Origin of the sequence: Novispirillum itersonii (assembly GCF_014205675.1) — a bacterium.
In the GTDB taxonomy this organism is placed as follows: domain Bacteria; phylum Pseudomonadota; class Alphaproteobacteria; order Rhodospirillales; family Rhodospirillaceae; genus Novispirillum; species Novispirillum itersonii_A.
Genome location: NZ_JACIIX010000007.1, coordinates 1 through 56,702, shown reverse-complemented (window position 1 = coordinate 56,702; position 56,702 = coordinate 1). Strand labels below are relative to the sequence as shown.

Annotated in this window: 53 protein-coding genes (1 of these 53 running past the window's edge); 41 read left to right on the top strand and 12 right to left on the bottom strand. The window is 64.4% G+C overall.

What is annotated here, in order from left to right; translation table 11 throughout:
• Nucleotides 1-245, top strand: the final stretch of a protein-coding gene (locus FHS48_RS10475) for a GntR family transcriptional regulator (RefSeq protein WP_184263515.1). It extends 430 nt beyond the left edge of the window; only the last 245 of its 675 coding nucleotides appear in the window; its start codon lies beyond the left edge, outside the window; its stop codon occupies nt 243-245.
• A gap of 13 nt (nt 246-258) precedes the next feature.
• Here FHS48_RS10475 and FHS48_RS10470 read toward each other — a convergent pair whose 3' ends face one another.
• A complete protein-coding gene (locus FHS48_RS10470) occupies nt 259-1,752 on the bottom strand; it encodes a carboxypeptidase M32 (protein ID WP_184263514.1) in 1,494 nt (497 codons plus the stop codon).
• Nucleotides 1,753-1,833: 81 nt separating this feature from the next.
• Here FHS48_RS10470 and elbB point away from each other — a divergent pair, with 81 nt between their 5' ends.
• The 4 genes from elbB to FHS48_RS10450 all read left to right on the top strand — a co-directional run bounded on the left by elbB (nt 1,834) and on the right by FHS48_RS10450 (nt 6,965).
• Entirely contained in the window at nt 1,834-2,520 is a 687-nt protein-coding gene (gene elbB / locus FHS48_RS10465; RefSeq protein WP_184263513.1) for an isoprenoid biosynthesis glyoxalase ElbB, read from the top strand.
• 211 nt (nt 2,521-2,731) lie between these two features.
• The gene (locus tag FHS48_RS10460) at nt 2,732-4,582 is read left to right on the top strand and encodes a GGDEF domain-containing protein (protein ID WP_311769120.1); all 1,851 of its coding nucleotides are present in this window, start codon (nt 2,732-2,734) and stop codon (nt 4,580-4,582) included.
• Between the two features lie 183 nt (nt 4,583-4,765).
• On the top strand, nt 4,766-5,023 hold the full coding sequence (locus tag FHS48_RS10455; protein WP_184263511.1) for a hypothetical protein: 258 nt from the start codon (nt 4,766-4,768) through the stop codon (nt 5,021-5,023).
• 40 nt (nt 5,024-5,063) lie between these two features.
• Nucleotides 5,064-6,965, top strand: coding sequence for a cyclic nucleotide-binding domain-containing protein (locus FHS48_RS10450; protein ID WP_184263510.1), 1,902 nt, complete (start codon nt 5,064-5,066; stop codon nt 6,963-6,965).
• A gap of 36 nt (nt 6,966-7,001) precedes the next feature.
• Here the strand turns inward: FHS48_RS10450 and FHS48_RS10445 are convergent, their stop codons facing one another.
• Nucleotides 7,002-8,306, bottom strand: a complete 1,305-nt coding sequence (locus tag FHS48_RS10445; protein ID WP_184263509.1) for a molybdopterin molybdotransferase MoeA — start codon at nt 8,304-8,306, stop codon at nt 7,002-7,004.
• A 273-nt stretch (nt 8,307-8,579) separates the two neighbouring features.
• Between FHS48_RS10445 and FHS48_RS10440 the strand changes: the two genes are divergently transcribed.
• The 3 genes from FHS48_RS10440 to FHS48_RS20455 all read left to right on the top strand — a co-directional run bounded on the left by FHS48_RS10440 (nt 8,580) and on the right by FHS48_RS20455 (nt 12,264).
• Nucleotides 8,580-9,083: a cold-shock protein gene (locus tag FHS48_RS10440; RefSeq protein ID WP_184263508.1), complete on the top strand. Its 504-nt coding sequence runs from the start codon at nt 8,580-8,582 to the stop codon at nt 9,081-9,083.
• 793 nt (nt 9,084-9,876) lie between these two features.
• Complete coding sequence (locus FHS48_RS10435) at nt 9,877-10,728, top strand: OmpA family protein (RefSeq protein WP_184263507.1); 852 nt, start codon at nt 9,877-9,879, stop codon at nt 10,726-10,728.
• 168 nt (nt 10,729-10,896) lie between these two features.
• The gene (locus tag FHS48_RS20455) at nt 10,897-12,264 is read left to right on the top strand and encodes a bactofilin family protein (RefSeq protein ID WP_184263506.1); all 1,368 of its coding nucleotides are present in this window, start codon (nt 10,897-10,899) and stop codon (nt 12,262-12,264) included.
• Nucleotides 12,265-12,351: 87 nt separating this feature from the next.
• Here the strand turns inward: FHS48_RS20455 and FHS48_RS10425 are convergent, their stop codons facing one another.
• Nucleotides 12,352-12,678: a BolA family protein gene (locus FHS48_RS10425; protein ID WP_184263505.1), complete on the bottom strand. Its 327-nt coding sequence runs from the start codon at nt 12,676-12,678 to the stop codon at nt 12,352-12,354.
• Nucleotides 12,679-12,812: 134 nt separating this feature from the next.
• Between FHS48_RS10425 and FHS48_RS10420 the strand changes: the two genes are divergently transcribed.
• The 8 genes from FHS48_RS10420 (at nt 12,813) to FHS48_RS10385 (ending at nt 22,388) form a co-directional block, all read left to right on the top strand.
• Nucleotides 12,813-13,448 carry a J domain-containing protein gene (locus FHS48_RS10420; protein ID WP_184263504.1) on the top strand — a complete coding sequence of 212 codons (636 nt, stop codon included), beginning with the start codon at nt 12,813-12,815 and terminating at the stop codon, nt 13,446-13,448.
• Between the two features lie 124 nt (nt 13,449-13,572).
• Entirely contained in the window at nt 13,573-14,559 is a 987-nt protein-coding gene (cobS, locus tag FHS48_RS10415) for a cobaltochelatase subunit CobS (RefSeq protein WP_184263503.1), read from the top strand.
• Between the two features lie 84 nt (nt 14,560-14,643).
• Complete coding sequence (gene cobT / locus FHS48_RS10410) at nt 14,644-16,626, top strand: cobaltochelatase subunit CobT (RefSeq protein WP_184263502.1); 1,983 nt, start codon at nt 14,644-14,646, stop codon at nt 16,624-16,626.
• Nucleotides 16,627-16,853: 227 nt separating this feature from the next.
• Nucleotides 16,854-18,458, top strand: coding sequence for a peptide ABC transporter substrate-binding protein (locus FHS48_RS10405; protein ID WP_184263501.1), 1,605 nt, complete (start codon nt 16,854-16,856; stop codon nt 18,456-18,458).
• 132 nt (nt 18,459-18,590) lie between these two features.
• On the top strand, nt 18,591-19,517 hold the full coding sequence (oppB, locus tag FHS48_RS10400; RefSeq protein WP_184263500.1) for an oligopeptide ABC transporter permease OppB: 927 nt from the start codon (nt 18,591-18,593) through the stop codon (nt 19,515-19,517).
• Entirely contained in the window at nt 19,517-20,419 is a 903-nt protein-coding gene (locus FHS48_RS10395; protein WP_184263499.1) for an ABC transporter permease subunit, read from the top strand. The genes oppB and FHS48_RS10395 overlap by 1 nt, the downstream gene beginning before the upstream one ends.
• Nucleotides 20,420-20,430: 11 nt before the next feature.
• Nucleotides 20,431-21,402: an ABC transporter ATP-binding protein gene (locus tag FHS48_RS10390; RefSeq protein WP_184263498.1), complete on the top strand. Its 972-nt coding sequence runs from the start codon at nt 20,431-20,433 to the stop codon at nt 21,400-21,402.
• Nucleotides 21,399-22,388, top strand: a complete 990-nt coding sequence (locus FHS48_RS10385; RefSeq protein ID WP_184263497.1) for an ABC transporter ATP-binding protein — start codon at nt 21,399-21,401, stop codon at nt 22,386-22,388. The genes FHS48_RS10390 and FHS48_RS10385 overlap by 4 nt, the downstream gene beginning before the upstream one ends.
• 171 nt (nt 22,389-22,559) lie before the next feature.
• Here FHS48_RS10385 and FHS48_RS10380 read toward each other — a convergent pair whose 3' ends face one another.
• Complete coding sequence (locus tag FHS48_RS10380) at nt 22,560-25,889, bottom strand: YhdP family protein (protein WP_184263496.1); 3,330 nt, start codon at nt 25,887-25,889, stop codon at nt 22,560-22,562.
• A 138-nt stretch (nt 25,890-26,027) separates the two neighbouring features.
• Between FHS48_RS10380 and FHS48_RS10375 the strand changes: the two genes are divergently transcribed.
• On the top strand, nt 26,028-29,033 hold the full coding sequence (locus FHS48_RS10375) for a bifunctional [glutamine synthetase] adenylyltransferase/[glutamine synthetase]-adenylyl-L-tyrosine phosphorylase (RefSeq protein ID WP_221443462.1): 3,006 nt from the start codon (nt 26,028-26,030) through the stop codon (nt 29,031-29,033).
• Nucleotides 29,030-29,503, top strand: coding sequence for a thioredoxin-dependent thiol peroxidase (gene bcp, locus FHS48_RS10370; RefSeq protein WP_184263495.1), 474 nt, complete (start codon nt 29,030-29,032; stop codon nt 29,501-29,503). The genes FHS48_RS10375 and bcp overlap by 4 nt, the downstream gene beginning before the upstream one ends.
• 98 nt (nt 29,504-29,601) lie before the next feature.
• Here bcp and FHS48_RS10365 read toward each other — a convergent pair whose 3' ends face one another.
• Nucleotides 29,602-29,922, bottom strand: a complete 321-nt coding sequence (locus tag FHS48_RS10365) for a TM2 domain-containing protein (RefSeq protein ID WP_184263494.1) — start codon at nt 29,920-29,922, stop codon at nt 29,602-29,604.
• Nucleotides 29,923-30,129: 207 nt separating this feature from the next.
• On the opposite strand from FHS48_RS10365, the gene FHS48_RS20105 reads away from it, so the two are divergent.
• Genes FHS48_RS20105 through FHS48_RS10330 form a run of 7 tightly spaced genes read left to right on the top strand, consistent with a single transcriptional unit; the run spans nt 30,130 to nt 36,200 of the window.
• Nucleotides 30,130-30,459 (top strand): periplasmic nitrate reductase, NapE protein, encoded by a 330-nt coding sequence (locus FHS48_RS20105; protein ID WP_260402429.1) that lies wholly within the window; start codon nt 30,130-30,132, stop codon nt 30,457-30,459.
• 16 nt (nt 30,460-30,475) lie between these two features.
• Nucleotides 30,476-30,865 (top strand): 4Fe-4S dicluster domain-containing protein, encoded by a 390-nt coding sequence (locus FHS48_RS10355; RefSeq protein ID WP_184263493.1) that lies wholly within the window; start codon nt 30,476-30,478, stop codon nt 30,863-30,865.
• Nucleotides 30,862-31,143: a chaperone NapD gene (locus FHS48_RS10350; RefSeq protein WP_184263492.1), complete on the top strand. Its 282-nt coding sequence runs from the start codon at nt 30,862-30,864 to the stop codon at nt 31,141-31,143. Before FHS48_RS10355 ends, FHS48_RS10350 begins: the two co-directional genes overlap by 4 nt.
• Nucleotides 31,140-33,644, top strand: a complete 2,505-nt coding sequence (gene napA, locus FHS48_RS10345; protein WP_184263491.1) for a nitrate reductase catalytic subunit NapA — start codon at nt 31,140-31,142, stop codon at nt 33,642-33,644. The genes FHS48_RS10350 and napA overlap by 4 nt, the downstream gene beginning before the upstream one ends.
• Before the next feature lie 2 nt (nt 33,645-33,646).
• The gene (locus FHS48_RS10340) at nt 33,647-34,234 is read left to right on the top strand and encodes a nitrate reductase cytochrome c-type subunit (RefSeq protein ID WP_184263490.1); all 588 of its coding nucleotides are present in this window, start codon (nt 33,647-33,649) and stop codon (nt 34,232-34,234) included.
• Entirely contained in the window at nt 34,234-34,860 is a 627-nt protein-coding gene (locus FHS48_RS10335; protein ID WP_184263489.1) for a NapC/NirT family cytochrome c, read from the top strand. The genes FHS48_RS10340 and FHS48_RS10335 overlap by 1 nt, the downstream gene beginning before the upstream one ends.
• A 41-nt stretch (nt 34,861-34,901) precedes the next feature.
• Nucleotides 34,902-36,200: a molybdopterin molybdotransferase MoeA gene (locus FHS48_RS10330; protein ID WP_184263488.1), complete on the top strand. Its 1,299-nt coding sequence runs from the start codon at nt 34,902-34,904 to the stop codon at nt 36,198-36,200.
• A gap of 6 nt (nt 36,201-36,206) precedes the next feature.
• On the opposite strand, the gene FHS48_RS10325 is transcribed toward FHS48_RS10330, so the two are convergent.
• Entirely contained in the window at nt 36,207-37,169 is a 963-nt protein-coding gene (locus FHS48_RS10325; protein ID WP_221443461.1) for a helix-turn-helix transcriptional regulator, read from the bottom strand.
• Between the two features lie 225 nt (nt 37,170-37,394).
• Here FHS48_RS10325 and FHS48_RS10320 point away from each other — a divergent pair, with 225 nt between their 5' ends.
• From FHS48_RS10320 to FHS48_RS10300, 5 genes are all read left to right on the top strand, one after another.
• Nucleotides 37,395-39,401: a TonB-dependent receptor domain-containing protein gene (locus tag FHS48_RS10320; RefSeq protein WP_184263486.1), complete on the top strand. Its 2,007-nt coding sequence runs from the start codon at nt 37,395-37,397 to the stop codon at nt 39,399-39,401.
• A 65-nt stretch (nt 39,402-39,466) separates the two neighbouring features.
• Nucleotides 39,467-40,606, top strand: a complete 1,140-nt coding sequence (locus FHS48_RS10315) for an ABC transporter substrate-binding protein (RefSeq protein WP_184263485.1) — start codon at nt 39,467-39,469, stop codon at nt 40,604-40,606.
• On the top strand, nt 40,603-41,631 hold the full coding sequence (locus FHS48_RS10310) for a FecCD family ABC transporter permease (RefSeq protein ID WP_184263484.1): 1,029 nt from the start codon (nt 40,603-40,605) through the stop codon (nt 41,629-41,631). The genes FHS48_RS10315 and FHS48_RS10310 overlap by 4 nt, the downstream gene beginning before the upstream one ends.
• Nucleotides 41,628-42,395, top strand: a complete 768-nt coding sequence (locus tag FHS48_RS10305) for an ABC transporter ATP-binding protein (RefSeq protein WP_184263483.1) — start codon at nt 41,628-41,630, stop codon at nt 42,393-42,395. Before FHS48_RS10310 ends, FHS48_RS10305 begins: the two co-directional genes overlap by 4 nt.
• A gap of 12 nt (nt 42,396-42,407) precedes the next feature.
• Complete coding sequence (locus FHS48_RS10300) at nt 42,408-42,704, top strand: DUF2218 domain-containing protein (RefSeq protein WP_184263482.1); 297 nt, start codon at nt 42,408-42,410, stop codon at nt 42,702-42,704.
• Nucleotides 42,705-42,733: 29 nt separating this feature from the next.
• Here FHS48_RS10300 and FHS48_RS20600 read toward each other — a convergent pair whose 3' ends face one another.
• The 4 genes from FHS48_RS20600 to FHS48_RS10280 all read right to left on the bottom strand — a co-directional run bounded on the left by FHS48_RS20600 (nt 42,734) and on the right by FHS48_RS10280 (nt 46,172).
• Nucleotides 42,734-43,183: an SDR family NAD(P)-dependent oxidoreductase gene (locus tag FHS48_RS20600; protein ID WP_184263481.1), complete on the bottom strand. Its 450-nt coding sequence runs from the start codon at nt 43,181-43,183 to the stop codon at nt 42,734-42,736.
• Nucleotides 43,119-44,120 (bottom strand): NADP-dependent oxidoreductase, encoded by a 1,002-nt coding sequence (locus tag FHS48_RS10290; protein WP_184263480.1) that lies wholly within the window; start codon nt 44,118-44,120, stop codon nt 43,119-43,121. Before FHS48_RS10290 ends, FHS48_RS20600 begins: the two co-directional genes overlap by 65 nt.
• A 113-nt stretch (nt 44,121-44,233) precedes the next feature.
• On the bottom strand, nt 44,234-45,328 hold the full coding sequence (locus tag FHS48_RS10285) for an alkene reductase (protein ID WP_184263479.1): 1,095 nt from the start codon (nt 45,326-45,328) through the stop codon (nt 44,234-44,236).
• A gap of 58 nt (nt 45,329-45,386) precedes the next feature.
• Nucleotides 45,387-46,172 (bottom strand): SDR family NAD(P)-dependent oxidoreductase, encoded by a 786-nt coding sequence (locus FHS48_RS10280; RefSeq protein ID WP_184263478.1) that lies wholly within the window; start codon nt 46,170-46,172, stop codon nt 45,387-45,389.
• 107 nt (nt 46,173-46,279) lie between these two features.
• Between FHS48_RS10280 and FHS48_RS10275 the strand changes: the two genes are divergently transcribed.
• Nucleotides 46,280-46,843 carry a TetR/AcrR family transcriptional regulator gene (locus FHS48_RS10275; protein WP_184263477.1) on the top strand — a complete coding sequence of 188 codons (564 nt, stop codon included), beginning with the start codon at nt 46,280-46,282 and terminating at the stop codon, nt 46,841-46,843.
• Between the two features lie 173 nt (nt 46,844-47,016).
• On the opposite strand, the gene FHS48_RS10270 is transcribed toward FHS48_RS10275, so the two are convergent.
• The gene (locus FHS48_RS10270) at nt 47,017-47,952 is read right to left on the bottom strand and encodes a LysR substrate-binding domain-containing protein (RefSeq protein WP_221443460.1); all 936 of its coding nucleotides are present in this window, start codon (nt 47,950-47,952) and stop codon (nt 47,017-47,019) included.
• Nucleotides 47,953-48,045: 93 nt separating this feature from the next.
• Between FHS48_RS10270 and FHS48_RS10265 the strand changes: the two genes are divergently transcribed.
• The 8 genes from FHS48_RS10265 to FHS48_RS10230 all read left to right on the top strand — a co-directional run bounded on the left by FHS48_RS10265 (nt 48,046) and on the right by FHS48_RS10230 (nt 54,622).
• Nucleotides 48,046-48,729, top strand: coding sequence for an FMN-dependent NADH-azoreductase (locus tag FHS48_RS10265; RefSeq protein ID WP_184263475.1), 684 nt, complete (start codon nt 48,046-48,048; stop codon nt 48,727-48,729).
• A gap of 201 nt (nt 48,730-48,930) precedes the next feature.
• Nucleotides 48,931-49,305 (top strand): hypothetical protein, encoded by a 375-nt coding sequence (locus tag FHS48_RS10260; protein WP_184263474.1) that lies wholly within the window; start codon nt 48,931-48,933, stop codon nt 49,303-49,305.
• 77 nt (nt 49,306-49,382) lie between these two features.
• Nucleotides 49,383-50,123, top strand: a complete 741-nt coding sequence (locus tag FHS48_RS10255; protein ID WP_184263473.1) for a P-loop NTPase family protein — start codon at nt 49,383-49,385, stop codon at nt 50,121-50,123.
• An 11-nt stretch (nt 50,124-50,134) separates the two neighbouring features.
• Entirely contained in the window at nt 50,135-50,689 is a 555-nt protein-coding gene (locus tag FHS48_RS10250) for a hypothetical protein (protein ID WP_184263472.1), read from the top strand.
• Between the two features lie 10 nt (nt 50,690-50,699).
• Complete coding sequence (locus tag FHS48_RS10245) at nt 50,700-51,017, top strand: TrbC/VirB2 family protein (RefSeq protein WP_184263471.1); 318 nt, start codon at nt 50,700-50,702, stop codon at nt 51,015-51,017.
• The gene (locus FHS48_RS10240; RefSeq protein WP_184263470.1) at nt 51,017-51,331 is read left to right on the top strand and encodes a hypothetical protein; all 315 of its coding nucleotides are present in this window, start codon (nt 51,017-51,019) and stop codon (nt 51,329-51,331) included. Before FHS48_RS10245 ends, FHS48_RS10240 begins: the two co-directional genes overlap by 1 nt.
• Entirely contained in the window at nt 51,321-53,699 is a 2,379-nt protein-coding gene (locus tag FHS48_RS10235; RefSeq protein WP_184263469.1) for a VirB4 family type IV secretion system protein, read from the top strand. Before FHS48_RS10240 ends, FHS48_RS10235 begins: the two co-directional genes overlap by 11 nt.
• The gene (locus FHS48_RS10230) at nt 53,681-54,622 is read left to right on the top strand and encodes a hypothetical protein (RefSeq protein WP_184263468.1); all 942 of its coding nucleotides are present in this window, start codon (nt 53,681-53,683) and stop codon (nt 54,620-54,622) included. The genes FHS48_RS10235 and FHS48_RS10230 overlap by 19 nt, the downstream gene beginning before the upstream one ends.
• A 5-nt stretch (nt 54,623-54,627) precedes the next feature.
• Here FHS48_RS10230 and FHS48_RS10225 read toward each other — a convergent pair whose 3' ends face one another.
• On the bottom strand, nt 54,628-55,185 hold the full coding sequence (locus tag FHS48_RS10225; RefSeq protein ID WP_184263467.1) for a hypothetical protein: 558 nt from the start codon (nt 55,183-55,185) through the stop codon (nt 54,628-54,630).
• On the opposite strand from FHS48_RS10225, the gene FHS48_RS10220 reads away from it, so the two are divergent.
• On the top strand, nt 55,184-56,299 hold the full coding sequence (locus tag FHS48_RS10220) for a hypothetical protein (protein WP_184263466.1): 1,116 nt from the start codon (nt 55,184-55,186) through the stop codon (nt 56,297-56,299). The two genes, FHS48_RS10225 and FHS48_RS10220, sit on opposite strands and share 2 nt — an antisense overlap.
• Before the next feature lie 54 nt (nt 56,300-56,353).
• A complete protein-coding gene (locus tag FHS48_RS10215; RefSeq protein WP_184263465.1) occupies nt 56,354-56,533 on the top strand; it encodes a hypothetical protein in 180 nt (59 codons plus the stop codon).
• Nucleotides 56,534-56,702: the final 169 nt, after the last annotated feature.

The following is a 56,702-nucleotide window of genomic DNA, read 5'->3' as shown; positions in this document are numbered from 1 at the left end:
CGGTGATTGCCCGCATGCCGGTGCTGTTCAACACCCTGCGGCGGATCTGGCTGCAAATGGGGCCGCTGGTGGCCGGGGCGTATGGCCCGGGAGGCCGCGACATGATCGACCACCATTACCCGGTGCTGGACGCCCTGGAACGCCGTGACCCTGATGCCGCCGCCACCGCCATCATGCAGGATATCCTTGGCGGCGGTCAGATGATTCTGGCGCAGGTCAGGGCATCGGACTCCACCGCGCCCTGACCGGCCCCGGATCTCAGCCGCCGAGGTAGCGGCGGCGCAGATGCGCCTTGAACACCCCGGCATCCAGAGACTTGCCGGTGGCCTGACGGATAATCTCATCGGTGGACAGGCTGGAGGCCTTGCTGTGGACATTCTCCCGCAGCCACGCCAGCAGCGGGGCAAAATTGCCTGCCGCCAGCGCCTCCGGGATTTCCGGGACCGCCTGCAATGCCGCAGCATACAGCTGCGCCGCCGTCATCGCCCCCAGCGTATAGGTGGGGAAATAGCCGATCGCCCCGTCGTACCAATGAATATCCTGCAACACGCCCAGACGGTGTTCCGGCACCGGCACGCCCATAAGGGACTCGAAGCCGCTGTTCCACGCCTCCGGCAGGTCAGCCACCGTCAGGGAGCCGTCGACCAGTGCCTTTTCCAGCCGGTAACGCAGGATGACATGCAGCGGATAGGTCACCTCGTCAGCATCGACACGGATAAAGCCACGGCGGACCCGAATCGCCCGGCGGTGGAAGGCCTCCGCTTCCCACAGGGAGCCTTCGCCCTTGAAAGCATCCTTGATCAGCGGGGCGGCAAAGCGGAAAAAGTCCTGCGAGCGGCAGGCCTGCATTTCCATCAGCAGCGACTGGCTTTCGTGCAGGCTCATCCCCCGGGCCCGGCCGACCGGCTGGGTCCGCCACGCCACCGGCAGGCCCCGTTCATACATGCCATGGCCGGTTTCGTGCAGCACCCCCATCATCGCCGGGGCAAAGTCATCACGGGTGTAGCGGGTGGTGATCCGCACATCCCCCGGGGTGCCGCCGCAGAACGGATGCGCCGACACATCCAGACGGCCATGGCTGAAGTCAAAGCCGATGGTCTGCATCAGCCGCCGCCCCAGCTCCTCCTGCGCCTTCAGGTCGAAGAGGCCCTGCGGCCCGTCGCCCTCCGGCCCCTGTGCCTCCAGCACCTCGTTCAGGAAACCGGGCAGGAAATCGGCCAGATCGGCAAACAGGGCATCAATCGCGGCGGACGACCCGCCCGGCTCATACTGGTCCAGCAGGGCATCATAGGGCGACACGCCCAACGCCTCCGCCTTGGCCTGCGCACTCTGCCGGGTCAGCGACACCACGGTTTCCAGCGCCGCCTGCACCTGCGCAAAATCCGAGGACGGACGGGCCTGCCGCCAGATCTGCTCACAGGCCGACCCGGCCCGGCTGAGGGCTTCCACCAGATCGGCGGGCACCGCCGTGGCGTGGGCGTGCAGGCGACGCATTTCCGCCAGATTGGCCTGCTGCCACAGATCCAGCGTCTTCGGGTCGGCGGCGGCCAGCCACTCACCCACCTGCGGGGCGGTCATCAGGTCGTGGGTCACGGCGGCCAGCGCCGCCAGCTGGTCGCCCCGGTCCTCCGCCCCGCCCGCAGGCATGATCACCGCCGAGTCCCAGTGCAGCATCCCCTGCGCGGCTTCCAGCGCGCTGATCCGGGCAAACTGCTTTTCAAGGGCGGCATAGGCAGAGGCGGGGGTGGTCATGGGTCTGTTTCCGTCACGGTGGACCATCGGGGTCTTCATAGGTAGGCTGGATACAGGTCATTGAAAAGAGGAAGCTGTCTGATGTCCGAGTCCCGGTCTGCTCACACCGCCCCGCGCGTTGCCGTCGTCCTGTCCGGCTGCGGCGTCTACGACGGTGCCGAAATCCACGAATCGGTGCTGACCCTGCTGGCGCTGGACCGGGCGGGGGCGCAGGCCCAGTGCTTTGCCCCGGACCGTCCGCAGCATCACGTCATCAACCACCTGACCGGGGCAGAACAGACCGATGCCCCCCGCAATGCACTGGTCGAATCGGCGCGCATCGCCCGGGGCAAAATCCTGCCGCTGGCCGACTACCGGGCGGCGGACTTTGACGCTATCGTGTTCCCCGGCGGGTTCGGGGCGGCCAAAAATCTGTCGTCCTTCGCCTTTGACGGCGTGGACTGCACTGTTGAGGCCGATGTGGAGCGGGCCATCCGCGAGACCCATGCCGCCGGGAAACCGATCGGGGCCCTGTGCATCAGCCCGGTGCTGCTGGCGAAGGTGCTGGGCGACGGCATCAGCCTGACCATCGGCAGCGATGCCGGGGCCGCCGGGGCGGTCACCGCCATGGGGGCGGACCACCGCATCACCGGCCATGGCGAGGTGATCGTCGATCCGGTCCGCCGGGTTGCCACAACGCCCTGCTACATGCTGGATGCCACGCTGTCGCAGATTGATGACGGTGCCCGCGCCGTGATCCGGGCGGTGCTGGAACTGATCGAGCGCTGATCCGCTGCCGCATTCCGGCCCTTTGATGAAGTTTTGGTTGCAATACGTCCCCCGGCGTTGACCCGCCCTGCCCCCGGCCTTTAATCCAGACTCTCCCATGTCCGGCCACACCACCGCGGCATGGGCCGTGTCGGGGCGGTGCGGGGAGGAACGCGGGATGTCCCGGAAAACTGCTTCAGAAGAAACTCCGGCTCCAACAGGCCGGGATACTGTGTCGATAGCCACTCCGCCCGCCGAATCTGACCTGGCCATCGGTGACCGGGCGACAGCCCACTGGCGGGCGATTCAGGCGGCGGTCACCGTCAGCCTGCAACCGGTGATCAGCATCCATTCCGGGCGCTGTGTCGGCTTCGAGGCGCTGCTGCGCGGCTATGACCGTCTTGGCTATGCCAGTGCCTCCGGGCTGCTGGATGCCGCGCATGGGCTGGGCGTGCTGCTGGACCTTGAACAGCTGCTGCTGGAACGGGCACTGGACCTGTTCACCGGCGGACCCGATCACCGGGAACAGAAGCTGTTTCTCAACATTGATGCCCGCAGCCTGCCGGAAGCCCGCCCTCTGGCCGCCCTGATCACCCGGATGCTGCGGGCCAGCGGCCTCAATCCGGTCAATCTGGTGATTGAGGTGTCGGAACGCCATCCGGTCGCCGATCTGTCGCAGGTGGCCCCGGCCCTGTCGGTGCTGCGGCAGGCGGCGGGGGGAATCGGCCTTGATGACTTCGGCGCGGGTTATTCCGGCCTGCCGCTGCTGTATTCGGCCCAACCCGATTACATCAAGATCGACCGCTTTTTCATCGCCAATGCCGAACAGGACACCCGCAAACGCGCCTTCCTGACCCATCTGGTGACGCTGGCGCATCTTCTAGGGGTGCAGGTGATTGCCGAAGGCGTGGAGTCGGACCGCGAATATATGCTGTGCCGTGATGCCGGGTGCGATCTGGTGCAGGGGTTCGGCATCAGCCGCCCGCTGTCGTCCCTGAGTGATATCGCCCCGATCCATGACGGGGTGCGGATCCTGAACGCCCGCGACCGCCGCAACCGCGAATCCGACATCAAGCTGGTGTCGGCCCAGATTGAGGTGATCCCGCCGCTGTCTGACACCGCCAGCCTCGACGAGGCCTTCGAACGCCTGCGCACCGGCAGCACCACCTTCCTGCCGGTGGTGTCAGCCTTGGGCGAACCGCTGGGCCTGCTGCGGGAAAAAGACCTGAAGGCCTATGTCTATTCCCCCTTCGGCAAGGATCTGCTGTCCAACAAAGTTTACGGCCGGGGGCCGCGTCACTTTCTGTGGCCGTGCCCGACCGCCGAGGTCAGCGCCCGGGCTGAAAAGATTCTCGAAATCTTTTCCTCCGACGAGGAGTCGGAAGGCATCATCCTGACCGAGGATGGCCGCTACGCCGGCTTCCTGTCGGCCCGATCCCTGCTGCGGATCCTGAACGAAAAGAATCTGGCGGTGGCGCGGGACCAGAACCCGCTGACCAAGCTGCCGGGCAATGCCGTGATCAACGACCACCTGACCGAAGCACTGGCCGACCGCGACACCGCCTATACCATCGCCTATATCGATTTTGACTTCTTCAAACCGTTCAACGACAGCTACGGTTTCCGGCAGGGGGACCGTGCCATCACCCTGTATGCCGACATCCTGCGCAAGGACCTGCCGCGCGACCTGTGCTTCATCGGTCATGTCGGCGGCGATGATTTCTTTGCCTCGATCCGGCAGGCGGAGTGCGCCGACGCCGTCAAACTGGTCCGCCATACCCTCGACCGCTTCTGTGAGGAGGTGGAAAGTTTCTACGATGAGGACTCCCGCCGCCGGGGGTATATCCTCGGCAAGGACCGGGAGGGGAAAGACGTGCGCCTGCCATTGCTGCGCGCCTCCGCCGGGGTGCTGCATATTTCCAGCGGACAGTCGATCGGTTCCATCGATGAGGTGTCCGGCATTTTTGCCCGGTTGAAAAAGCAGGCAAAGGCCAGTGCATCGGGGATGGCGGTGGCAAAACTGGGGCCGCCGGGATCCGGTGATCTGTGCTGCCCGGAGGCCGCACCGGCCACACCGGCGTAACAGCAGGGCACAAAGACGGGGCTATCTCTCTCAGGGATCACGCTTTCCGTTGCCCAACCGGCCGGATGCAGCTTATGTAGAAGGGAATGACTGTCGATCCGGTCCCGGCCCCTGCCGGTACCGGCTTCCGGCCGTGGGCATCCCCCCGCCCCGGAATGGCACCCTGACCACGGAGAAACGCCGGTGGAAAACCGAGAGCACTTTCAGGAAATCAACGCGCTGGTCGCCTCGATCGCCAAAGCCCTCGGACAGGATGACAAACAGGTGGCCACCGGGCTGGAAAGCGGTGCCATCACCCTGTCTCTCGGCGAGGATGAGAACGGCAACCGCTATATCGAAGCCCGCTGCGGCGATCAGACCGCCAAGGTCTATCAGGGGGCGATCCGCTATGCGGACGGCGTTGAACCGCCGACCGATCCTGATGCCCCTACCGCCGGTTAACCCTGCCCCCTCCCTGACACGCTGACGGAGAACCATATCGGTGCGGACCGAAACCCGCCAATACGAAGCAGGAGCCGTCATCTTCCGCGAGGGAGAGGACAGCGACGCCGCGTTCATGATTGAAAGCGGCCGGGTTGAACTGCTGAAAGGCGGCCGGGGCGGGGTACAGGTGCAGGTCGGGGAACTGGCCAACGGCGATCTGTTCGGCGAAACCGGGGTTCTCGACAACGGCCCGCGCAATGTTATGGCCCGGGCCCTGACCGATGTCATCGTCCGGGTGATTCCCCGTTCGGAATTCCTGCGGGCGATTCAGGATGATCCGGCCACCGCCCTGAAGGTGATGACCCGTCTGGCCCGCCGCCAGCGCGATGCGGACGAACGGCTGGCCGCAGGCGGGGCTGAGACAAGCGCCCCGCTGACCGCCAAGACCGGCACCGCCAGACCGGCCACCCCGGGAACCGCGCTGGTCACCGCCCCGCTGAAGGATCCGCCACCGATCCCGCCGCGGCCGATGATCACCCCCGGCCCGGCCATGGCCCGGCGGGCCGGGCTGCTCGGGCGGCTGATGGATGCCATTGCCCCCGGGGCCGCCACCAAACTGGTGAAAAAGCGCCCGCCGGTGGTGGCCGTCACCCCGCTGTCGCTGGAAGCCCAGTATGATCAACGTCCGTTCCTGATCACCCAGCTGAACGCGCTGGACGGCATCGAGGTGCGGCCGACCACGGCCCCGCTGTTCACCGCCAACGACCCGGTCCCCGATTTCAACAGCACCAGCCTGCACGCCAAGGCCCGCGCCCTTCAGGCCGAGGAAAAGGCCGACGTGCTGATCTGGGGCGGCGAGGATGCCGAAGGCCGGACCATCACCCTGTTCTTCAGCAACGGTCAGCCACCGATGTATGACCGGCTGGGCGGCCTGCCGCCGGATCAGCCGCTGGTGGTCCCCGCCGACTTTGACGAAAGCTGGGCCCCGCTGCTGCGGGCCTGCGTCGCCGTTGCGCTGGGGGATGAGACCGGGCTGGTCGCCACGCTGGCAGCCGAAGCGCAGGACCGTGTCAGCACCCCTCACCCGACCCTGTCGATGGAAGAAGGGGCGATGACGATGGCCGTTTACGGCTATCTGGCCGTCACCATCGCCGGGCATAGCCGCCGGGGCGACTGGCTGGAACGGGCCGTGACCGCCTGGCGCGATGCCCTGGCATGCCTGCCGAACGCCAATGACCGCCGCGCCAGCCGCCTGTCGATGGCCCTTGGCATGGTGTTGCAGGGGCAAGGGGAAAAACACGCCGACGAGCAGGTCCTGCTGGAAGCGGTGAAGACCTACCGCGACGGGCTGAAAGGGGTCAACCGCGATACCGACCCCCGCCTGTGGGGGCAGCTTCAGTACCGACTCGGCGGATCGCTGTTCCGGCTGGATCTGCTGACCGGTGACGAGGAAGCCCTGCGGGAATCCCTCGTCCGCTTCCGCGAGGCCACCGCTGTGGTCAGCCGGGCCGATGATCCGTGGCGGTGGTCGGAACTGACCCATGCCATCGCACAGGCGATGCAGGTGTGGGGCGATCACCACAAGAGTCTGGATATCCTTGCCAAGGCCACCGACCTGTGCCGGGCAGCGCTGGAGGTGCGGACCGCCGAAACCGCCCCGCATCTGTATGCCGCCACCCGTAACAATATGGGGTCCGCCCTGTTCCTGATGGCCAAACACAGCAACGACCCGGAATACATGCGGCTGGCCGCCGTCGCCTTCCGCGATGCGCTGGCCGTGCACCGGGCCACCGGGGCAGGCGGCGCCCTGTACAAGACCATTGAGCGCAACCTGTCACGGGCCGAGGAACTGCTGCGGCGGGAAGATACCCGGCCGGTGGCCCAGCCCTCATGGGCCGCCGAGTCCCCTTACCGGGTCTCCATGCAGGAAGAGGATGATCCCGGCATGATCCGGCTGTAACCGCCGGATCATGCCACTCCCATCACCACAGAGTTGTCACCACAGGGCTTCGGTGAAGGGGATATAGTCGAGGGTTTCGCCCTCCCGCACACCGGTGCCCTCACGGCTGAGATCGGCCAGACCGGTGGCCTGCACCATCGACGACAGAACCCCGGAGCTCTGGGACGGAAAGGCCCGCAGCACCAGACGGCCTGCGGAGTCGGTCCCGGTCCAGACCCGGATGAATTCCTGCCGCCCCGGTTTTTTGCTGAAGGTAAAGGCTGCGGGCAACGGATACCGCACCAGCGGCGTTTCCGCCCGCCCCTGAAGGCGATGGATCAGCGGACGCCCGATCAGCAGCAGCGTTACCAAGGCCGAAACCGGATTCCCCGGCAGCCCGAGAAAGGCAGCCCCCCGCACCGTCCCCAGCGCCACCGGGCGCCCCGGCTTCAACGCCAGCTTCCAGAAGTGCAGCCCTCCCAGCGAGTCGACCGCGCCTTTGACGTGGTCCTCCTCGCCGACCGACACCCCCCCGGAGGTGATCACCAGATCATGGTCCTCGGCTGCCCCATCCAGCGCCGCCCGGATTGCCGGGGCTTTATCCGGCAGGATCCCCAGATCGGTGAGATCGCAGCCCAAAGCCCGCAGCATCGCCATCACACCGTAGCGGTTGCTGTCATGAATGCAGCCCGGCGGCAGCGGCTGCCCCGGCTCCCGCAGTTCACTGCCGGTGGAAAACAGCGCCACCCGCAGCGGACGGAACACCCGCAGCCGGGTGCGCCCGACCGCAGCCGCCATCGCCACATCCGCCGGACGCAGCCGGACCCCCGGAGACAGAACCGTCTGCCCGGTCTCCACATCCTCTCCGGCGCGGCGCCGGTTGTCCCCGGTTGCCACCGCTGACGGCAGCGACACAAGGATCTGTCCGCCCTCCTGCGCCGTCACACAGTCTTCCTGCATCACCACGGTCTCCAGACCGGGGGGAAGCGGCGCGCCGGTAAAGATCCGGACCGCCTGCCCCGGCGGCACCGCCTCCCCCGGCGGATCCCCGGCGGCAATCCGCCGCACCACCGGCAGGACGATTCGGTCTTCCCCACGGGCCCGGGCTGCGGCCAGATCCGCCCCCGACACCGCATATCCATCCATCGCCGCGTTATCATGCGGCGGCATCGGGAGGGAGGCGACGACAGGCTCGGCCAGAATCCGCCCGGCAGCCTGCGGAACCGCACAGTCTTCACCGGCACAGACCGGAGAGACCGACACCGCAATCCGGCGCCACGCCTCTTCCAGCGGCAACAGCCCCTGCGACGGCGCAAAACAGTCCGCCGAAATCGGGGACAGAGACGACGACTCCACCGCCATGGACATTCCTCCTGTCTGTAATCGGCACCGGTTCCGACACCGTCGGACCGGCACCCACCGCCTTTTGTCCCCGTCCCGGTTCATCCTACCCCGGACAGCGGCAGAAAAAACCGCGCATTTCCGCGACTTTTCTCCACGCATCGGCACAATTGCAACAGCTTTTCGACCCGGCCGGGAAAATCGGAGGACATGAGTCATTACTCTTGGAGACGGGGGCCGAATCAGGTAATGTTCAAAACGGTTATACCCCTTATCAAAGGTTTTCTGTTCGCTATGAATAACCGCTCCTTCCGCCCGTCCAATCCGCTCCAAACCGGCGTGACGGCAACCGTTAAGTGGTTCAATACCTCCAAGGGCTTCGGCTTTGTCGCTCCGCAGGATGGTTCCTCTGACGCGTTTCTCCACATTTCTGTCGTCCAGCGCGCCGGTCTGAATGCCATTGCGCAGGGCGCGGTTATCGTCTGCGATCTCGAAGCCGGCCCCAAGGGTCCGCAGGTTTCGACCATTCTGTCGGTGGATAACTCCGACGCGGTCGAAGGCGGCGGCGGCATGGGCGGTGGCGATGACGACGCCATCATCGAAGGCGTGGTGAAGTTCTTCAGCGCCGACAAGGGCTTTGGCTTCGTCACTCCGGACAGCGGTGGCAAGGACGTGTTCATCGGCATCGGTTCCCTGAACCGGTCCGGTCTCCAGGCCCTGGAAAGCGGCCAGCGGGTCCGTCTGAACACCCGCATGGGCAAAAAAGGCCCGATGGCGGAAGAAGTGGAAGTCATCTGAGCGGTGGTTTCTAAGCAGGCGCGGTTTTAAACCGCGCCTGTTTTCTTTCTCCAGAGTACTCCTAAAAAACAGCCATGCAGTCCCCCTGACCGGGACCGCATGGCTGTTTTTTTATGTCTGCCACGGCGCGCCGGATGCATCCTCCCCCCTGACAGCGCAGAGGGTGGACCCGATCAATGTCCGCAGGGACACACTTTACCCCTGACCGGAAAGAAAAATCCGGACTCAACAGCCTGAAGCATTGCCATCCTGCGGCACCGCCTCCCTCCACACCCCCGGAGACAGCCCCCCCCAACAGCAGTCCTGCAAATAATCCCCTGAAAAGACTCACTTGCCAGACAGAGAACGCATGCCTGCCGCCCCCGGCCCCCAGTCTGTGAAAGCCCTGTAATTTCAATAAAAATCCTTGTACTATGATCCGCCTTTGCTTTCCTGATGCACTGAGGCCACTGTGCGGGCCTCTCTCAATGCTCGGTTCCGCACAGAAACGGTCTCTCCCTCAGGATGGAAAAGGCATGCGCCACGGAGACGGCCTGTGGCTGTTACCTGTTTCCGTCCGGACCCCGGCGCGGAAGAGGGGGGATGAGAATGATCCGTCCCGGCGCCGCCATAAATCCCGGACACCACACCCGGGAGTTTCAGGGCGGAGCGGGGATCACGAAAACCAAATGGACAGGGCTTATGAAGAGGACCGGTCAGGACTCCACCATCACTTCACAACTGGACAGTCTGTGAAAAATGGTCAGTATAGCGTCCGGCTGGCGCCTTTCTGAGAACGAAGGATAGACACACAATGTTTAAGAAAATTCTTCTGGTGACTGCTGCTGCGGGACTGCTCTCGGCCTGTGCCGACCAGTGGAATGTCGATGCGGTTCAGAAGCTGCCGGTCACCGGTGGTGACTTCAACAAGACCCTGCATCAGGAATACGTGAAGCTGGCCGCCAGCGAAAAGGCCCAGGGTGACTGGCGCGATGCCGCCTATTTCCTGCGCCGCGCCGAAGCCGCCGCCCGTGGCGAGAAGGTTCTGCCGCAGGCGACTGCCGAACGTGAGCTCGCCGCTGATAAGGCCGCCGAACTGTCCAAGGCCCGTATCGACCTGCTGAGCGCCCTCGACGCCGGTGGCCGCGAGAAGGCCCCGGTCATGGCTGCCAAGGCCCAGACCGCCGGATTCGACTGCTGGATGGAACAGCAGGAAGAAGGTCACCAGCCGGAGGATATCGCCGCCTGTAAGAAGGCGTTCGACACCAACCTGACCGACGTGAAGAAGGCGCTGGAAAAGAAGCCGGAGCCGGTGGCTGAAGCCAAGCAGCAGGTCTTCGTGGTCTACTTCAAGACCGGGGCTTCCGTGCTGGATCCGAATGCCGCCTCCGTGCTACAGGCGGCTGCCGATGCCTATAAGAAGACTCCGGCCGTCACCGTGGTCATCGCCGGGCATACCGATACCGCCGGTGCCGACACCGCCAACATCCTGCTGTCGCAGAAGCGTGCCGAACGTGTCGCCGATCAGCTGGTGAAGCTGGGCATCAAGGCCGAGTCGATGGCTCTGGAAGCTTACGGTGAACAGCAGCTGGCCGTTCCGACCAAGGATGGCGTCACTGAACTGAAGAACCGTCGCGTTGAGATTAAGTTCCGCAGCGCGAAATAAGACCCGCAAATGTCACCCATCTTTGTCATCGGGCAACAAACGACAAAGGTGGGTGGCAATTTTAGATAAAATTCGGCATGATGGCGGCAGTTGGGCAATCCGGCTGCCGTCGTTTACCGGGGGCAGAATCGACTTGGCACAATGCCGGACCCTTGCCGGGGAAGCGTCATGTCTGCTGCCACTTATCCTTTGTCATCGTTTGGACGTGCAGGTGGATCCTACCTCGCACCGGATCTGACCGTCCGTGGCCGGATTGAAACATCCGGCAGCGTCGAGATGGATTGCGAATTCCACGGCGACGTTCTCGCCCGTCAGGCCTACGTCGGCCCCAATGGCCGTGTCCGCGCGCGGATCAGCGCAGAGGAAGCCACGGTCAGTGGCGAGATGACCGGCATCGTAACGGCCCGTCACGCATTCTTCCGTGATGGCTGTCACTTCCGGGGCGAAGTGGAATACGAAAGTCTGGGAACCGAGCCCAATGCCGGGGTTGATGCCCGGCTGGTCCCGGTCCTGACCGGCAGCAGCAGCATTGCCATTCCCTCCGTCCGCGACATTCCTGTGCAACCGGCCGCTCTGCCGTCCGCATCGGCTCCGGTGTCAGCCTCAGCGCCGCCGCGCATCAATCTGTCGATGCTGGCCTTTCTGGGCGGCATGATTGTCGCAGGGGTCATCACCGGCATTCTGGTCGTCAATCCCACCACCCGCAGCTGGAAAGACCAGCTGCTGGAGCAGGTTCTTCAGCCGCGCCCTGATGCTATTCCGCCCGCGCCCATGGCTGCCGCCCCGGCAGAAACCCCCGTCGCCAGCGAAGAACCGCGGATCACGCCGCCGCCACCGCCGGCCATTCCGCCGTCCCTGTCCAAAATGCTGCCGACACCGGTTGCGCAGGATCCGGTCCCGGCACCCGTCGAGATGCTGGAAACCCGTTCCGCCACCGCTGTGGCTCCGGCCATGTCAGCCCCGGCGGCCCCTGTGATCCCGGATCTGTCCCCGACTCCGCCGCTGCCACGGCATGAGCCGGTCGATCCCCCCCTTGCGGCTCCGGCTGTGATCGCCGCTCCGGCGGAGGTGACTCCGGCACCGGTTGCCGTTGTGCAGCCCGCCCCCGCACCCATTCCGGCTCCGGCTCTCGAATCTGCGGCCCCGCTTCCGGTTGCGGCCACACCGGCTCCGGCCATCACGCCCGAACCGTCAACGGCCCCCTCTCCGGCAATGGGCACTGTTCCTGCCACCGGATCAGCGGCCCCGCCCCTGCCGGGACAGGCCCTCTCTGCCCCTCCGGCGAAGGCAGCGACTCCGGCGGAACCGGAAAAGCCGCTGGCTGCGGCTGACGCCACTAAAGATGCGAAGGCATCCACCGCTCTTCCGGCAACCCCGGCACCGGCACAGAGCCCGGTTCCGGCGGCGTCGAAGAAGCCGAAATCCCCGGTCCTGCCTGCCGGGGCCCGGGGGGCCCTTCAGGAAGTCTGTTCCTGGGAACTGAAATGCGACTCGGATAATCAGTGCGTATCCGTCCGGTCCTGCAAGATGCAGTAACCCGGCCCGGCACGAACCCAACCGATCAACAGGACACCATCAGGGGCGGGATCTTTTCCGCCCCTGATGCCATTCCAGACGCCCCGGTCACTCTCCCGGGGCACGGATGGTCAGAGCCAGCGCATGCACCCGCTCCTTCAGTTCGTCGCGCAGCAGGTCATAAACCATCCGCTGCCGCTCCACCCGCGACTTTCCGGCAAAGGCCGTCGATACCAGAGTCAGCCGGAAGTGGGTCTCTCCCGCCCCATCCACCGGCGCATGCCCCGACGGCCCCAACGCCGCAATCCGGTCGCTGTGCCCGGCGTGTTTGTGGGAGTCATCTTTCAGCTCCAGCAGCTCCGGGGTAAAGGCTGCCGTCAGTTTATCGATCATCCGCCGGGCGTAAGGCCCTTCGGGATGCAGAGAATTGGACATGACACTCCATCCTGTGCTTGAACAGAAAAGGGATCAGCCTCCGGACGGATCTTCCACCTTTCCGGGGGCGATTCTGGCGGCATCATAGGCCGTTCCCCTTGCCTCTGACACCCTTCCAATCCCATAGTCTGCTCATGCGCTCGAAGAAGACTCCCTCCCCGGCGGAAGACGCCGCTTTCGATCCGTTCGGCCGCTTTGCCGCCCGCCGTCAGCCGCGCCAGCGCGTCTGCGAGCATCCGGGCTGTCAGGAACCCGGCGAACACCGTGCTCCGAAGGACCGCCAACTCTCGGATTATCAATGGCTGTGTCTGGAGCATGTCCGCGAGTTCAACCGGCGCTGGAACTTTTTTGACGGCCTGAATGATGCGCAGGTCGAGGACCATATCCGTCAGGATACCTACTGGCAGCGCCCGACCTGGAAAATGGGCCGCAACGGCGCCGCAGCCCGCAGCGACGGGCCGGACATCAACGATCCGTTCAACGTCTACCGTGACCATGTCGGCCCCGGTGCCGCCGATGCCCGCCGCCGCTGGCAGCAGCACCAGCAGGACCGCCGCGCCCCCAAGGCCGAGTCCCCGGAGGATAAGGCCCTACAGGTGATGGGGCTGGACTGGCCACTGGAAAAAGAAACCCTGCGCAGCCGCTATCTGACGCTGGTGAAGCAGCACCACCCGGACGTCAATCAGGGTGACAAGGATGCCGAAGACCGCCTGAAAGAGATAAACGCGGCCTATCGCCTCCTTCTTACTGGACTAAACGACCGGACTTGAGGCTATTCTAAGCACCTTCAGACGCCGCGCCGTCCGTTGCGGACGGTTTGGTGTGCGCAGGTCCGGTTCTGTCCCGGGGGGTTCCCGGCATTGGCCGGATGACCAGAGGACTAAGAGGACACAGATGGACGCCGGTGCGGTTCACCCCTTGAGCAACCCCGATATCACCCTGTCCGTGCGCGAGGTGTTCGGGATCGACAGCGACATGATGGTTCCGGCCTTCAGCCAGGGATCGGATTATGTCCCGGATCTGGACCCCAACTACCTGTTCGACCGCGACACCACGCTGGCGATTCTGGCCGGGTTTGCCTACAACCGCCGCGTCATGGTGCAGGGGTATCATGGCACCGGCAAATCGACCCATATCGAGCAGGTTGCCGCCCGCCTCAACTGGCCGTGCATCCGCATCAACCTCGACAGCCATGTCAGCCGTATTGACCTGATCGGCAAGGACGCCATCGTGCTGCGCGATGGCCAGCAGATCACCGAATTCCGGGAAGGCATCCTGCCGTGGGCCCTGCAACGCCCCTGCGCGCTGGTGTTTGACGAATACGACGCCGGCCGCCCGGATGTGATGTTCGTGATCCAGCGTATTCTGGAAGTCGAAGGCAAGCTGACCCTGCTGGACCAGAACAAGGTGATCCGGCCGCATCAGTCGTTCCGCCTGTTCGCCACCGCCAACACCATCGGTCTGGGCGACACCACCGGCCTGTATCACGGCACCCAGCAGATCAATCAGGGCCAGATGGACCGCTGGAATATCGTCGCCACCCTGAACTATCTGGAGCACGATGCCGAAGTGGATATCGTCGCCGCCAAGATGCCGGACTTTGTCGCCGCCAAGGGCCGCAAGACCCTGTCGGCAATGGTGTCGGTGGCTGATATGACCCGCTCCGGCTTCATCGCCGGGGATATCTCGACGGTGATGAGCCCGCGCAGCGTGCTGACCTGGGCCGAAAACAGCCAGATTTTCGGCGATGTCGGCTATGCCTTCCGCGTCACCTTCCTGAACAAGTGTGACGAAACCGAGCGGCCGCTGGTGGCGGAATACTACCAGCGCTGCCTTGGCGAAGAACTGCCGCAGTCGGCCCTGCGGGCGATCATGCCCTGAGGGATGCCTGTCTCCGGCGGGCCGCCTGCCCCTTTCCGCAGGCGGCCCGCCGATGCCTGATCTGTTTTAGGAACCCTGCCGACCATGGCCGATACGCCCCGTTTCGCCCGCCCGTCCGGTGCCCCGCCCACTGGCGGGCTCGCCCCTTCTGCCGCCGGTCGCCCGGCCAGCATCCATGCCGGACAGCCCCGAGGCCCGAAGGGCGACTCCCTGCACAGCGGGGAAACCCCGACGGAAACCCTGAAGCGGGCCACTGCCGCCTGCCTGCGCGCCATGGCCGGACAGAAGGACCTGTTGGTCAGCTACTCCCCGGTCGGCCTGAACGGCAACGGGTCGGTGATGGGCAATCAGGTGCGCCTGCCCCTGCCCCCGAATGCGCTGGACGCCAAGGCCCTTGGCCGGTTGCGCGGGGTGGCGGATGCCACCGCCCTGAAGCTGCGCCACCATGATGTGCGGGTGCATGCCCGCCGCCTGCCGGGCAGCACCGATGCCCGGGATGTCTACAACGCGGCGGAACAGGCGCGGGTGGAAGCCATTGGCGCCAGCCGTCTTCAGGGTACCGCCCTCAACCTGTCAGCGGCGGTGGAAACCCGCCTGAATGCCGAAGGCTATGCACAGGTCACCGATCCGGCCTCGGTGCCCCTGCATGAACTGGCCAAGCTGACCATTGCCGAAGGGCTGGGCGAGGTGCCGATCGGCCCCGCCGCCCGCCACCTGCTGACCCTGTGCGCTGAGACCGCCGACCGCCTGCGTCAGCGCATCGGCGATCTGGCGGCGGTCCGCGACGATCAGGCCGCCTATGCCAACGTTCTCCGCCGGATTCTTGAGGATCTGGAGCTGGAACGCGACGACCTTGAGGATCTGGAGAAGGACGAGCAGGACCAGCAGGCTGACGGTCAGGCCGCCGATGGCGGCGGCGACGGCGGCGACGAGCAGCAGGAGAATCAGGGCGGTCAGCAGCAGTCCGGACAGGACCAGTCCGACGACAGCAAGGGCGGCAGCGAACAGGGTGAAAGCGGTCAGGAAGACGGCGATCAGGCCATGCAGATTGCCGCCCCCGGTGAAGGGTCGGAGGATCCCGCCGGAGAAACCGAGGCAGCCCGTCCGCGCCCCGGCCACAACAGTGGTCTGGACAGCGCCTATAAGGCCTATGTCACCGCCTACGATCAGGTGAAAGACGCCGCCGATCTCTGTGATCCGGAAGAACTGGCCCGCCTGCGCTTCCAGCTGGATCAGCAGCTGTCGCACCTCCAGGGCGTGGTATCCCGCCTCGCCAACCGCCTGCAACGCCGCCTGATGGCGCAGCAGCTGCGGTCCTGGGACTTCGATCTGGAGGAAGGCTATCTCGATGCCGCCCGTCTGGCCCGCATCGTTGCCAATCCCACCGTTCCCCTGTCCTACAAGCTGGAACGCGACACCGATTTCCGCGACACCGTGGTGACGCTGCTGATCGACAACTCCGGCTCCATGCGCGGCCGTCCGATCACGGTGGCCGCCATGAGTGCCGATATTCTGGCGCGGACTCTGGAACGCTGTGCCGTGAAGGTGGAGATTCTGGGCTTCACCACCAGCCAGTGGAAGGGCGGCAAGGCCCGGGAGCAATGGCTGAAGGACGGAAAACCGGTCAATCCGGGCCGCCTGAACGACCTGCGTCACATCGTCTATAAGGCCGCTGACACCCCATGGCGGCGGGCCCGGCGCAATCTGGGCCTGATGCTGAAGGAAGGCATCCTGAAGGAAAACATCGACGGCGAAGCCCTGATGTGGGCCCACCAGCGCCTGCTGGGCCGCCCGGAACAGCGGCGGATCCTGATGGTGATCTCCGACGGGGCCCCGGTGGATGACTCCACGCTGTCGGTCAACCCCGGCAACTATCTGGAAAAGCATCTGCGCGACGTGATCGAGTGGATTGAGACCCGCAGCCCGGTCAACCTTCTGGCGATCGGCATCGGCCACGACGTCACCCGCTACTACCGCCGCGCCGTCACCATCATGGATGCGGAAGAACTGGGCGGGACGGTGCTGAAACAGCTTGCCGCCCTGTTTGATGAGGACGAGCGGCGCTGACAGGATAATCTCCGGAAAAGCACGGCCGATAAAGAATAAGCCCCCGCCTGCGGGGGCTTATGCATTCGGGTAGGGGTAGAAATATCCCTATACTTTAAACCCCCCGCCGCTGACATTCGGGTCAATTGCGCCCGGCGCGCCTCTGTTGACAATGGATTATCTGCCAGTCGGGTCCAGTGGGGTCACCCCGGGCTGATTGGCCGCAAAATCAACAGGGAGTTATCTCAATGCGTGTGCTTACCGGATCAAAGCCGACCCGTACCCTGCGCGCCCTGATGCTGGGGACCATGCTGTCCACCGTGCTGATCAGCGGTGCCCACGCGGAAAAGGTCCTGCGCAACGGCAATGACGGCGAACCGCAGTCGATGGACCCGCACTATGTGTCGACGGTCCAGACCAGCCGCCTGACCGATGACATGTACCTGAACCTGATGACCCGTGGCCCGAAGGGCGAGGCCATCCCCGGTGCGGCGGAAAGCTGGACCATTTCCCCCGACGGGCTGGTCTATACCTTCAAGATCCGCAATCACACCTGGTCGGACGGTGTTCCGGTCACCGCCAACGATTTCGCCTATTCGTTCCGCCGCCTGCTGGATCCGGCCTCCGGCACCGAATATGCCTCGCTGCTCTACATCATCAAGGGTGCCGAGGAGTTCAATAAGGGCAAGGCCAAGGCCGAGGATGTCGGCCTGAAGGTGGTCGATGACCGCACGCTGGAAGTGACCCTGACCGCCCCGGCCCCGTACTTCCTGTCGCAGCTGGCGCACCAGACCGCCGCGCCGGTGCCGAAGCACGTGATCGAAAAGTTCGGCAAGGACTGGACCAAGCCGGAGAATATCGTCGTCAACGGCCCGTTCAAGCTGACCGAATGGGTGCCGAACGTCCACGCCAAGCTGGTGAAGAACGATAAGTTCTATGACGCCGCCAACGTCAGGCTGGATACGGTGTATTACTACACCTACGAAGACCGCACCGCGATGCAGAAGCGCTTCCGCGCCGGGGAACTGGACGTGGTGCGCGATATCGCCTCGGAACAGATCGACTGGCTGAAGGCGAACATGAAGGACGAGCTGCGGATCGTCCCCTACGCCGGCATCTATGACTATGCCCTCAACACCACCAAGAAGCCGTTCGACGACATCCGCGTCCGCCGCGCCATGGCCCTGCTGGTGGATAACGAGGCGATCACCGACAAGGTGCTGAAGACCGGCGAACTTCCGGCCTATTCCTACGTTCCACCCGGCACCGGCAACTACACCGCCCCGGCCACCGTCGACTGGAAGGGCAAGCCCTACGCCGCCCGCGTCGAGGAAGCAAAGAAGCTGCTGGCCGATGCCGGATACAGCAAGGACAAGCCGCTGAAGTTTACCCTGCGCTACAACACCTCGGAAAACCACAAGCGCATCGCCATTGCCGTTTCCGCCATGTGGAAACAGGCCGGGATTGAAGCCGAACTGTTCAACACCGAAGGCAAGATCCACTACGCCGACCTGAAGCAGAAGAACTTCGAGGTCGCCCGCGAAGGCTGGATCGCGGACTATGATGATCCGCAGAACTTCCTGTTCAAGATGGAAGGCAAGACCGGCCCGCTGAACTATTCCGGCTACAACAACCCGGAATTCAACGCCCTGCTCGACAAGGCGGCGCTGATGACCGACCTGACCGCCCGGGCCGAAGTGCTGAAGCAGGCCGAAGCGCTGGTGATGCGCGATGTGCCGGTGATCCCGATTTATTATTACGTGTCCAAGCAGCTGATTTCGCCGAAGGTGGTGGGCTGGGTTGACAACACCCCGGACAAGCATCCGTCCCGCTTCATGGATATCAAGCAGTAAGCTTTTCAGCAGACCCGTCCCCGGCTGTCTCCGCCGGGGGCGGGTCTTTCTTTCCGCCATCGCTTCCGGTGCGTTTCCCCCGCCTCTGTGCGCAGGGACGGCACTGCCTGAACCTGGGAGGATCCCCCTGGGATGACCCGCTACATCCTCAAACGTCTGCTGGGCGCAATCCCCCTCATGCTGATCGTCATTGCCGTGGCGTTCTTCATGATGCGCATTGCCCCCGGTGGCCCCTTCGATTCCGAACGCGCCCTGCCGCCGGAAATCGAGCAGAACATCAAGGCCGCCTACGACCTCGACAAGCCGCTGGTCCAGCAGTTTGGCATCTACCTGTGGAAGGTGGTGCACGGCGACTTCGGTCCGTCGATCAAGATCCGCGACTTCTCCGTCGCCGAGCTGATCGCCAGCGGGGCCCCGGCGTCGATCCAGCTTGGTCTGTCAGCGATTCTGCTGGCCCTGATGATCGGGGTAACGCTGGGGACCCTGTCCGCCCTGCGGCAGAACACCGCCGCCGATTATGCGGTGATGGGGGTGGCGATGACCGGGATCGTGATCCCCAACTTCGTGATGGCCCCGTTGCTGTCGCTGGTGGTCGGGGTGTACTGGGAACTGCTGCCGACCTCCGGCTGGGGCAGCGGAGAGCTGAAGTACAAGGTGCTGCCGATCATCGCCCTGTCGCTGCCGCAGATCGCCTATATCAGCCGCCTGACCCGGGGCAGCATGCTGGAAGTGCTGAACTCCAACTTCGTCCGCACCGCCCGCGCCAAGGGCCTGCGCGATCATCTGGTGGTGATCCGCCATGCCCTGAAGGCCGGTCTGCTGCCGGTGGTGTCCTACCTCGGCCCGGCCACCGCCGCCGTCACCACCGGCTCGGTGGTGATCGAAACGATTTTCGCGGTTCCCGGCATCGGCACCTACTTCATCAAAGCGGCGCTGAACCGTGACTATCCGCTGGTGATGGGGGTGGTGATCGTTTACGGCGCCCTGATCATCAGCCTGAACCTGCTGGTCGATGTGCTGTACGGCCTGCTCGACCCCAAGCTCCGGAGCAACCGCTGATGCTGTTCTTCCGCCGTAAACCTGCCCTGATCTCCGGTGAAGGCGCCCCCGTGGAGGCCCGCAGCGTGTGGCGCAATGCCCGCCTGCGCCTGTACCGCAACAAGGCGGCGATGGGATCGCTGATCGTTCTTGGCCTGATCATCGTTCTCGCCATCCTCGGCCCGTCGTTCAGCCCGCATGAGTATGACGCGGTCTACTGGGACCGTATCCAGATGGGGCCGGATTTTGCCAACCAGCACTGGTTCGGCACCGACGGCAACGGCCGTGACCTGTTTGTACGCACCCTGTACGGGGCGCGGGTGTCAATGGCCGTCGGCCTGCTCGCCACCTTCGTCTCGATGGTGATCGGTGTCGTCTACGGGGCCACCGCCGGATTCTTCGGCGGCCGGGTCGATAACCTGATGATGCGCTTCGTCGACGTGCTCTACACCCTGCCGTTCATGTTCTTCGTGATCATGCTGATGGTGGTGTTCGGGCGGAACATTTTCCTGATCTTCGTCGCCCTCGGCGCGGTGGAATGGCTGACCATGGCCCGCATCGTGCGCGGCCAGACGCTGGCGATCAAACGCCGGGAATTCATCGAGGCCGCCCATGCCATCGGCGTCTCAAACCTGACCATCATCTTCCGGCACATCATCCCCAACGTGCTGGGGCCGGTGATCGTCTATGCCACCCTGACCATTCCGCAGGTGATCCTGATCGAAAGCTTCCTGTCCTTCCTCGGGCTTGGGGTGCAGGAACCGCTGACCAGCTGGGGCGTGCTGATTTCCGAAGGCGCCAACGTGATGGAAGTGGCCCCGTGGATGCTGCTGTTCCCGGCGGCGTTCCTTGCCACCACCCTGTTCTGCTTCAACTTCATCGGCGACGGGCTGCGCGACGCGCTCGACCCGAAAGACCGCTGAGGGGGACCGCGATGACCGCCGTTCTTGACGTCCGCAATCTGGAAACCCGTTTTTCCACCCCCGACGGCATGGTATCCGCCGTCAACACCATCAGCTTCACCCTGAATGCCGGCGAAACCCTTGGGGTGGTCGGCGAATCCGGGTCGGGCAAGACGCAGGTGTTCATGTCGGTGATGGGCCTGCTGGCCCGCAACGGCCACTGTACCGGCGAAGCCCTGTTTCAGGGCGACAACCTGCTGACGATGCCCAAGAAAAAGCTCAACACCATCCGGGGCTCCCGCATGGCGATGATCTTTCAGGATCCGATGACCTCGCTGAACCCCTATCTGTCGGTGGCCCGGCAGATGACCGAAGTGCTGGTCGAGCACAAGGGCATGACCACCCATGATGCCCGCCGCCATGCCATCACCATGCTCGACCGGGTCGGGATCCCGGAGGCGGCGCGGCGGATCGACATGTATCCGCACGAGTTTTCCGGCGGCATGCGCCAGCGGGTGATGATCGCCATGTCGCTGCTGTGTTCGCCGGAACTGCTGATCGCCGACGAACCGACCACGGCGCTGGACGTGACGGTGCAGGCGCAGATTCTCGATCTGCTGAACGACCTGAAGCGCGATTTCAACACCGCCATTGTCATGATCACCCACGATCTGGGGGTGGTGGCCGGTCTGTGCGACCGGGTGATGGTGATGTATGGCGGCCGCGTTGCCGAAACCGGCAGCGTGAAGGATATCTTCTACGCCCCGCGCCACCCCTACACCAAGGGGCTGCTGCAATCGATGCCGCGTCTGGACGGCGACGCCGGATCCAGCCTGTATGCCATTCCCGGCCAGCCGCCGAACCTACAGAACCTGCCGAAGGGCTGTGCCTTCCACGACCGCTGCGCGGTGCGGTCTGACCGCTGCCGCGACATCCCCCCGGCCCTGCTGGACTACGGCAATGGCCGGATGGCCGCCTGCCATCACGAGGAGGCTGCCCGATGAGCGCCGAGCCGATTCTGAAAGTCCGCGACCTGCGGGTCCATTTTGAGATCCCCGGCAAGGGGCTGTTCGGGAAGCCGTCGCTGCTGAAGGCGGTTGACGGGGTTGATTTTGATCTTCGCGCCGGGGAAACCCTGGGCATTGTCGGCGAATCCGGCTGTGGGAAGTCCACCCTCGGCCGCGCCGTGTTGCAACTGATTGAACCAACCGCCGGGCAGGTGGTGTGGCTGGGCCGCGATATCGCCGGTCTGCGCTCCGCCGCCATGCGGCCCCTGCGCAAAAGCCTCCAGATCATTTTTCAGGATCCGCTGGCCAGCCTGAACCCCCGGATGACCATCGGCGAGATCATCGCTGAACCGCTGGTCACCCACCGCGCCGACCTCGGCAAGGAGGAAATCCGCAAGCGGGTGCAGGACATGATGGCCAACGTCGGCCTGCTGCCGCAGATGATCAACCGCTATCCGCATGAATTCTCCGGCGGCCAGTGTCAGCGCATCGGCATTGCCCGGGCGATGATTCTGGAACCGAAGCTGATCGTCTGCGACGAACCGGTTTCGGCGCTGGACGTGTCGATTCAGGCCCAGATCGTCAATCTGCTTCAGGATCTGCAACGCCGGTTCGGCCTGTCGCTGATGTTCATCAGCCACGACCTGTCGGTGGTGCGCCACATCAGCCACCGCATCATGGTGCTGTATCTGGGCAAGGTTATGGAGATCGCCGACCGCGACAGCATCTATGCCCGGCCCCACCACCCCTATACCCGGGCGCTGATCTCGGCGGTGCCGATTCCCGACCCGGAAAAGGAACGGGCCAAGGAGCGGCTGATCATCAGCGGCGATCTGCCCAGCCCGATCAATCCACCGTCCGGCTGTGTGTTCCGCACCCGCTGCCCCTTCGCGCAGGAGCGCTGCACGCAGGAGGAGCCGAAACGGCGGACCATCGCCGACGGGCACGAGCTGGCCTGTCACTTCGACGGCCCCGGCCTGTAAGACCGGCCGCCCTTTGAAATAATCCGTTTGGCGGCCGGAAAGCCCGCGCGGCGTCTGAGCGTCACCGTCTCGGCATGAACTGATCCAACGGGTCAGTTCATTGGCCGGGCGGGATAACTGTCCCCCGGCAGACTGTTCTGCCGGGGGTTTTTCATCAGCACGCGGAACGTCTCAGCCCCCGGCCCCGTTGGACGGCACAGACGGCGGTTCCGGCGGCGTCCCCCCGCCGGGCGGCGTCGCAGTCCCCGCCGGATCCGGAGTGCTGCTGCCAAAATCGAAGGTGAACAGCTTGCGCAGGAACCCCGGTGCAAGGGCGCTGAGGGGATTGACGCTGATATCCGGATCCGACACCGCCCCGCGCACGGTATAGCCCGCCGCGAACAGCCCGCCGTCCTTTTCAAAACCGGTCAGCAGATCGCCCAGCAGCGGAATCCGCCCGACCAGACTGTTGACCATGAAGAACGGGACCATGGTCCCGGCGCCATCAATGCGGTTAGACCGGAAATCCATGCTGCCGCTGCCGGTCAGGCCAAGAGTGGTGCCGAAGGTGCGGAACTGACGGAACTGCACATGGTCGCGGTCGCTGTCATAGACAAAAGGGGCTTCCAGACGGTCGAAGGAAATGCCTTCCCCGGTCAGGGCGTCGAGAATACCGCCCAGCGCCGCCACCGACAGCAGCTTGGCCAGAATCGGCGCATCGACCAGCCGGTAGCCGTCAATGCTCAGGGTCCCTTCGGAGACGCCGCGCGGCGACACGAAGCCTTCCGCCCACAGCGTGCCGCCGCGCATGGTCCCCAGAATATCCATGGCCCGCAGCAGGGCCCCGGCATCATCGGTGCGGGCGGTAAAGCGGCGGCGGGCCTTGCCCTCCGGATCCGGCCCCAGCACAAGGGCGACCGGGCCGCCCCCCTTGACGTTGGCCTCAATCCGCGCCGTCTGCCAGCGGCCGCCGGACCGGTTGGCCGAAGCCTGAAGGGCCGTCACAAAGCCGGTCTTCCCGGTGCGGGTATCCTCCGAGGTTTTGACGGTCTCGAAAAAGCCCCGCAGCACCAGCGGCGGCAGACCATCGTCGATCGACCCGTCGGCGGCCACCTCCGGCAGCGGAGCCGGTTGCTTCGGCGGGGCTCCCTCCACCGTTTTGGTGCCCAGGAACGGCGTGGCATCCAGATAGGGCCCCCGGGCATCGACCTCGAACCCGTCGCGGTCTTTCATCCGCTTCAGGGTGCCGGTCAGCAGGGTGTCACCGATGGTCCCCTCCGACAGGGTCACCGACTGGAGATCCTGATTGGCGGTCAGGGCCACCGCCCCTTCCAGCACCAGACCGTCCGCCGTCACCCGGAATTTCGGCACCTCGGCGATCTGGTCCCCCTTCAGCAGCACCTGTGCGGTGGCCTGTGCCGGTTTCCCCACCGGTTTCTCAAACTCAAAGCCGGGAATCCACAGCCGCGCCTCGGCCAGATCCGCCTGAACATCCAGCACCGACATGCGGTTGCGGTTGACCGTATACACCAGCGAGGCCGTCGCCGGGCCGCCGATATAGGTCGGAGTAAACGGCGGGAAGGTCAGGCCGAACATGCCGCGCTTGTCTTCGGCCACCTGTGCGGTGGCAGTGTAGCGGCTGGAAAACGGCTTGCCGGAGAAGTTTTCCCGCCAGGTGAACTCCATCGGCACCCCGCCGATCCGCGCCTTTCCTTTGGCATCCAGCGCCGTGGTGTCAACGCCCAGCGCAATGTCGCCTTCAGTCAGATCCTGCCCGAACACCGCCCCCTTCAGCACGCCGTTGCGCACCTTGGCATCGGCCCGGACCTTCAGGTCCTCCAGCGACAGGTTTTGCAGCAGCGGGAACTTCAGTGACAGGGTGGTGGCGGTATCGCCCTTGGCCTTGGCCGGATCGAGGCCCAGCTTGCGCGGATAGCCCAGCGGCGGACTGTCGAGCAGCTTCAGGGCCTCCAGCAGCGGGCCTTCCACCGCCAGCTGGATATCGGCGAAATTGTCGTATTTATCGAGATCGGTGAAGCGGATCGCCCCATCGGTGACCTTCAGGGTCCCGACCTGCCCCTGAAGGGCCAGCAGCTCCACCCGGTCCATCCCAAACACCAGATCGGCACGGGCTTCCGTCGCCACCGGCATCGGCGGCAGATAGGACACCGCCACCGCCTCGGCATGGGCCTTCCCGGTCAGGCCGGTCACATCCAGCCCGCCCAGATCCGGACCGGCCAGCGACACCGTCCAGCTGCCGGTGGTCACCCGGCCTTCCTTCAGGTTGGCCACCACCCATTCGCGCGGATTGGGGGCCACCGGAATCGGCCAGTACCGCTTCAGGGTTTCCACCGTCATCGGCCCGACCGACACCGTCGCCGACCCGGCCATCCCGCCCCCGGCTGCCGGAGCAATGGCCGCCGATCCGGTGACAGTGGCACCATCCAGAACCACCGACAGATCATCCAGCGCCACCTTGGAGCGGTCGAGGTCATAACTGCCGCGCAGCCGCAGCGACATCAGGGGATAATCGGTATCCAGCGGGGCCGGGGTGCGCAGCCAGCCCGATCCGCCGGTCAGGTCGATATCCACCCGGTGGACCACCGGTGTCTGTTCCAGCGTTGCCGCCAGCCGCAGCCGCCCGGACAGCGGAAAATCCACCGTCGACAGCGGCCGCAGATCCCGGTGCAGCGGCGCCAGTGCCGCCGGACGCAGGCTGTCAACATCCACATTCAGCGACAGGGTCCGGCTGGCATTGCGGAACTGCCCGGCCATCAGCAGCGTGGTGGGCCGGGCATCCAGATCCAGCCGGGCCTCGGCGGTCAGGGCCAGCCCGGTGGCTTCCCGCTCCACATCCACCGACAGGGCGGGAATATCCCAGACAATCCCGTTCAGGCGGTCGATCACCTCAACATCAGCATCGGTCAGGGCCACGCTTTGCAGGCGGCCCGCCACGGTATCCCCGGTGTTCAGGGCTTCCAGCAGCAGATCGAGCGGCTGCGAGGTCCCGGTCTCAGGCTCCGCCGGGGCCGGGGCAGGGACAGAAGCGGGCTGATCGGCCGGGGCCGGATCCACCGGCAACGACGGGGAAGACAGGGCCGGAGTGCTTTGCAGCCCAAGGCGGACAGAGCCGTCCGTATCCCGCACCAGCCGCAGGTGCGGCTCAAACACATCAATGGCCCGGGGGCGGATCCGCCCGGCCAGCAGCGGGGCCGGTTCCAGCGACAGACCCAGCTTGGAGAACCGGGCCAGAACCCCGTCATTGGCATCCACCACCGAGGCATCCCGCACCCGCAGATCCAGCACCCGTGAGGCGTTTTCCCACGCAATCTCGGTGGAGCCGATCCGCAGCCGCACCCCGGCCTGCGGGGCCGACAGTGCCTCTTCCAGATAGGGGGTCAGCCAGTTCAGCCGCACCGGCCCCTGTCCCAGCCGCCAGACCACAAAGCCGGACGTCAGCAGGGCGCCCAGCGCCGCCACCCCAAGGCCACGGAACAGAAGTTTAACCCCACCATGCAGCAATGCAGAAATGCTCCTGTTGTCCGGACCTTATCCCGGCCTCCACTTGACCAGCCGCCGGGCATGCCGCAGTCTGCGGCAAATGTCCAGTGCTGCAAAGGCCATCCGGGGGGAAATATGGTGTCGAATTTGGCTTTTTTCATGTCATCCCCGCCGTTCCCCCAGCCTTTTGATGCGGAAAAAGCCGCAACCGGGCTAGAACGCTGGCGGGAGGATGCCGCCCGCCGCAGCGGCGATGACCCGGATCTGGCCGCGTTCATGCAGGATTGCATCGCGGCGGGCACCCCGGCCCGGGCCCTGCTCGACTGCTGCTTCGGCAACAGCCCGTTCCTGACCGCCTGCCTGCTGCGCGATCCGGTGTTCGTGCGGCAGCTGCTGGAAACCGGCCCTGACGCCACCCGTACCGCGCTGTTTGACGGGATCCGCGCCAGCCTGTCCGCCGAACGGAAGATCGATGTGCTGATGCGGGGCCTGCGGGTCGGCAAGCGCCGGGTTGCCCTGCTGACCGCCCTCGCCGATATCGCCGGGCTGTGGCCGCTGGAAACCGTGACCGAGACCCTGTCGGACTATGCCGAAACCGCCCTCAGCCTCGCCAGCGGGCACCTGCTGCGGGAAGGCCATCTCGGCGGCCACCTGCGCCTACCCAACCCGGACCAGCCGGAGGAGAACAGCGGTTTTGTCGTCCTCGGCATGGGCAAGCTGGGCGCACGGGAGCTGAATTATTCCTCCGACATCGACATCATCGTCCTCTACGACCACGACCGTATCGACTACACCGGCACCAAAAGCCCGCAGGAATTCTTCGTCCGCCTGACCAAATCGCTGGTGCGGATCATGGATGAGCGCACCGGCGACGGCTATGTCTTCCGCACCGATCTGCGGCTGCGCCCGGATCCGGGGTCAACGGCGGTGGCGATTTCCACCGATGCCGCCGAAACCTATTACGAAAGCTTCGGCCAGAACTGGGAACGGGCGGCGATGATCAAGGTCCGCACCGTGGCCGGGGACCGCGAGCGCGGGGCTGCCTTCGTCCGCCACCTGCGGCCCTTCGTCTGGCGGCGGTCGCTGGATTTTTATGCCATTCAGGACATCCACTCGATCAAGCGCCAGATCAACGCCCACCGGGGCGGGGCGACGGTGGCGGTGGCCGGGCACAACATCAAGGTCGGGCGCGGCGGCATCCGCGAGATTGAGTTCTTCGCCCAGACCCAGCAGCTGATCTGGGGCGGCCGGGTGCCGGAGGTCCGCCCGGCGCGGACGCTGGACGCCATCAATGCCCTCGTCACCCTCGGGCAGGTGGACGAGGCGGTGCGCGATGATCTCGACCGCTGTTACCGCTTCCTGCGCGGGCTGGAACACCGTCTTCAGATGATTGACGACGCCCAGACCCAGACCCTGCCGGAGGATGACGCCCGCCTGACCCATGTCGCCGCCTTCTATGGCTTCGGCGATCTGCCGTCCTTCCATGCGGCGGTGCGGGGGATTCTGGAAACGGTGGAACGCCATTACGCCGCCCTGTTTGAGGAAGCCCCGAGTCTGGCCCCGGACAACGGCAATCTGGTGTTCACCGGCCACGAGGATGACCCCGGCACGCTGGCCACCCTGTCGTCGATGGGGTTCACCAACCCGCAGAGCATTGCCGCCACCATCCGTGGCTGGCATCACGGGCGGTATCGTGCCACCCGCTCCACCCGGTCGAAGGAACTGCTGACCGAGCTGATCCCGACACTGCTGGCCGCCCTCGGGCGGACCGCCCAGCCCGACTCCGCCTTTTTCCGCTTCGACGAGTTCCTTGCCGGGCTGCCGGCCGGGGTGCAGATCTTTTCGCTGTTCCACGCCAATCCGCCGCTGCTGGATCTGGTGGCGGAGATCATGGGCGACGCGCCGCGTCTGGCGTCGATCCTCGCCAAACGCCCCAGCATGCTCGACTCGGTGCTGGCGCTGGATTTCTTCGATGCCATCCCCGGGGCCGAGGTGCTGGGGACCGAGCTGGACCGCCAGCTCGACCACTGCCACAGTTACGAGGAAATTCTCGACGTCAGCCGCCTGTGGTCCAACGGGCGGCGCTTTCAGGTCGGGGTGCAGACCCTGCGCCGCCTGATCGACGCCCGCGAGGCCGGATATGCCCTGACCAATATCGCCGATGTCGTCCTCAGCCGCCTGCTGACCGCCACCGAGGCGGAATTCACCCGGCTGCACGGCACCGTTCCCGGCGGCGGACTGGCGGTGGTGGCCCTCGGCAAGATGGGCGGGCGGGAAATGACCGCCACCTCCGACCTTGACCTGATCACCGTCTATGACACCGCCGAGGACGCGGAAACCTCCGATGGCCCCAAACCCCTCAGCCGCAACGATTACTTCATCCGCCTGACCCAGCGCTTCGTCAACGCCATCACCGCCCTGACCGCCGAGGGGCGGCTGTATGAGGTGGACATGCGGCTGCGCCCGTCGGGATCGAAAGGGCCGCTGGCGGTCAGCCTGCCTGCCTTCCTGAAATACAATGCCGAGGATGCCTGGACCTGGGAAAAGCTGGCCCAGACCCGGGCCCGGATCGTCTGCGGTCCGCCGGAGCTGTGCCGGAAGGTGGAAGCGGCCCTGCGCACGTCGCTGACCGCCGCGCAGGATCCCGACAAGGTGCTGGTGGACGTCGCCGACATGCGGGCCCTGATGGCGCGGGAACGGAAGGCCACCAACCTGTTTGATGTCAAGCTGCACCGGGGCGGGCTCGTCGATGTGGAATTCATCGTGCAGTACCTGCTGCTGCGCCATGCCGCCACCCTGCCGCAGATTCTGACCCCGACGGTGGGGGAAGCCCTGCCCCGCCTGCGCGGAGCCGGTCTGCTGACCGCCGATCAGGCCGCCACCCTGCTGGAAGCCCAGGGACTGTGGCTGGCCGTGCAAGGGCTGCTGCGCTATTCCATCGACGGCACCTTTAACGAGGCCGAGGCCCCCGCCGGGCTGACCCAGCGGCTGGCGGCAGCGGCGGCGGAGCCGGACTTTGACCGGCTGAAAACGCGGATGACCGATCTGTATGATCGGGTGCACAGCATTTTCCGTATTCTGATCGATGAACCGGCGGAGCAGGCCCGGATCCGCCGGACCGCCGCCGCCCCAGACAGCCCAGTTGCAAAGGAATGCCCACAATGAGCGACGCCCTGACCGTTGGACAGACCGTTCCCGACCTGACCCTGCCGGTCAGCGGTGGCGGCACCCTGTCGCTGTCGTCCCTGCGCGGAAAGACCGTGGTGCTGTACTTTTATCCGAAGGACATGACCAGCGGCTGCACCACCGAGGCGGAAGCCTTCCGCGATCTGCATGATCAGTTCGCCGCCGCCAATGCGGTGATCCTTGGCGTCTCGAAAGACAGCCTCAAGAAGCACGACCAGTTCATCGCCAAGCACAGCCTGCCGTTCCGGCTGCTGTCGGATGAGGAAACCGGCGCCCTGTGCGAGGCTTTCGGGGTGTGGGTGGAAAAAAGCATGTATGGCCGCACCTACTTCGGGATCGAGCGGGCGACCTTTGTCATCAATGCCGAGGGGGTGATCACCCACCAGTGGCGCAAGGTCAAGGTGGCAGGCCATGCCGCCGCCGTGCTGAAGGCGGTGCAGGAAGGCTGATCCGGCCAGCGGGACTGACCGGTCTTTGCAGAAAGCCCGGAAAAACGGCGGCTCCCCCTCCGGAAGCCGCCGTTTTCATGTCAGGAAGACTGACCGGATCACCGCTTCAGCGGCAAACCTTCGGCATCCTTGAAGCTACCGATCAGGATCAGGATCAGGTCGATCAACGCCCAGATCCCCAGACCGCCAAAGGTCAGCAACTGGAGGATCCCGGTGGCAACCTTACCGACATAAAAGCGGTGAAAGCCCAAAACACCGAAGAAGAAGCACAGCAGCAGGGCCGGCAGCCATTCCTTCTTCGATGTCCCGGCAGCCCCGGCGGCGTTGGGGGCGCCACACTTCGGGCAGGCCGCCGCCGTGGAGGCCATCTTATCCCCACAGGTGGAGCAAAAAATCAGAGAGGCAGTCGAGTCAGTCATTCCCTTATCCATCCCATCAGTCAGGTGATTTTCCCACAGGCCCAACACGGGGCACGCTGAAGGAAAAAAGTAAGAATCCGTACAGTCTCACTGTCATAATAAAAATCTATACCATGCGATAATCATTGAATATTTATGTCTCTCCACAGACACTATAATTCTTAAGTCATAAGACCTGAGGCGGGATTTATCCTAGAATAAGGCGTCTTGCCGCCGGATGCCCCCAGATACCCGAGCACACAGGTAAGTTATTGGTGTAAATACAAAGACTTGACCATCGTCAAGGCCCTGTTTCCGGAAACCGTGCACGCTGCATCCGACGGTTTTCCCGATAACAGCAGGCGCTTCATCATGTCGGCTTCCTCCTCACCAGATCCATCCGCCCCCTGCCGGGACAGCGGTTCCAGGCGGACAGAAACCCTGAAATTTCTGTTTCTTGCCTTTGTGCTGCTGCCGGCCATTTCGGTTGGGGTGGTCGGGGCCTATGGCTTCTCCGTCTGGTTCCTTCAGATGATTTATGGCCCGCCGGGGCTGTAAGGCGGAGGACCCTGTCATGCCTGACTCGCCGGATCTGTCCCGACGTGCCCTGTTCCGGCGCCCGGCCCGGCTGCTGACGCCCGCGCGGAGTCCGCAGGATCCGCCCGTTGCGTCCCCGGCTGCCGCCCCGACACCGCCGCCCCGGCTGACGGCGGTCATCCAGAACAGCTGCCTTGCTGAAAACGGGGCCTATTGCCGCACCTGCGGTGAAGCCTGCCCGGACGGAGCCATCCGCTTCCACCTGCTGCCGCAGGGCCGGGCCCGGGCTGATGTGGATCCGGACCGCTGCACCGGCTGCGGGGACTGCCTGTTTCCCTGCCCGGTCAGCGCCATCCGCCTTGATCCCGCCCAGCCCGCCGGAAGCCCCCCTGCCGGCCTCCCCCTTTCCGGAGTCCCCCCCTCATGACCGACGAACTGCATATCTCCAGCATTGTCGTCCACTGCTGGCCGGACCACGCCGAGGCCCTGAGCCGCCAGATTCTGGCGATGAACTGTGAAATCGCCCCGACGGAAACCACCCCTGAAAGCCCTCCGGGCCGCCTGATCGTGCTGGTGGAACGCTCCACCGTGCGGCAGGTGGCCGACGTGCTCGACACCCTACAGGCCCTGCCGGGCGTCTTAAGCGCCCTGCTCGTCTACCACCACGCCGAGCCTGCAACCGCCCTTGAGGACCTGATGCCATGACCATCACCAGACGCGATTATCTGAAAGCACAGGCTGCGGTGGCCGCCGCCACCGCCATCGGTGTCACCCTGCAACAGGCCGGGGCCACCCAGCTGCCGACCGGGGCCGATGCCTCGGTCAAATGGTCCAAGGCCCCCTGCCGCTTCTGCGGTACCGGCTGCGGCGTGATGGTCGGCGTGAAGGACGGGCGGGTCGTTGCCTCCCACGGTGACCAGAAGGCCGAGGTCAACCGTGGCCTGAACTGCGTGAAGGGCTACTTCCTGTCCAAGATCATGTACGGACAGGACCGTCTGACCACGCCGCTGCTGCGCATGAAGAACGGCCAGTATGCCAAGGACGGCGACTTCACGCCGATCAGCTGGGATCAGGCCTTCGACATCATGGCCGAAAAGTGGAAGGCGACCCTGAAAGCCAAGGGGCCGGAAGCCATCGGCATGTTCGGCTCCGGGCAGTGGACCATCCACGAGGGCTATGCCGCCTCCAAGCTGATGAAGGCGGGGTTCCGCTCCAACAACATCGACCCCAACGCCCGCCACTGTATGGCCTCCGCCGTTGCCGGGTTCATGCGCACCTTCGGCATCGACGAGCCGATGGGCTGCTATGATGACATCGAACATGCCGATGCCTTCGTGCTGTGGGGCAGCAACATGGCGGAAATGCACCCGGTCCTGTGGACCCGGGTCACCGACCGCCGCCTCAGCCATCCGGGCACCAAGGTCGCGGTCCTGTCCACCTTCGAGCACCGCTCCTTCGAGCTGGCCGACATCCCGATGGTGTTCACCCCGCAGACCGATCTGGCGATCCTGAACTACATCGCCAACCACATCATCCAGACCGGCAAGGTCAATAAGGACTTCGTCACCGCCCACACCACCTTCGTCAAGGGCAACGACGATATCGGCTATGGCCTGCGCCCGGACAACCCGCTGGAAAAGGCCGCCAAGAACGCTGCCACCGCCAACGACTCCAAGCCGATTTCCTTTGACGAATACGCCGCTTTCGTCGCGCCCTACACGCTGGAAAAGGTCTCGGCCCTGTCCGGGGTTCCGGCCAACCGGCTGAAGGCGCTGGCCGAGCTGTACGCCGACCCCAAGGTCAAGGTCGTCAGCTTCTGGACCATGGGCTTCAACCAGCATACCCGTGGGGTGTGGGCCAACAATCTGGTCTATAACATCCACCTGCTGACCGGAAAGATCTCCGAGCCCGGCAACAGCCCGTTCTCGCTGACTGGCCAGCCCAGCGCCTGCGGCACCGCGCGTGAGGTCGGCACCTTCTCCCACCGTCTGCCCGCCGACATGGTGGTGACCAATCCGGAGCACCGCGCCCATACCGAAGAGCTGTGGAAGCTGCCCGCCGGCACCATTCCCGCCAAGCCCGGCTATCACGCCGTGCAGCAGGACCGGATGCTGAAGGACGGCAAGATCAACTGCTACTGGGTGCAGGTCACCAACAACATGCAGGCCGCCCCCAACACCGGGAATGAAACCTGGCCGGGCTACCGCAACCCCGACAACTTCATCGTCGTCTCCGATGCCTATCCGACCGTGACCACCATGGCCGCCGATCTGGTGCTTCCGGCGGCGATGTGGGTGGAAAAGGAAGGCGGCTACGGCAATGCCGAGCGCCGCACCCAGATCTGGCACCAGCTGGTCAACGCCCCCGGCGAGGCCCGGTCCGACCTGTGGCAGCTGGTGGAATTCTCCAAGCGGTTCAAGGTTGAGGAGGTCTGGCCGGAAGAGCTGCTGGCCAAAGCCCCGGAATTCCGTGGCAAAACCCTGTTCGACATCCTGTACCGCAACGGTCAGGTGGACCGCTTCCCGGTCAGCGAATGCGATCCGGCCTATGAAAACCGCGAGGCCAAGGCCCTTGGCTTCTATCTCCAGAAGGGTCTGTTTGAGGAATACGCCAGCTTCGGGCGGGGCCATGGCCACGATCTGGCCCCCTATGAAACCTATCTGGCCGAGCGCGGTCTGCGCTGGCCGGTGGTGAATGGCAAGGAAACCCGCTGGCGCTTCCGCGAAGGCAGCGACCCCTATGTTCCCGCCGGGGAAGGGGTGCGCTTCTATGGCCACAAGGATGGCAAGGCCCGGATCTTTGCCCTGCCCTATGAACCGGCGGCGGAAAGCCCGGACAAGGACTATCCGTTCTGGCTGTCCACCGGCCGCGTGCTGGAACACTGGCATTCCGGGTCGATGACCCGCCGGGTACCCGAACTGTACAAGGCGGTGCCGCAGGCCCTGTGCTACATGCACCCCGACGACGCCAAGGACATGAACGTCCGGCGCGGGCAGGAAGTGGTGGTGGAGTCGCGGCGCGGGCAGGTGCGGGTGCGGGTGGAAACCCGGGGCCGCAACAAGCCGCCGCGCGGGCTGGTGTTCGTGCCGTGGTTTGACGCCGATGTGCTGATTAACCGCGTCACGCTGGATGCCACCGACCCGATCTCCAAACAGACTGATTTCAAGAAATGTGCCGTGCGGATCACGCCGGTTCAGGGGGCGTAATCATGAAACAGATCCTGCGCACCACGATCGTCCGCGCTGCCCTGCTGTCGGCGGCGCTGCTGGTGACCGGCCTGACCGCCCTGACGCTTGTTCCGGAATCCCGGGCAGGCAGCACCACCCCGGCAGCGGCGGAAGCCGTCAGCAGCCGCGATGTTGCCGCCACCGGCCGCCCGGCCTTCACCGGGGCCGAAGGGCTGACGGTGCAGGAAGCCGCCCCGATCCCCAAGGATGTCACCGATGACCGCCGCCGTCAGCGGAACTATCCGGAACAGCCGCCGGTGATCCCGCATTCCGTCGCCGGATATCAGCTGGACCTGAACGCCAACAAATGCCTGACCTGCCACAGCCGGGAATTCACCGGCGACAGTCAGGCCCCGATGGTGTCGGTCACCCACTTCCAGGACCGCGACGGGCAGGTTCTGGGCGCGGTGTCGCCGCGCCGGTACTTCTGCATGCAGTGCCACGTGCCGCAGACCGACGCCCAGCCCCGGGTGCAGAACACCTTCAAGGATATGGACAGTGTGGTCCGTCAGGGTCAAGGGCAGGGTCAGGCTCCGGGGACCCCGGCAGCCGGCGGGGGGAATAACTGATGCGACTGCTGCGCTGTGCCCTCGGTCTGGCCAAGGCGGCCTGGACGGCCTTCAACCGCCCCGCCGCCCATCTGGGGATCGGCTTTCTGACCATCGGCGGCTTTGTCGCCGGGGTGATCTGGTGGGGCGGGTTCAACACCGTCCTCGAAGCCACCAACAAGGAAGCCTTCTGCATCGGCTGTCACGAAATGCGGGATAACCCGTATGCCGACCTGCAGAAGACCATCCATTACTCCAACCGCTCCGGCGTCCGCGCCACCTGCCCGGACTGCCACGTGCCCCACAAATGGACCGACAAGATCGCCCGCAAGATGCAGGCGTCGAAGGAAGTCTGGGGCAAACTGTTCGGAACCGTCGACACCCCGGAAAAGTTTGAGGCCAAACGCAAGGAACTGGCCGGGCACGAATGGGCCCGCCTGAAGGCCAACAACTCGCTGGAATGCCGCAACTGCCACAGCGCCGAGTCGATGGACATCACCCGGCAGGGGGCACGCGGGGCCGCCGCCCATCAGGAATTCCTGTTCACCGGCAAGGCGACGTGTATTGATTGCCACAAGGGGATTGCCCACAAGCTGCCGGACATGACCGGTGTGCCGGTGTGGACCCAGACCGCCCCTGCCCATTAACCCTCCCCTGCCCATTAACCCTGTTGTTCCGGATCTCCGTCATGATGCCCGATCCCCTGCTTCCGGCGGCATCCACCCCCGCCTCCGATGACTGCGCCTGCCACGGTCCGCAGGGGCCGGAGCAGACCATCGGCAGCCTGCTGGCCCGGCTTCTGCCGGGGCTGTCAGCGGTGGAGGGCAACGCCCTCTGCCCGCTGCGGCAGGCCCGGGGCCGGGTTCTGGCGGAAGATCTGGTGACGGATCAGCCGATCCCCTCCTTCCGCCGGTCGGCGATGGATGGCTATGCCCTGCGGCAGGAGGACTGTCCCGACGGTGCCGCCTCCCTGTCCCTGCCGGTACGGGGCCGGGTCGCCGCCGGAGACAGCGGCCTTGGCCTGCCGGACGGGCCGGGGGCGGTGCGGATCTTCACCGGGGCCGCCCTGCCACCGGACTGTGACCGGGTGGTGATGCAGGAAGACTGCGACAGCGACGGATCCTCCGTCCTGATCCGCCGGATTCCCGCCGCCGGGGCCAATGTCCGGCTGCCCGGGGATGACCTTGCCGCCGGAAGCGTTGCCCTGACCGCCGGAACCCGGCTGGACGCCCGGCACATCGCCTGCGCTGCCAGTCTGGGATTATCCCATGTGCCGGTACGGCGGCGTCTGCGGGTGGCCGTCCTGTCCACCGGCAGCGAACTGACCGAACCCGGCCAGCCGCTGCCGCCCGGGGCCATTTACAATTCCAACCGCTTCCTGCTGGCCACCCGGCTGGAGGATGCGGGCTTTGAGGTCATCGACCTGCCCGCCGTCAGCGATGATCCGGCACAGGTACAGGCGGCCCTGCGGGCTGCCGCCGCCTGTGATGCGGTGATCACCTCCGGCGGGGTTTCCGTCGGCGAGGAAGATCACGTCAAAGGGGCGGTTCTGGCCGTCGGGGGCCGGATTGATCACTGGCGGCTGGCGATCAAACCGGGCAAGCCGGTGGCGGTCGGAGCCCTGCCGGGACCGGAGGGCCAGGAGACCCTGTTCCTCGGCCTGCCGGGCAATCCCAATGCGGTGTTCGTTACCCTGATGCTGATCGGCCTGCCCCTGCTGCGGGCACTGGCGGGCACACCCTATCGTCCTCCGCTGTCTTTCCCGGTCCGGCTGACCGAAGGGTTCCGCCGCAAAACCGGGCGGGAGGAATATGTCTCCGTCACCCTGCATCCGGGGCCGGACGGGATTCCGCTGGCCTCTCGCAGCGGCCACGGCAGTTCCGCCCAGCAATCGGCGCTGGTGGCGGCGGATGCCCTGATGATTGTTCCCGCCGCCTGCGGGCAGGCCGACAGCGGCATGGTGTTTCCCGCCCTGCCGATCGCCTGATCCACCTTATCCCCGGCGCCGGACATCCTTCGGCGACAGGCCGAACTGCCGCTTGAACGCCGTGGCGAAATTGGCAGGGGACCCGTATCCGGCATTCAGCGCCACATCTGTCACACTCAGGTCGCCGCGCTCCAGCGCCTGCCGGGCCTGTTCCAGCCGCCGGGTGCGGGCAAAGTCAAGCACCGAGGTGCCATGGGCGGCGTGAAACAGCCGCTGGAGGGCGCTGACACTCATGCCCGCCGCCTTCGCCACCTGATCGACATGCAGGCGGGCATCCTGATGGGCGTCAATAAACTCACAGGCCCGGCGCAGGCGGTTCCGGTCGCGCGGCCCCACCGTCACCGGGTCATCAGCCTCCAGCCACAGCCGCAGCACATCGCCGACAAACTCCAGCGCCAGCGACTCGCGGTACAGGCTGTCGAGATACGGCATGCCTGCAACGGGCTCGACCATCCGGGCCGCCATCTCCAGCTGGCGGGCGGTCGGGGTCCATGTCCGCAGGGTGCGGTGGTCACCGCACAGGGCCGACAGGGACCGCACCGCAGGCCAGTCTTCCGCCTCCAGCCAGCCCTGTGGGATATTGACGTTGACCTTGCGTACCCGCTGGCCCCGCAGGCCCCGGCGCTCAAACAGGTCCTGTTCCCCGGAATAGAGGGCAAAGGCATGAGGGGCGGCGCGGTCGCCACCCAGCGTGATCGGATGGCCGCCGAGGGACACCCGGGCCATGCCGGTCAGAAACACCCCCAGCGTCAGCCCCGGCTCTGACTGCGCCTGTGTGACCAGATCAAACATATCCACCGTATCGGTGGCATGCAGGCGCAGGCCCGACCGCAGCTCCAGCGAGGCATAATATCCGCGCAGGGCCACATCATCGGGCTGGATCACCGGGGCCACCACCCGGAAGCCATCCTTCCGGTTCTGGGCGCTGATATCCAGAAAGCGGATCGACCGCACCCCGGCCGCTGTCATTCCGGTCTCCATCGGTTGTTCTCCCGCCCCCGGCCCTGCTGCGCGCCTGCTTTTGGCCGTGGCGCAAACAAAAACGGGCGTGCCGCAAAAGCGCAAATTTTCTGGTGACTTTATACAGAGGGCACTTGAGATCCCTCACACGCCTTGAATTTGAGAGTGCGTCGCATTATTAGCACTCTCGCGCTTACGGGTCCAGCCCGGAGGCCACGGACAAAGGACTTTTCCATGCATACGCCCGTTTCCGCCCTTCGCGTCTCTGCCAAGCGGAGCCTGCTGACCTCCTCCATCCTCGCCGGAGCCCTGCTGCTGCCGCTGACCGCACAGGCCCAGCAGACCGCCGCCCCGGCGCAGCTGAAGCCGATGGCGGTCGAGGACGACGCCCCCCGCGCGGTGGAGACCACCTCCGCCATCACCCCGGAGCAGATCGACCGTGAACAGCCGAAGGATCTGCGGCAGCTGTTCCGCGATGACCCGGCCGTTACCACCAGCGGCGGGTCCTCGGCGGCGCAGCGGTTCTTCGTGCACGGGGTGGAACAGAGCAAGCTGAATGTCAGCGTTGACGGCGTGACCCAGCGCAGCAACATCTGGCACCACAACGGGGCGATGACCCTTGATCCGATGTTCCTGAAGTCGGTCGATGTCTCCGCCGGGGTTGCCCCGGCCGATGCCGGGCCGGGGGCCCTTGGCGGGGCGGTGCAGATGCAGACCAAGGACGCCCGGGACATGCTGCTGCCGGGGCAGGAAGCCGGTGGCACCGTCATCACCAGCTACAACACCAACAGCGAAAGCCTGCGCACCACCGGCGCTGGCTATGCAGTAAAGGACGGCTTCGAGGTTCTCGGCATCCTGACCCGGACCGCCGGGAAGAACTACAGCAACGGCTTCGGCAACGAAGAGGCAGGCACCAAGGATGCGCTGGACAGCGGCCTTGCCAAGTTTGCCTATGAAAGCAAAAGCGGCGACCGCATCAGCCTGTCCGGGGAGTATGACGAGGACAAGGCGATCCGCCGGATGCGCCCGAACCTCGGGCTGGTGACTGCCGGAACCGGCCGCCTGCTGAACACCACCCGCGCCACCCGCCTGACCGCCGGGGCCACCTATGAAACCACCGCCCCGACCGACACCTTCGACCCCAAAATCAACGTCTTTTACAACCGGGTCGGCCTCCAGCGCCCCAACGACACGGCACAGACCGCCGCCGCCTCCGGGGTGTTCAACTCCAGCATCGAAACCCTGGGGCTGAAGGCACAGAACACCTTTGCCATCCCCACCGGCAAGCTGACCGTCGGCTTTGATGCGGAAAACACCGATACCTTCGTCCGCCGCTATCTGATGACCACCAATGCCGATGAACAGGTCCGCACTTACGGGCTGTTCGCACAGGCGCGGATCGAACCGTGGACCGACTGGAAGATTTCCACCGGCCTGCGCGCGGACTACCAGACCTACCACAGCGTCGATGAGAAAGACTTCGACAACGCCGGTCTGTCCCCCAACCTCAGCGCCGAATATGCGATCACCCCGGCCCTGAGCGCTTTCGGGGGGTATTCCTACGTCTTCGGCGGCATGGAACTGCCGGAAACCGGGGTGCTGCATGCCCGGAACTATACGGTGCAGGACAGCGTGAAGCCGACCCGGTCCCACAACGCCCGGGGCGGCCTGCGCTACGGGGCCGATGGCCTGTCGGTGGAAGGCGCGCTGTTCCACACCCTGATGCTGGACACCTACGCCGATACCGGGGCCACCGGCATCCGCTACACCGGGGCAGGGCTGCGGACGCAGGGGGTTGACCTGTCGGCCGGGTATGACTGGTCCAATGCCAAGGTCTGGGGCAAATACACCTACACCCGGGCCCGCTATGCCGACCGCATGGCCCTGCCCAGCGATTACTTCACCGCCACTCCGGTCGGCCAGATGGTCAATCTGGGCGGGGAATACACCTTCGAACCGGTCCGCCTGACCGTTGGCGGCTCCACCGAGCTGGCGCAGGGGATCCGTGACGAAGCCCTGACCCGCAACGGCTTCCAGCCGATCAAGGGCTACGGCGTGGTCGACCTGTTTGGCGAATGGCAGCCGCTGAAATCCTACGACCACTGGACCCTGCGTCTGGAGGCCAACAACGTCTTCGACAAGGCCTATGTCGCCCGTGGCACCTACACCGCCGCCACCAATGTCACCCCGGTGTACGAGGAAGGGCGCTCGTTCCTCCTCTCCACCACCGTCAAGTTCTGAACAGACCGGAAACCGGCAGGCGGATCCCCGTCTGCCGGTTCTGTCTCCGCACGGAGAACCTGCTGATGTTTCCCAGACTGGCTGCGGCACTGGCCCTGACGATACTGATGACACTGTGCCTGAGCGGGGGCGCTGCCCTCGCCGGATCCCTCCCGGCAACGGTCACCGACCTTGCCGGGCGTTCTGTTTCTGTTCCGAAACAAGTCAACCGCATCATTCTGGGGGAAGGACGGATTGCGGTGGCACTGGCCATCCTCGATCCGGCCGATCCGCTGAAAGGGGTGGTCGGGGCGATGGGGGAGTTCCCGTTGCTGGATCCGACCGGCTATGCCCTGTGGGCGGAAAAATTCCCGGCGATCAAGGATATTCCGGCGGTGGGCAAAGCCTCCGCCACCTCCTTCAGTGTCGAACAGGCCCTGTCCCTGCGCCCGGATCTGGCGATCCTGACACTGGCCGGGCATGGCCCGACCCCGAAGGATGAGGAGGTGATCCGCCAGCTGGAAGCCGCCGGGGTCACCGTCGCCTTTATTGACTTTTTCCTCGATCCGCTGGTGAACACCCCGAAGAGCATTGCCCTGCTGGGGGCCCTGCTGGGCAAGCCGACAGAAGCGGACGCCTTCGTTTCCACCTATCAGGCCGAGCTACGCCGCGTCACCGACCGCCTGACCGCCACAACGCCGCGCCCGCTGGTGTTTCTGGAAAACCGGGTCGGTCTGCAAGGGGACTGCTGCGCCAGCATCGGTCAGGGGGTGCTGGCCACCATGATCGAGGCCGCTGGCGGGCGTAATCTCGCCACCGGCCTGATCCCCGGCCAGTCGGGGCTGATCAGTCTGGAATACCTGCTGACCCACCAGCCGGATGTCTACGTCGGCACCGCCATCGGCAACGCCGCCACCGCCGGGAAGATGCCGGACCGGATTGTGCTGGGGCACGGGGTCTCCGCCGCTGTCGCACAGGCCAGCCTGACCCACAGCCTGAGCCGCACCGGTATCAGCACCCTGACCGCCGTACAGCAGGGCCGCGCCCATGCCCTGTGGCATCACTTTGTCCATTCCCCGTTCAATGTGGTGGCGGTGCAGGCGCTGGCCCAATGGATCCACCCCGATCTGTTCCGGGATCTGGATCCGGCCGACACCCTGCGGCGGATGACCACCCGTTTTCAGCCGATGCCGCTGAACGGCACCTACTGGACCTCCGCACCATGACCGCCGCCTCTCTGGCGCAGGGGTACCGGCGGCATATCCTCGGGCGCGTGGCCCTGTTGACCGGACTGCTGGCCGCCGTCGGGCTGGCCCTGCTGACCGACATCGCCACCGGCCCGTCCGGCATCCGCCTGACCGATCTGCTGCGGGCTGAGAACGATCCGGCCCTGCACATCATCCTGTGGGAAATCCGCCTGCCGCAGGCGGTGATGGCGGTACTGGTCGGGGCGGCTCTGGCGCTGGCCGGGGCGGAGATGCAGACCACCCTTAACAATGCCCTCGCCAGCCCCTTCACACTGGGCCTGACCAATGCCGCCACTCTGGGGGCCGCCTGCGGGATCGTGTTCGAGATCTCCTTCCCCGGCATTCCGGCGCTGTGGATGGTGCCCCTGAATGCCTTTGCGGCGGCAGTTGCCGCCACCCTGCTGGTCAATGCACTGGCCCGCACGCAGGGGGCCGGGGCCGACACCATCGTGCTGTTCGGCATTGCCATGGTGTTTGTGATGAATGCCCTGCTGTGGCTGATCCAATATGTCGCCAGTGCCGACGCGGTGCAGCAGATCGTGTTCTGGACCATGGGCAGCCTGAGCCGGGCCACGTGGGAGAAAGACGCGCTGGTGGCGCTGGCGCTGGCGGTCTGCCTGCCGCTGTCACTGCGGCAGGCCTGGGCGATGACCACCCTGCGCAGTGGCGAGGATCATGCCCGGTCCTTCGGAATCCCGGTCGGACGGCTGCGGCTGATCGTGCTGCTGCGGGTCAGCCTGCTGGCGGCGGCGGCGGTGTCTTTCGTCGGCACCATCGGCTTTATCGGGCTGGTCGGTCCGCATCTGGCCCGGCTGCTGATCGGCGAGGATCATCGCTTTTATCTGCCGGGAGCCGCCCTTGCCGGGGCCTTGGTGATGAGTCTGGCCTCCACCGCCAGCAAGAGCATCGTGCCCGGGCTGGTTCTGCCGGTCGGCATCGTCACCGCGCTGGTCGGGATTCCGTTGTTCATGACCCTGCTTCTCAGTCAGAGGAGGGGGCGATGAGCCTGCATCTTAAGGACTTGTCGGTGCAGTATGGCCGTCATCCGGTCCTGACCGGTCTCAGTCCGGCTCCGATTCCGGCCGGATCTGTCGTCGGGCTGCTTGGTGCCAACGGGGCCGGAAAATCCACCCTGCTGCGGGCGCTTGCCGGACTTCAGGCCGCCAGCGGAGACGCCCGTCTGGACGGAGAACCGCTGCTGGGCCGGGGACAGCCGGACCGGGTCGGTTATCTGCCGCAGTCCTTACCGCAGGGGTCGCCGCTGCTGGCCTACGAAGCTGTTCTCAGCACCCTGCGGGCCACCCGGCCCGACCTGTCTGCCGCCAGCGCCGAGCAGCGGATTGAGGCGGTGTTCGACCGCCTTGGCCTGCGGGATCTGGCCCTGCGTAAAATGGCACAACTGTCCGGCGGCCAGCGTCAGATGATCGGCCTGTCACAGGTTCTGGTCCGTCAACCGCGCCTGCTGCTGCTGGATGAGCCGACCAGCGCCCTTGATCTGCGCTGGCAGCTGGCCGTGCTGCAAACCGTGCGCAGCCTGACCGCTGGCCGGAGCTGTCTGGCCCTGATCGCCATCCACGACATCAATCTGGCCGCCCGCTTCTGTGACCGTCTGCTGATTCTTGGCAACGGTGGCCTGCTGGCCGATGCCACCCCTACCGATGCCCTGACGCCAGAGGTTCTGGCCCGGGCCTATGCCGTCGAGGCCCGGGTTGAACCCTGCTCCGCCGGTTTCCCGGTGGTTCTCGCTGACCGCGCCCTCCCCGTCTGAAGGACTTCTGTGATGACCGATCCCGTTCACGCCCATGCCGCTGTTGCCACCCCGTCTGCCAGCCGCTATCTGACCCAGCTCTGTAAGCACTTTGCCCACAAGATCACCGTCGACTATGACGAAACCTCCGGCCGGGCGGAGTTTTCCTGGGGAACCTGTCAGCTTTCCGCAATCGACGGGACCCTGCATCTGCACCTGACCGCCGCCGGTCCCGAAGGTCTGGGACGCATCAAGGCGGTGGTCGAAGATCATCTGGTCCGCTTCGGGTGGCGCGAAGCGCTGTCTGTCGAGTGGACCGACGCCGCCTGAACCGCATCCAAACGGTCCGGGCGGTAAAGTTACCCCGGAAGACCGAAGTCCCGGCGTAAGATCCTGTCAAATCTCCGGGACGGCATGAGACGGCACAGAGTGACGTCAAACCGGCGCTGAACCTGCGTGGCCGAGGATCCCTCAGCCCCCCCGAGCAGGCCCACACCAGCGTTGTTGACAAGAACGTCAATACGCCCGGTGCGGGCGAGGACTTCTGAAGCGAAGGAGACGACAGAGGCCTCTTCCGTCACATCGCACGCCAGCAACGACACCCGCCTCGGGCTGTTGTCTCCCGGGGTGCGGCTGGTGCTGAAGACAGTGAAGCCAGCCCACGCCAGAGCCCCGGCCGTGGCCCGGCCGATACCGGAGGACGCACCCGAACGGCGACGGAAAATCAGGGGACAAGCCCCCCCCTCAGCGCAGGGTGACGACGACCTTGCCCTTGGACCGTCCCGCCGCGAGAGAGGCCAAGGCCTCATTGGTCTTTTCAAACGGAAAGACCTGATCGATGACCGGACGGATGATCCCCGCCTCAATCAATGCCGTAATCTGTTGCAACTGACCGCCATCTGCCCGCATGAACAGGAAAGAATAGTCAATCCCCAGACGTTTGGCTTTCCGCCGGATTTTGAAACTCAGAAGACGCATAACCTGACGCAGCAACCCGTTAAGCCCTTGACGCCGCGCAAAATCCGGGTCGGGAGGACCGGAAATCGAGATCAGTTTCCCGCCCGGCCTCAAGACGCTCAGGGATTTTTCAAGGGTGTCGGCATCCAGACTGTGCAGGACGACATCATAGCCGGACAGAACCGTCGCAAAGTCCTGCTTCCTGTAATCGATCACGATATCGGCACCGAGGGCGGTGACAAAGTCAACATTGGCTGTGCTGGTGGTCGTGGCAACCGTTGCCCCCAGATACTTAGCCAACTGAATCGCGAACGTCCCGACGCCACCGGCCCCGGCATGGATCAGGACCTTCTGCCCCTTTTGTAGGTTGGCCTGCTCAACCAAGGCCTGCCAGGCTGTCAGCCCCACCAGCGGCATGGCAGCCGCCTCCGCCATGGTCAGGGTCTTCGGCTGCAAGGCAAGATCGGCCTCATCAACGGCGATCGCCTCCGCCAAAGTCCCGATGCGGCCATCCCGCGGGCGGGCATAGACCGCATCCCCGACCTTAAAGCCGCGGACATTCGCCCCGATACGGGTGACAATGCCTGCCATATCGTGCCCCAAGATGAACGGCGGCCGGTAGGGCAGCAGGAGCTTAAAAGCCCCATCACGGATTTTCACATCCAAGGGGTTGAGGCCAGCCGCATGGATCTTGACCAGCACATCCTGGTCCGCTGGTATGGGGTCCGGCATCTCGCCCAGGCGGAGAGCACGCCCCTTGCTGTACTTATCGACGATGAACGCCTTCATGATGATCTGCTTTCCGGGAGGCGAGGGGACGGCCTGCGATTGTCTGCGGTCAGGCGTTCTGACCGCAGACAGGGGAAAAGAAGGGGGCCGCGCGGAACGGCGGCACCACTCCGTCAGGGGGTATTGGCTGACGTGAGGGCGGGATAATCCGTATATCCTTTGGCACCGCCGCCATAAATTGTGGCCGGATCAATCGATGCCAGCGGTGCACCGGTCCGCAGCCGCTCCACCAGATCGGGGTTGGCGATGAAAGGTCGCCCAAAGGCAAACAGGTCCGCCTTGCCTTCGGCAAGACGTGAGGCCGCGAGGTCGAGACCGTAACCGTTGTTGGCGATATAAGCGTTGCTGAATCGACGGCGGAGCTTTTCGAAATCAAACGGAGCCACATCGCGCGGCCCGCCAGTGGCCCCTTCCACGACATGGATATAGGCGATGCCAAGCTGATTGAGCTGCTCCACAACGTAATCGAACTGCGGCTGTTCGTGACCGGTGATCTTGATGCCACTGGCCGGTGAAACCGGGGAAAGGCGCACACCGGTCCGACCGGCACCGATCTGCCGTGACACGGCGTCCGTCACCTCCAGCAGCAGGCGCGCCCGATTCTCGAGACTGCCGCCATAAGCGTCGGTTCGGACATTGGCGGTTTCACGCAGAAACTGATCCAGCAGATAGCCGTTGGCACCATGCACCTCGACACCGTCGAAGCCCGCCATCATCGCATTCGCGGCAGCCTGACGGAAGGAGTCGATAATCGCCGGGATCTCATCCCCCTCCAATGCGCGCGGTTCCGAAACATCGACAAAGCTGTTGTTAACGAAGACCTTTGTCTCTGCCCGGATCGCTGACGGAGCCACCGGTGCCGCTCCGCCAAGCAGATCAGTGTGACTGACACGGCCAACGTGCCACAACTGAACAAAGATGCGCCCCCCCTGCGCATGAACGGCATCCGTCACCTGCCGCCAGCCAGCGATCTGCTCCGCCGTATAAAGGCCGGGTGTATCCTGATAGCCCTGCGCCTGCACAGAGACCTGCGTGGCCTCCGTGATGATCAACCCGGCACTGGCACGCTGGGCATAGTATTCCGCGGCGAAGCCCCCCGGCACGAGGCCAGCCCCCGCACGGTTGCGGGTCAGCGGTGCCATGACGATACGGTTAGGAAGAGACAGGGCGCCAAGCGTGAAGGGCGCAAAAAGCGTGTTTTCAGTCATGTGACGGTGATCTTTCGTGCAACGCCGGCCATCGGGCCAGACGGTGTTTGTGTATGCCTCAGACACCGGTCCGGTAGCGTGTGGCCGCATGTTCCTGGCTGGTGTTCGGCAAAATGGCCTGACGCGCAGCCTGATAGCTGTTCCATTGCTCCACATCGGGCAGCGGCGGAATGGTGACCGCTTCGCGACGGTCAAACCCGACCAACGCCGCATCAACCAATTCACCCACCTCCATCACCCCGCTCATTGCATTGACGTCAGCACCGGCACGTTCCCAGATTTCGGTCCGCGTGGCGGCAGGCAACACGGCCTGGACATAAACGCCCTGCGGACCCAGCTCAAGGTCAAGGCCCTGCGACAGGAACAGTACGAATGCCTTGGTCGCGCCATAGACCGTCATGGCGAATTCGGGGGCCAGACCAACCACGGAGCCGATATTGATGATCGCCCCTTCACCCGCCGCGGCGAAGCGCGGCGCAACGGCAGAGGCCAACCGCAGCGGTGCCGTGGTGTTCAGGGCAACCAACCGGGTGACATCGTCTGTCGATTGCTGGAGAAAACCGCCCCCCAAGGCCGTACCGGCATTGTTGATGAGAATTCCGATGTGTGCATCGTCGCGCAGGCGCGCCTCAACCACGGCAAGATCATCGGCCTGAGTCAGGTCAGCCTGAAGGATATCGATGGTGACACCCGTCTCCTGCCGCAGGCGCTCCGCAAGGGCCTCCATGCGCTTACGGTCCCGCGCCACCAGCACAAGATCATGACCCCGGCGTGCAAAACGGTCGGCATAGGTGGCACCAATGCCCGTGGAGGCACCGGTGATCAGCACTGAAGGAAGGGTCATGGGATTGCTCTCTGTTTTGTTGATGCTATAATCATGACGATCATCATGATTGATTAAATATGATGCTCATCATGATTATGTCAATATGGCTCGTGGAGAAATGTGGAATGAAGGTCAGCCGAGAGCAGATGGCGGAAAACCGCCATCGGATTCTGGACGTTGCCAGCAGGATGTTCCGCGAGAAGGGCTTCGATGCCGTCACCGTGTCTGAAGTCATGAAAGCCGCCGGTCTGACCCATGGCGGCTTCTATGGTCACTTCACATCGAAGGACGATCTGGTTGCAAAGACCCTGACCCATGCCCTCGGGGCAAGTTCCGGAGAAGGGGCCGACTTTCAGCAGTTCGTCGAAGCGTATCTGTCGCCGCGTCATCGCGACAGCCCGGCCGGGGGGTGCCCGACAGCAAGCCTGGCAGCAGCGGTCCGGCACCAGACGCCTGTGGCACATGCAGCGATGGCTGAAGGGCTTCGGTCCCAGATCGGGCGGATTCAGCAGGCTTTACCGGTTTTGGATCCGGAAGACAGCCGACGTGTGGCCATTGGAAGCTGGGCGGCGATGGTCGGGGCCATCATTCTTGCCCGCGCCGTTGATGATCCCGCTCTTTCCGACGAGATTCTGGAGGAGACCCGGGCGTGGATCACGGCCGGGCTTCAGCATATTCCGTCCTCCTGATCACCGCACGGCGGAACCAAAACCATCTGTTCTGCCAGAACTCACAGATTTCTGGCTGCCGGGGAAAGAGGCTCAGGCTGGGACATTGTCAATCAAATGGACGCCGCTTTTACCTCTTCACCGCTTTGAATCTTCAGGAACAGGGGACACTCTTCTATGTAAGCAAAGGCCACTCAGTCGAAACTTTCTCCAACTGACGGCTCTCCGCTTTTTCCTCCAATCACCGCCCTCAGCCAGCTCCGGACGGCCTGCACATCCTCACAGGCCAACATCTCCGCAGATGCCACCAAAGCGTATTCCTCTCCGGGTATCTCCGGCCCAAAGGGGTGAACCAGCAATCCGGCTTCAATCTCGGCCTGTGCCAGAACCAGACTGGCGATGACCGCCCCATGCCCGGCAATCGCCGCCTGTAGAGCATGGCCATCTTCATGGAAGGACACCGTCTGGCAGAGGGCGTTCACCGGAAGACCCGCCAGCTCTGCCCAGCGTTTCCAGTCCGGGGACTTTGCCGATTGCTTCCAGACCGTATGCAGAAGCGGGACACGCCGCAGATCCTCCGGGGTTTTCACCCCAAGGACGGGGCTACAGAGCACCCCATAGCGGTCTGACAGCAGCGGTTCTGTGACGTAGCCTTCCTGAGGACCGCCACCATAGCGGATGGCGACGTCTGCAACCCCGGTCCGTAAATCCACGACCTCATCTGCCGCGTGGAAGCGCAGATCATAGGCTGGATACAGGGCGCGGAAAGCCGGTAGCGCGGGCAACAGACGGCGGGCCGTCAACAGTGTGGTCGCCGTCACCGTAACGGCAACGCGGGGTTTTCTGGGAGGCAGACTCCGGAGGGTCTGCTCAAAGCGATCAAAGCCGTCCCGAAGGACCGGATACAGAGCCTCTCCCTGCGGGGTCAGCGCAATGCTGCGCACCTGCCGGAGGAACAGCGGACACTCCAGTATCTCCTCCAGCTGGCGGATCTGGTGACTGATGGCTGTCGGCGTGACCGCCAGCTCTTCGGCAGCCTGCCGAAAACTGAGATGGCGGGCCGCCGCTTCAAAAGCCCGCAGAGCTGTCAGCGGTGGCAGTTTTCGATGGCGGCTGACAGATGAATTCATATCAGGCATCCGGTGAGGTTTTCGCGTTCGTCAGGCCGATAAAAACGGCCTTAGTCTGCGCTATGAAAGCCTCATAGATGAAGGATTTTTTTTATGACTCTGTCTTCCCCTCTCCGCCTTCTTCACATCGACTCCAGCGCCCGGACCGGAGTCTCAGGACGGGACCGTTATGGCTCCCACACCCGCCGCCTCAGTCAGCGCTTTATGACTCTTTGGAAAGAACAGCGGCCCCTTGATTCGGTAACCTACCGGGATGTCGGGGTTTCAGCACCGACACCGGTCACGGAAGCCTGGATTGCCGCGGCCTTCACCCCTCAGGAGCGACGGGATGACTCTCAGAAAGCCGTTTTGCGGGAAAGCGATGATCTGACCTCTGAGCTGATCGCCGCAGACCTGATTGTCATCGGGGCACCGATGTATAACTTCGGGGTTCCCGCACCGCTGAAGGCCTGGATTGATAATATTGTCCGGGTAGGGCTGACCTTCGGGTTCGACCGGACCCGGCAAGGAGAACCGTACTGGCCGATGCTGCCGCCGGGGAAGACGCTGATCATCCTGACCGCGCGGGGGGACTATGGATACGATGATGGGGGTCGGCTCGCCGGTTCCAATCTGGTCGAAGCCGGATTGCGGGTGCCACTGGCTTATATCGGCCTGACTGAGTGTGAAACGGTTGCCATCGAATATGATGAATTCAGCGATGATCGTCTGTCCGCCTCAATTTCCCGCGCGGAGGCGGCGGTGGACAGCTTGGTGAAGCGGCTTGTGGGAAGCTGAAGGGCATTCCGGACAGACTGGCCAAAGCAAAACCCCCCGCCCTCATTTCTGTGGGCGGGGGGTTTATGCAAGGTATTATTGGTTGCGGGGGCCGGTTTTGATCCCGTTGCGACAATCTCTCGCGAGAGCAGTTGCTTCGCTTAAGCCCACACAATCACCAATCTGTGTCTTGTGTCAAGTCGAACCCAAAAAGGGGCGAAAATGGCACAGGCTACGAATTCCCGGCGCTCGGCCAAATGGGGACAGGCAAAAGTCTCAGTCTCCGTATTGGGACCTGAGATCCGGAAATTAAGAGATCAGGGGCTGTCATGGCGGGAAGTCTATGCCCGCCTTGAAGTAAGTGGCAAGGCTGACGGCTTTTCACTGCCGAGCTTCTACCGCTGGGTTCGGGACAACACCCCCGAGGGCCAGAAGAAGCAGAAGGCCAAGGGTGCTGTTCCGGCCCTCCCGGCCCCTGTCCTGCTCAATGCCCCGGCCCCTCTCCCCCCATCTGTCACCATCCAACCCGCCACACCCGTGACGGGCACAGAAAACGGCTCCGTCCTGATGCTGGGCGAAGACGACGGCACCGGCTGACACACGATCCCTCCGGGGTCGCTGTGACTGCCGGAGGCTCTCCACTCTTCAATCAATCAGAACAACGGGGTTTTCCCATGGCACAGATCCATTTCACCCTTCAGGGCAAGGGCGGCGTCGGCAAGAGCTTCATTTCGGCACTGCTGGCCCAGCACTTCCATTCCCGCAACATCGTTCCCCACTGCTACGACACCGATCCGGTCAACCAGACCTTCGGCGGCTATGCGGCGTTCTCGACCCGTGTGGTGCGGCTGGGTGAGCATGAGGGCGAAGTCAACCAGCGTTTCTTCGATGCGCTGATCAGTGAGCTGATCGGCCTGCCGGAAGACGCGGTTGCCATCATCGACAACGGGGCGGCCACCTTCCTGCCGCTGGTCGCCTACATGACCGAGGCCGATATCATCGACATGCTGGAAGAGGCCGGGCACACGGTCTACCTGCATACCGTCCTGACCGGCGGGCAGGCCCTGAACGACACCGCGCAGGGGCTGGTCAAGCTGGCACAGACACTTTCCACCGGGGCGCTGGTGGTGTGGTTAAACGAGTACTTCGGCCAGATCCTGATCAAGACCTCGCAGGGGCTGTTGACCTTTGAGCAGAGCACGTTCTTTGCCCGATATAAAGACCGGATCGCCGCCCTGATCCCGCTGCCCGCCGTGCCGCCGCAGACCACGGGCGAAGACATCAAGCGCATGGCCTCGGCCCGGCTGACCTTCGCCGAAGCCACCACCTCCGAAGCCTTTGGCATCGTTGAACGCAGCCGCCTGAAGAAGGTCTGGGGCCAGATCAACGCCCGCATCTCCGCCGCCAATTTCTGAGGGGCCGGAGCATGAACCCCTATGAACAGGATCCGGGACCGCCGCCGGATTTCTACGATGATCTGGGACCGGATAACGGGCCAGACCACGGATTTGACGACAGGGATAATGCCCCTGCCGCCAGATCCCGCCTGTCCGCCGATCAGATCCTGCCGCGTCTGTCACCGGAGGAGCTGCGCAGAGCGCTGATGTGCGACACCGATATCCCGGTGTCGCGGGATGATCCTGTCCTGCTGATCTACGGCATGCATCGCCTGTCTCTGAACGAGCAGGCCATCGTCATCGACGCTTTGCTGGCGAAGATGCGGGAAGAGATTGAAGCCACCACCACACAGGTGACGGCGGAAATGTCGCAGGCGCTGAGCGAACTGATCCGCGCCGTGAAGGATCATCTCTCCTCCAACACCCTCAACGCCCGCCTGAAGGCCATGCAGGAAGCCGCCGTCGTCGGGAACGAGGCGGTCACCGGCATGCGCCGCATGGTCCGGTGGGCGGCCCTGATCACCACCCTGAACATCATGGCGGCGGGCGTGGTGCTCGCCGTCCTGACGGTCTCTCTCTCGTAAGGAAAAGAGCATGTCCAAGTTTGTTGAGTTTGATGCCCGCCTTGTCACCCGGGCGGTGATGGTCGCCCTGCTGGTCACCGCCGCCACCCCGGCCTTTGCCGCCAGCAACGGCGACTGGATCAAGCCGTTTGTGGAGATGTTCGATAACGTGGGCATGGGGCTGGCAAAGCTGGTTGCCATCGTGGTCGGCCTCGGCCTGCTGTTGTGGGGCCTCTACACCTCCATCATGGGCGAATTCAACATGAAGCGTCTGGGCGCGATGGTGATCGGCGGCGGCATCGGCCTGTATGGCCCCAGCGCCATCGACACCCTGCTCGGGGGGAAGTGATGAAAGCGGCCAGCGCGGTTCTCGTCCAGTCCCAGCGGCAGATCATGGTTATAGGGCTGCCGCCCCGCCTGATCGGCCTGACCATCGGCATCGGGTTTCTGCCCGGCTTCCTTGGAGCCGTGATCCCCTTCGCCAAAATGCTGGTCATCCCCACCATCATTGTGGTCGGGGTCTTTTTCTGGCAGCAGGTCCGCCGGGATCCGCATTACGACCGGGTTCTGCTGCTGGCCCCCCGCTTCTGGCGGCGCGGCCTGCGCCGCCCCGGTTCCTCCCGCATCCGTCATCTGATCGCGGGGGTGCGTCATGTGGGATGACGTCATCGCCACCGCTGTTGTCGCCGCCGGGGCCGGGGCAGCGGTGATCCCCGCCCTGCGGGACAGAGCCTTCGGAACGGTGCGGGAAGACTGGCTGGCCGATGAGCTGCCGTTCGACCGCATCCACGACGGCCTGACCATCGTCAACAAAGACGGCAGCCAGACCCGCGCATGGGCCATCACCGGCCTGTGCTACGACGCCAAACTGGATCAGGAGCAGATCACGCTGCTGAAGGGCCGCACCGCCCTGCTGCACGATCTCGGCAAGCGCGGCCTGTCGCTGCGCCTGCTGGCGGTCAAGCGGCGGCGTCCGCTCGATGTGGCCGCCACATGGCCCTGCCGCACTCTGGCCGAAATCGGGGAGGCGGAAGCCGCCCGCTACACATGGAGCCATGAAATTGAATGGTTCCTGCTGGCCTCCGGGCGCTCCTCACAGGCGCTGATGGAAGCCGATGAGGCCATCCGCTCCACTCTGCATTCCTATCAGCCCGCCGCGCTCCGCCAGCCGGAAGACAAAACCCAGCCGTGCCCGCTGACCGGCCTGCTGAACGGTCTGGTCTGCGGCGAATACCGCCGTGACCTGCTGCCGCTGTCCACCAATCTCTCCGGGTCGATCATCGGGGCTGACATGGCCTTTGACCGCGCCAGCGGCACCATCCGGGCCGAGGCCGAAGACTGCACCCACATGCGGATCATCAGTGTCACCCAGTGGCCCGATACCGTCTCCGGCCAGATGGTGTCCCGCCTGCTGTCGCTGGATGCGGATCTGGAAATCTCCCAGATCTGCGAACCGATTGAACCATCCCGCGCCCTGTTCCTCTACAAGCGTGAGGAAAACGCCCAGCGGCATTCATGGTTCAAAAACCCCGGGCGGCTGGAAGAGGTGGAAATCATCCTCGAACGGCTGGCGAAGGGGGACCTGACCCTGTTCATCACCCAGATGCAGGTGATTGTCCGGTCACAGGATCCCGCCACGCTGGAAAGCCTGACCCGGCAGGTGACGGCCATTCTGGGGGAACTCCGGGTCTCCTACGCGGTGGAAACGCGTGGTGCCCCGGCGGTGTGGTTTGGCCGGTTCCCGGAAGCGGCCAAGAAGATCCCCGGCGGCAAGCTGCTGCGTCCCCTGACCATTCTGAACCAGAACGTTGCAGCCCTGTGGACCTTCCAGCACTCCGCCAGCGGCATGCCCGGCAACCCGTTCGGCAAGGGGCCAGTCCGCCTGTTCCGGACGTTGAGTGGACAGGTTTACAGGTTCCAGTTCCACGTTGCGGAACGCCCCAAAAGCCGGGGCAACGCCCTTGTCTTCGCCCCGACCGGCGGCGGCAAATCCACCCTGATGATGCACCTGCTCGGCGGCTTCGCCAAATGGCCGGGCGTCCTCTCGGTGGTGTTGGACTCAAAAGAGGGTGCCCGCTACATGGTCGAGGCCATGGGCGGCTTCTATCAGGGCTATGACCAGCTCAGCCTGAACCCGCTGGATGTCGGAGCGGACACCCAGCAGAACCGGCAGCGGATCTATTCGATCCTGACCGCCATGTGCGGCCCCATGGCCTTGTCACCAGACGACAAGGTGAAGCTGGCTCACGCGGTGGAACAGGTGTTCCACCTTGACCCGCCGCACCGGACCTTAACCGAGGCGCTGGCCGATGCGTTCCCGGCCTCCTCTGAACTGGCCCGCCAGTTCAGCAGGTGGGTGGTGGACACCAAGGGCAACCGGGGCCAGTACGCCCACCTGCTGAACGCCCCGCGTGACAGCATCGGCTCCGGGGTGCTGCTGGGGCATCACCTCGTCGGCATCAACATGAACGAACTCCTTGATGACCCGGACCTTGGCCCTCCGGTGGTGGCGCATCTGGCGCAGGCCCTGAGCCAGTCAGCGGCAGCCAATGCCAGGGGCTTTTTCATCTTTGTCGATGAGGCGGCGAAGCTGATCGGCAACCCCGGCTTTGCCAGTCTGGTGAAGGAAATGTACCGCGAGTACCGCAAGCTCGGCGGTGCGGTGGCACTGGCCTTTCAGGATCCGGCGGCCTTGCTGGAATCTCCGGAAGGCCCGGCCATCATCGACGGCACCGCCACCATGATCTTCCTGCCGAACGCCAAGGCCCGGCCCGAGGATCTCCGCAAGCTCGGCCTGAATGACGAACAGGTGGCCTTCGCCTGCGGCCAGACCCTGCTGAAGCCCGGGGAGCGGCAGGCGCTGGTGATCCGCCGCGATGCGGCGATTGGTCTGGATGAAAGCGCGTTCCTTGACGTCAACCTCGCCTATCTCGGCAACGCCCTGCGGTTCTACGACGCGGGCACGGACGTGAACAAGCGCCTCGCAGCACTCAAAGCCCAGTGGGGGGACCAATGGATCAACCACCTGTGAAAACCGGTCTGCTCCGGAGGGGGCTGACATCCGGCCTGCGCTGGCTGAAGCAGACCTGCATGATCATCGGCATGATCATGATGCTTGGTGTCGGCTCCACCGTCATGGCCCCGTCGGTGTCGAAGGCGGCGATGGCGGTGATCGATCAATCGGTGCTGGCACAGGCGATTGAGGAGGTCAAGGCGGCCAAACAACAATTGGTCGCTGCCTTTGAGCAGATCAAATGGCTGACCGATATTTTCAGTACCCTCAACGACATGGTGAAAGTCGTTCAGCAGGAGCTGGACGCCATCGGGCGGCTCGGCCGCATTGAACTGCCGTGGCTGAACCTGATGAAGTCAGGGCAGTCGTTGCGGCGGGACATCGCCTGTCTGGTGCCGGACCTGCGGGAAATGGGGATCTTCTGGAAGGACCTGAAGTTCAGGTCGATCTGCGAGGGCAAGGACAGTTACCGGAAGATCCTGTTCATTCCGCACGACAAGAACGAACAGGCGCTGACGTGGCAGGAACATGCGCGGCTGCGGGAAGAGGCAGAGGCCCGGCGGCGGGCGCTGTGGGTTGATATCGGCACCGAGGCGATGGCGATGGCCCATCTGACCAAGGAAACCCAGCTCGAAGAAACCCTGCGGGGGATTGAGGATCTGGAAGACGCGGCCAAGCGGTCGCAGGATATGAACAGCCGCCTGAACGTGATCGCCCACGGCGTGATCCTGCAAAACAAACAGATGGCACACCTGCAAAAGCTTATGGCGCTTCAGTTGCAGGTGCAGACGGCGCATTTCCTTGCCGATGCGGTCCCGGCGTCCAGCCGGGGCGACAAGACCGGCTCCACCACCGGCACCGGCCCGGCTCCGGGCAAGAGCACGGGTTCGTCAGGCTCCGGTTCCGGCTCCTCCAGCACCAGCGGAGGAACCGGGCCATGATGCGGTCACTGCGCCTGCGCCTTCGCTTTGCGGTTGGCAATCAGCTTGTCGTCACGGGCACGGGTCCGGGCATCCCGCCAGTCCGGCACCTGATCGCAGCGGGCGGCCATCAGCTCGTGCATGTAGTTGGTTTTGCACGAGGCATCACCCCACGCCCATGCGTAGGAGTTTTTTCCCATTCCTGGCGGTATCCCCGCCCAAGCCATGTGCAGCGTGTCGAAGACGTACCAGCTTTGCCGCAGGTCGTAACAGGCTTTGATGGCTTTGGCGTCCGGGCTTTTCTCCAGCTCTTCTTCCAGCTTTGCAATGCTTTCAGAACGATCCCATCCATCATTGCGCATACTTGGATGCCACGTTTCAAAGCGGCGTTCCCATGCACCGTAAGGCCCGGCCTTACAGGCAGCATAGGCGGCTTCATACTGCTCCACCGTCTTCAGGTCACGCCAATAGCCCTGCGCCCGCTTCAGGTCGAAGAAATATTGCGGCCCATGATCCAACTCACGGAACGCCTGCGCCGGTTTGCTGTCGGCAATCCCCACCATCAGGGCGAGGACTAAAGCCATGGAATGCATTTTCTGCGGGCCGGTGAATGAATACGTCAATCTGGCGAACTCCTTTTCGCAAGACCTGTCTGAAACCCTGCTGGTCGGGGTACGGGCTCTGTTTCTGTCGCTGGCCGGAGTGTGGGTCACCATCACCGGTCTGAAACTGATCGTCGGCGCGATTGATAGCCGAAAAATCGCCCATGAGTTTATTTATCTTATCATCGCCGCCGGGCTTCTCAATGCCCAAGGCGCTGATATGGCGAACACAATTTACCGGGCCTCGCTTTCCACCATGGCCGGGGCCGCAGCCATGGTTCTGACGACAGGGGCACTGGCCACGAAAACAGATATTGCTGGTAACACGGCCACCCCACCTGATGCACCTCGCTCCCAGATTGCCGGTCTCGAAGGCATGACCATGCTGATTTCCACTGCTGAACAGAGCATGAGAGTAATGCTCACAGCAGCAGGGGTCATGTGGGAACACGGCAAGTTCGGCTGGATAGCCGCGCCTCTGATCATCCTCCCTTACGGCCTGCACCTGATCATTTTCTCTTCACAGATCGTGATCAGCATCTTCCGCATCCTCCTGATCTCCCTGTTCAGCCCCCTGATGATGATGGCGGTCGGCTTTGGCTTCATGCGCAGCCTGATGACCAGCGGCCTGCGCACCCTGCTGGCCTCCATGCTGATCCTGTTTGCCTCCACCGCCGCCCTCGCCCTGTGCATGTACGGGGTGGCCAGCCTCAACATGGGAGACGCGCTTGTTGATGGCTCAGTGAAGGCAATGATCGCTGCCGACAATCCCCGCCTGTGGGTTGTCATCATCATGGGCTGGGTCGGTCTGGTCTTGCAGGGCGAAGCGGTGGCGATTGCCTCGGCGCTGGCTCAGTCCTCGCTGACCGGCCAGACGGCGGCAGCCCTGACCGGGGCAACACTGCTGCCGGTGTGGGGTGCCCTGAAGGGCACGGTCTGGGGCGGCAAAATGGCGGCCAAGGGCGCGAAATGGGCCGCAGGTAAAAACATCGACGCCATGGGGCAGATGGCAAACACGATGGCCGGAGATGGCGGCGGCGGCGGGAAATCAGCCCTGCGCGAACGCATGAACAACCCCGGTATCGACGTGCGGTAGTTAACAGCCCCGGCTCCCTCTCCAATCCCCGAAATCCCCTAAGGAGGCTGTGTTATGCAGACCGCTAAGACTCTGATTCTGACTCTTTTTCTCGCCTTTACCGTGTCCGCCTGCGGCGCGGTCAACCGCGACACCGAGCTTCCGAAGAACGGCACCGGCAGCGACGAGATGAAACCCTCGCCCTGCGCCTGCCAGCCGATCCCCTTCAATTCGCGGGGATTTGACTGGTCATGACCTCCCTGAAAGATCGCTTCTTGGCCCTGCGGGAGCGCATTCAGCAGGCCCGCCAGAAAAAGGCCGGCATCACCGCCGCACCGTCCGCCCCCCCGGCTTCGCCCCACCGTCACGAAAGCGTGGTGAACGCCGACCCCTACGCCTTCGCGACGGCCTACGCCCGGCAGGC

Coding starts and splice junctions, on each gene's coding strand:
- FHS48_RS10355 (WP_184263493.1), top strand. CDS start 30,476: ATGCCTGACTCGCCGGATCTGTCCCGACGTGCCCTGTTCCGGCGCCCG.
- FHS48_RS10365 (WP_184263494.1), bottom strand. CDS start 29,922: ATGACTGACTCGACTGCCTCTCTGATTTTTTGCTCCACCTGTGGGGAT.
- cobT (WP_184263502.1), top strand. CDS start 14,644: ATGGCCGATACGCCCCGTTTCGCCCGCCCGTCCGGTGCCCCGCCCACT.
- napA (WP_184263491.1), top strand. CDS start 31,140: ATGACCATCACCAGACGCGATTATCTGAAAGCACAGGCTGCGGTGGCC.
- FHS48_RS10300 (WP_184263482.1), top strand. CDS start 42,408: ATGACCGATCCCGTTCACGCCCATGCCGCTGTTGCCACCCCGTCTGCC.
- FHS48_RS10275 (WP_184263477.1), top strand. CDS start 46,280: ATGAAGGTCAGCCGAGAGCAGATGGCGGAAAACCGCCATCGGATTCTG.
- FHS48_RS10435 (WP_184263507.1), top strand. CDS start 9,877: ATGTTTAAGAAAATTCTTCTGGTGACTGCTGCTGCGGGACTGCTCTCG.
- FHS48_RS10230 (WP_184263468.1), top strand. CDS start 53,681: ATGGATCAACCACCTGTGAAAACCGGTCTGCTCCGGAGGGGGCTGACA.
- FHS48_RS10250 (WP_184263472.1), top strand. CDS start 50,135: ATGAACCCCTATGAACAGGATCCGGGACCGCCGCCGGATTTCTACGAT.
- FHS48_RS10445 (WP_184263509.1), bottom strand. CDS start 8,306: ATGGCGGTGGAGTCGTCGTCTCTGTCCCCGATTTCGGCGGACTGTTTT.
- FHS48_RS20600 (WP_184263481.1), bottom strand. CDS start 43,183: ATGAGGCCTTGGCCTCTCTCGCGGCGGGACGGTCCAAGGGCAAGGTCG.
- oppB (WP_184263500.1), top strand. CDS start 18,591: ATGACCCGCTACATCCTCAAACGTCTGCTGGGCGCAATCCCCCTCATG.
- FHS48_RS10335 (WP_184263489.1), top strand. CDS start 34,234: ATGCGACTGCTGCGCTGTGCCCTCGGTCTGGCCAAGGCGGCCTGGACG.
- FHS48_RS10385 (WP_184263497.1), top strand. CDS start 21,399: ATGAGCGCCGAGCCGATTCTGAAAGTCCGCGACCTGCGGGTCCATTTT.
- bcp (WP_184263495.1), top strand. CDS start 29,030: ATGAGCGACGCCCTGACCGTTGGACAGACCGTTCCCGACCTGACCCTG.
- FHS48_RS10390 (WP_184263498.1), top strand. CDS start 20,431: ATGACCGCCGTTCTTGACGTCCGCAATCTGGAAACCCGTTTTTCCACC.
- FHS48_RS10310 (WP_184263484.1), top strand. CDS start 40,603: ATGACCGCCGCCTCTCTGGCGCAGGGGTACCGGCGGCATATCCTCGGG.
- FHS48_RS10260 (WP_184263474.1), top strand. CDS start 48,931: ATGGCACAGGCTACGAATTCCCGGCGCTCGGCCAAATGGGGACAGGCA.
- FHS48_RS10425 (WP_184263505.1), bottom strand. CDS start 12,678: ATGTCCAATTCTCTGCATCCCGAAGGGCCTTACGCCCGGCGGATGATC.
- FHS48_RS10340 (WP_184263490.1), top strand. CDS start 33,647: ATGAAACAGATCCTGCGCACCACGATCGTCCGCGCTGCCCTGCTGTCG.
- FHS48_RS10440 (WP_184263508.1), top strand. CDS start 8,580: ATGAATAACCGCTCCTTCCGCCCGTCCAATCCGCTCCAAACCGGCGTG.
- elbB (WP_184263513.1), top strand. CDS start 1,834: ATGTCCGAGTCCCGGTCTGCTCACACCGCCCCGCGCGTTGCCGTCGTC.
- FHS48_RS10225 (WP_184263467.1), bottom strand. CDS start 55,185: ATGGCTTTAGTCCTCGCCCTGATGGTGGGGATTGCCGACAGCAAACCG.
- FHS48_RS10265 (WP_184263475.1), top strand. CDS start 48,046: ATGACTCTGTCTTCCCCTCTCCGCCTTCTTCACATCGACTCCAGCGCC.
- FHS48_RS10220 (WP_184263466.1), top strand. CDS start 55,184: ATGGAATGCATTTTCTGCGGGCCGGTGAATGAATACGTCAATCTGGCG.
- FHS48_RS10280 (WP_184263478.1), bottom strand. CDS start 46,172: ATGACCCTTCCTTCAGTGCTGATCACCGGTGCCTCCACGGGCATTGGT.
- FHS48_RS10235 (WP_184263469.1), top strand. CDS start 51,321: ATGTGGGATGACGTCATCGCCACCGCTGTTGTCGCCGCCGGGGCCGGG.
- FHS48_RS10215 (WP_184263465.1), top strand. CDS start 56,354: ATGCAGACCGCTAAGACTCTGATTCTGACTCTTTTTCTCGCCTTTACC.
- FHS48_RS10470 (WP_184263514.1), bottom strand. CDS start 1,752: ATGACCACCCCCGCCTCTGCCTATGCCGCCCTTGAAAAGCAGTTTGCC.
- FHS48_RS10405 (WP_184263501.1), top strand. CDS start 16,854: ATGCGTGTGCTTACCGGATCAAAGCCGACCCGTACCCTGCGCGCCCTG.
- FHS48_RS10245 (WP_184263471.1), top strand. CDS start 50,700: ATGTCCAAGTTTGTTGAGTTTGATGCCCGCCTTGTCACCCGGGCGGTG.
- FHS48_RS10305 (WP_184263483.1), top strand. CDS start 41,628: ATGAGCCTGCATCTTAAGGACTTGTCGGTGCAGTATGGCCGTCATCCG.
- FHS48_RS10350 (WP_184263492.1), top strand. CDS start 30,862: ATGACCGACGAACTGCATATCTCCAGCATTGTCGTCCACTGCTGGCCG.
- FHS48_RS10240 (WP_184263470.1), top strand. CDS start 51,017: ATGAAAGCGGCCAGCGCGGTTCTCGTCCAGTCCCAGCGGCAGATCATG.
- FHS48_RS10330 (WP_184263488.1), top strand. CDS start 34,902: ATGATGCCCGATCCCCTGCTTCCGGCGGCATCCACCCCCGCCTCCGAT.
- FHS48_RS10320 (WP_184263486.1), top strand. CDS start 37,395: ATGCATACGCCCGTTTCCGCCCTTCGCGTCTCTGCCAAGCGGAGCCTG.
- FHS48_RS10255 (WP_184263473.1), top strand. CDS start 49,383: ATGGCACAGATCCATTTCACCCTTCAGGGCAAGGGCGGCGTCGGCAAG.
- FHS48_RS10395 (WP_184263499.1), top strand. CDS start 19,517: ATGCTGTTCTTCCGCCGTAAACCTGCCCTGATCTCCGGTGAAGGCGCC.
- FHS48_RS10290 (WP_184263480.1), bottom strand. CDS start 44,120: ATGAAGGCGTTCATCGTCGATAAGTACAGCAAGGGGCGTGCTCTCCGC.
- FHS48_RS10420 (WP_184263504.1), top strand. CDS start 12,813: ATGCGCTCGAAGAAGACTCCCTCCCCGGCGGAAGACGCCGCTTTCGAT.
- FHS48_RS10315 (WP_184263485.1), top strand. CDS start 39,467: ATGTTTCCCAGACTGGCTGCGGCACTGGCCCTGACGATACTGATGACA.
- cobS (WP_184263503.1), top strand. CDS start 13,573: ATGGACGCCGGTGCGGTTCACCCCTTGAGCAACCCCGATATCACCCTG.
- FHS48_RS10270 (WP_221443460.1), bottom strand. CDS start 47,952: ATGAATTCATCTGTCAGCCGCCATCGAAAACTGCCACCGCTGACAGCT.
- FHS48_RS10375 (WP_221443462.1), top strand. CDS start 26,028: ATGTCATCCCCGCCGTTCCCCCAGCCTTTTGATGCGGAAAAAGCCGCA.
- FHS48_RS10285 (WP_184263479.1), bottom strand. CDS start 45,328: ATGACTGAAAACACGCTTTTTGCGCCCTTCACGCTTGGCGCCCTGTCT.
- FHS48_RS20455 (WP_184263506.1), top strand. CDS start 10,897: ATGTCTGCTGCCACTTATCCTTTGTCATCGTTTGGACGTGCAGGTGGA.
- FHS48_RS10325 (WP_221443461.1), bottom strand. CDS start 37,169: ATGACAGCGGCCGGGGTGCGGTCGATCCGCTTTCTGGATATCAGCGCC.